The organism is Bacteroides graminisolvens DSM 19988 = JCM 15093 (assembly GCF_000428125.1).
In the GTDB taxonomy this organism is placed as follows: Bacteria; Bacteroidota; Bacteroidia; order Bacteroidales; family Bacteroidaceae; genus Bacteroides; species Bacteroides graminisolvens.
Genome location: NZ_ATZI01000016.1, coordinates 1 through 54,191 on the forward strand (window position 1 = coordinate 1; position 54,191 = coordinate 54,191).

A 54,191-nucleotide genomic window follows, 5' to 3' on the forward strand; every position below is an offset into this window, starting at 1 on the left:
CTTTGGTTGCTTTGCAATACAACATCCTTTCGGTTGTAAAGAGGTTTACAGCATACGAAACGATGGGCAAACTTTTTCAAGACATAACCAAAGACTCTTTGGAACTCTCGGTTACTGACAGAATATGGGGAGCCCTTCAGGAGATTGTTATAGCTATAGCGAACCTCTTCGGATTACTCGATGAGGAAATATACGATGCTATTATCAACAGATCTGAGGAGCTGGGCCATATATGCGATATTTACAAATTAAAACTGGCAAGTTGAACTTGCGAAACATGAATAATAATTGAACTATCATTGTTGTTAAAATTTAAAATTATAAGTAATGGATGGAACCATGCTGAACAAATAAGTCATCTCAGCATTAGGGATTCCACTTGCTGTATTTTGGTCGTAAGTAATAATCCATGGATTTTTATGTCCGTAGGCATTGTACAGTGAGAAATTCCATTCTCCTTGCCATTTTTTACCCGGTTTATGAGTTGGTACATAATTAACTGACAAATCAAGGCGGTGATAATCTTTCTTTCTATATTCGTTTCTGCCTGAATATATGGGGAAATATTCTCCGTTGATCTCAAAGCGTCCTGTAGGGTAAGAGGTTGGATTACCGGTTGCGTAAATCCAGGCAGCAGATACGCTCCATTTTTTAGAAAGCTGATATGCCGCTGAAATATTGATGCTGTGCGTTTTATCAAACGGAGAAAGATAAGTCTTGCCCTCATTAATTTCAGGAATTGTTCTTTCAGAACGTGACAGTGTATAGTTGATAAATCCGGTTAACGGTCCGTTGTTCTTCTTTACCATAAACTCAATTCCGTATGCTTTTCCTTTACCCGAACGAATTTCACCATCTAATTTATCATTGAGTAATAATTGAGCGTGATCCGCAAAATCAATTACATGATTCATCTTCTTGTAATATACCTCTACAGATGTCTCAATATTATTTTCATTGAAATTACGGAAATACCCGGCCGATAACATATCAACTGTTTGAGGTTTAATGTTGGGACCGGCAGGAAACCATAAGTCCAAGGGTGAACCTGCGGAAGAATTATTGGCTAACTGAATAAATTGTGTATTGCGAGCGTAATTAGCTTTCACAGAAGAGGTTTCGGATAGTTTGTATACCATTCCTATTCTAGGCTCTAGTGCATGATATGTATGGTATATTTTTCCTGATCCGTATTGTGTTGAATCAGCTACTTCGTAGTTTTTATCGTAGCTATATACTGTAGCACTGCCTAGGTTTTGAAAAAAGGACCATCGTAATCCATATCTGATTGTAAATTTATCTGTGAATTTATGCTCAGCAGAAAGATATACTCCGTGCTCCAAAGCCTTGTTTTTAGGTATTCGAAAGTCCGGATAATCAGGCTGAGTGATAAAGCCCGGATTAAAATGATGTAGCGTACTGGTTGCTCCGTAGGTGAGTTTCAAGTTTCTGTTTAAGGTTTGGTTCCAATCCCACCTAAACATTAAGTCTGTAATGCCGGCTTCCCACTTAATACTAGCTTTGTCTAGCTTTGATTGTAACATGTAATGGTAATTGCTTGCATTTAAACTAATCTTTGAAATGAGGCTCTCGTTGAATACATGTCCCCATGTAAGCGATCCTACCCGGTTCCCATACGAAAATTCAGCAACTGAAGCAGCTCCAAATTTATCATTACCCATATAAAGATTGAGTGACAGTTTGTCTTTATTCGATAAACGATGAGATATTTTCGCATTAATATCATAAAAGTAGATAACACTTTTGTTCAGTGACTCATCCGATGATGCTTTTAAAAACAAATCAGCGTAGCTGCGACGTCCGCCTACCATCCAGTTTGTTCGTTCGCCCATAGAACCCTCCAGCATCAAACGACTGGATATTAATCCAATACCTCCACTACCTTTTAGTTTGTCAGTATAAGTATCTTTCAATTGCACATCAAGAAGTGAAGAAAGACGCCCGCCATATTTCATGGGTAAGTCTCCTTTATATAACTCTACATTATCAACCACATCATTGTTGAAAACTGAAAAGAATCCAAACATGTGCGAAGCATTGTACACGGTAGCGTTGTCGAGTACAATTAAGTTCTGATCGGCCGAACCTCCTCTGACACTATACCCTGATCCTCCTTCGGCTGTAGCTTGAACTCCGGGCAATAGTTGTATGGCTTTAATGACATCCACTTCACCCATTAGTGCAGGCATTCGTTTGATTTCATTCATTGTCAGCTTTTCGACACCCATGTTTGTGCGACTCACATTTTCGTCTTTTTTATTGGCTAAAACGACTACTTCATCTAACTTTGTGTCCGACTGGAGCATAAATTCCTGTTGTGTTTCCTGACGAATGTTGATCTTTTCAGTGTGTGTGCCATAGCCGATGTAGGACATCCGGCAAGAATAATTTCCGGTTGGTAACACTATGGAGAACAAACCGTTTTCGTCTGTTGAAGTACCGATACCTAGCTCTGGAATGTATATGTTTACATTCATCAGTGGCATACTGTTTTCGGCATCCTTAACAGAACCTTTAAATCTGACATTCTTTGCCACTCTGTTTTGTTTGGCCGGCATTTTCTCGTCTCGGCGATTAATAGTCACTTGCCTGTCGTTTATTTTATAGGTAAGTGTTGTACGATTCAGAATTTCATCCAAGATTTGCTTTAAAGGCTTCTCTGTAGCCGATATTGTTACCCTGCGTGTTAGCTCTGTTTTTACATCATCTGAAAAGAAGAATACATAGTTACTTTTCTTTTCAAGTTCATTCAATACTTGAATGATGGGAGTTTCTTTTTTATGGATTGATAATTTGTTAGTTTGTGCTAGTATCCCCGTAGAAATAGAACCGAACAGAATAGTCAGTAAAAAAGTCTTTAGTTTACAAAATTTCATCTTCCTAAAATAATACCCATTGTTTTCTAATAAATCAGTTAGTCTCATAAATTTGTAGTTTGTACATTTAATACTCTTTTTAATCGGTTGAACATATTTTTATTTTATTGTCTTTCTTTACTATTTTTACAGGCATAGTCATTGCAATGCTGTTTAATACATCTTCTATGCTATCTGTTAGTATAAGCTTTCCATTACATTTCATTCTATCGGCTTTGGCACAACTTTCTATTTCTACGCCATAATATCTCTCTAAATAATGTACTACATCGCTGAGTGGTTGACTGTTCAATGTTAGTACTCCGTCTTTCCAGCTTATATAATTGTATGCATCTACCTCATGAACCGTGAGATTGTTTTTGGTAATTGCGGCCATTTGGTTAGGATCCAATATGAGTGATTGATTATTGCTTGATTGTACTTTGACTTTACCTTCCAATAGCACTACTCGTTTAACTATATCACTAGGATATGAAGATATATTGAATTTTGTGCCTAAAACTTCAACAGAAAAATTATCTCCCTTTACAGTAAAAGGACGTTTGGGATCTTTACTTACTTCCAGGTATATTTCTCCTGATACATTTACTTCTCTTTTGTTATGATCCATCAACGCGGGAAATTCAACCTCAGTTCCGGAGTTGACCCATATTTTACTCCCGTCGGGCATGCTTAAATAGGAACGCTGTCCACGAGGAACAATAAGCCTGTTTCGTTTTCGTCCGCTTTTAATCGATTGCGACTTAGTGTTGTTTTCACTAATTAAAATACTCCCGTCGGTTCTATATGTAATGCGAGCATTTCGTGGAAGAATTGATACTTTTTCATCCGTTATCAGTTGAATCACCTTAGAACCTCGTGCTATCGTATCGTTAATTTGATTGTCTTTTATAAATAGATTTTGCAGCACGAACAAAGCCCCAATCAAACATGCAGCGGCTGCAACATACGAAGTACGCAGTAATATAACCTTTCTTTTATTATTTCTAATACGTACTTTTAATTTCGTGAGCTCTTCTTTTTTCTCTTCTAGGGAAAGGCTGCATTGATTTAATTTAGTAGACTGCAATATCCTGATAGCCTGATTTATTTCAGGTTTGCAAGCTGGATATTCGTTCTGAAAGTCTGTCCAGAACTTATTGTTGCTTTCATCAGGAGAGAGTCTCCAGCCAATGAAATGTATGTCTTTAGCAAAATCAACTGCTTTATATGAACTATATTTTTCTTTTGATATCTGCATAAAAAAGAGGTTTTGTATATAAGACGACAGTCTTTCAAAAACGTTCCCATTTTTGCAGAAAAAGTTTTTTTAGTTGATCATTCTTGAAATACAAAGCAGCATCACCAGTGACAATTCTTCCGTACGAATGCGCGCTATGGCTCTGCATACTAGTTTACGAACTGCCGGAGCACTCATTTCGAGTATAATAGCAATTTCTTCATATTCCATTTCTTCAATGAAGCGCAGATAAACAGCCTCTCGCTGTCTTCCGGTCAGAAGATTAAGATATAGTTCTATCTGTTTTTCAATTTTATTCCGCTCTTCTTCGGCTATTAGCTCATCGAGTACAGTTGGTCTTACCGAAAATTCCAGTCCGGTCAAATCTATAGTGTCCATGTTTGATTTCTGTATGTCGAGAATACGGTTTTTAAGTGCTCTGATAAGGTAGAATTTAGGGTTGCTAACTCCCTGAAAAGCTTTGCGATTAAAATATAACTTATAGAAAACGTCTTGAATTGCATCTTTCAGAGTTTCTTTATCAAAACCCCATCCCATGCCATACGCCATGAGCTGATTTACATAGCGATTATAAATTATTGTAAAAGCATCATCATTTCCGTTTATGAAACGATCTAGCAAGAACAAATCATCGGTTGGTAACTGATTAAGCTTTTCAGACATATAAAGAATGACGTATATGTTATATTTTTTTGCAAATATATCATAACGTCATTGCATTTATGAGTTATTTACTTTTTTTAATACTATTGTACGGACTTAAGAGGCACATATTCAAGTGTAACAACAGATGGATCCAGATCCAGTATCTGAGTATCAGATGTGGAACATTTCTTTATTAGATAATAAAGAAGTAATAGTGTCTTTTTCATCGGAGGTAAATCTACATTCCGAGCTATTCGTTCAACCACTACAAAACGAAAATCACCTTCTATTTTTCGTTCCCGTAAAGATGGGTAACGGCTTAACAAGTCCACTTCACCTTTTTCCTCAAGCTCTTTACAGATGCGGTGAACAAATTTATCAATGTGTGCTCCTTGTTTGAATCCCGAGTGAATATCTATTCTGAACATCTTGCCCGGTACAAATACTTTAACGTCATACTTAAAGTCATAAGGTTCGTCACTGCGGTGCAAATAAACAAACCAGTATGTATCTGCTCTTTTAGGTTGTTTATTTATAAGCGAATAAGATATTTTGCTTTCCATATCTGTGGGATATTTGGCGCGTGTTACGTAAACCAAATGTGTTGCAAATTTTGGAATGCTTTTATCTTCGCAAATATTTTTTAAACAGTCTATAGTGGGAGCAATTGGTTCGTATTTTGAATAGCGGTTTTTTATTCTTCGTCCGTTGTACCATACGAACATAATTCCGAAAATACATCCTGCAATTAATATGGTAGCCCATCCTCCATGTGTGAATTTAAACAGATTAGCAATGAAAAAACTACTTTCTATCGTAATAAAGAATGCTGTAAGCGGTATACTTATCCAAAGAGTGACGTTTTTGTATTGAAAGTATATGAATAATAACAGCGTAGTCATCAGCATGGTAATTGTGATGGATAAACCGTACGCTGCTTCCATGTTCGATGAAGAGCCAAAACATACAACCATTAGCACACAAAGAGCCATCAGGGCATAATTTACTTGAGGAATAAACATTTGCCCTTTAATGTTAGTTGGATATTTAATTTTAATATTAGGCCATAAGTCAAGTGAGATTGCTTCACTGATGATGGTGAATGACCCACTTATCAGAGCTTGGCTGGCAATAATAGCTGCAAGTGTAGCCATCCCGACTCCTATAAAAGAGAACCATCCCGGCATAATTTCAAAGAAAGGATTCACGTCTGTTGTTACGAGGTTGGGATGTGTGATAATCCATGCTCCTTGCCCCAGATAGTTTAAGATCAGAGTTGATTTTACGTATACCCATGATACCCTGATGTTGTGCAAACCACAATGTCCTAAGTCTGAATATAAAGCCTCGGCACCCGTTGTACAAAGGAATACGGCACCTAGAATAATGAACGCATCGGGAACCTCAATCAGCACTTTTACTGCATAAATAGGATTAAAAGCTTTAATAATCATTGGATAATGAAAAAAAGCCAATAAACCCAATACGCCAATCATGCTGAACCATAAAAACATGATACGACCAAACGGTTTACCTAAACGTGCAGTACCTAAAGGCTGTACCAAGAATATTGCTGCGATGATGATTAACGCGATAGGTACTACCGGTAATGATGGCAATAATCCGTTGAGCCCTTCAACGGCCGAGACCACAGTAATGGCCGGAGTAATAATCCCGTCGGCAAGTAAGGTCGCAGCACCGATGATAGCAATGATATAGGCCCATCTATACTTTTTTCTCATTAGCGCGAAAAGTGATAAAATGCCTCCTTCCCCTTTGTTATCAGCTCTAAGAGTGACTATTACATATTTTATAGTTGTTTGCAGGGTCAGCGTCCAGATAATACATGAAATTGCTCCGATGATATAATCAGGGTTTGCTTTTAATCCGGAAGGAAGGCCATTGATAATGGCTTTCATCACATAAAGCGGAGATGTACCTATGTCTCCGTAAACAATACCGATAGCCATAAATATGCCCATAATACCAAAGGGCACTTTGTGCTGCTGTTTCATTTTACTATAATCTCTAATTTTACCTTAATCAAAAACCGCGCAAAAATAGATAAATAAGTGAAACCCAGTTGTTTTCAACGGCTAAATACGTTGCAAGACTTCTAAGATACCTCTTAAGAGATATGGATGTTACAAAACTGTTTCATTTCATCGTAAGAATTCGCATATTCGGTTAAAGGTTCGGTGAAAATGTTCGTCTACACTGTCGGCTATCGTATCCAGAGCAGGGAAGGGGTCCTCGTGTTTATATGGATATGGAAAGTCTAAAATATCTACTTTAATTGGGATGTTTCGCTTTACTCCTTGTAAGGTGTTAATCACTTCGTAGGCCGGTACAACAGTGTCTTTTGCCAGTGTTATAGCCAGAATTTGTTTGCTCATTTGGTTAAAGACGGCTTCACGCGGTTCGGTCAAGCATTTGTAATTCAACATTTTGCGGAAATTAACCCCTTCCGGATGCGCATCACTTAAATAATGACGAAGCAATTCGTCTCTGCGCATGTGACTTTCCAGATGCTCTACTACATACGAGTACAAGCTTACGTTTGCTTCACTGTCTAAAATAAATTTAGATACCGGTGACAAACGGTTGAATACGGCGCCTCCACAGAACATGCACAATTTTGATTCAGAAAAATACCCATCTTTGTTCGTCATCATGAGAATTTCAGCCAAAAAGCTACCTATTGAATACGAAAAGAAATCAATAGAAGCTTCTTTTTCGATGGCCGGATGTAGTCCTGCTTTGATTTGTTCCACCAAATCAATAACATCATAGTATGTTTGTAAGCCCGACCAGATAAAACGTTGAGGTTTGTTGTGCAGGCGGGTGCTAATTGCTACATTCGAAAGCGTTGAACACAGCACATCAGGGTGCCTTTCTTTTCTTTGTTGGCTGATGGCAAACATTTGTCGGCTGTCACTCCAGCTGAGCGGTGCTCTGTTCATGTGAAATGCGATGGGGAATAGCAATACAGCTTTTCCTGTCTCTTCAACTAACGTTTTAGCCCATGTTAAGTATTTGGCCCAGTATTTCTCATTAAAGCCATGAAATAACAAAATTACATGGTTTACCTTGTTATCACCTTTCGGACGGAACAAGTGATAACGGAATTTGATGTTTTCCATGATTTCCGCATCACACTTGTTTATCATGGATTGTATAATATCCGGTTCATAATCAGGATCGGCAGCCGTACAATACTCATAGGAATCTTGATTGCCGGCTCCCCCTGGTAGGAGAAATCGATAGGCCGATTCAAAGTTGTAGTTTTGCACGATAATCTTTTCGTCAATTACAATTTCCTTATTTTCATAGTTGACAATCTTTTTGAGATAGTTATGAAGGTCGATGTATTTCATTGTTACGTCTGATTTAATAATTGTTCAATGCTTAGAACATTGCCAAAGATAAATATAAATGTTTCAGATTGTTATTTAAATCGGGATAAATGGTGTTAAATACCTAAATACAGATTCTATTCAGAATTTGCACCTACTTTTACGTCCTTAAAATATTTATATTGTTTATGAATAAGACTGGTACTTATCAATTTTGTATTATCATTCCGGTATACAATGAAGAGGGAAACATAACTAGATTGGAAAACGAACTAAAAAAGTTTCAGCATATTTCTCCTCTTAAAACATGCATCCTTTTTGTTAATGATAGTTCGATAGATAAAAGCTTAGCGCTGATAAAAGCTGTTTGCGCAGTCAATGAAGGTTTTTTCTACCTTTCATTTAAGCAAAATAGAGGTTTAAGTGCAGCGATTAAAGCCGGAATTGATTATGCTGAATCAAAGTTCATCGGTTATATGGATGCCGATTTGCAGACAACGCCGGAAGATTTTAACCTCCTGTTTCCCTATTTGAATGATTACGAAATGGTCATGGGCATTCGAACAGGCAGGAAAGATTCGTTTATTAAAAACCTTTCTTCCAGAGTGGCCAACGGATTCAGGCGGATGATGACAGGCGATGGTATTAAAGACACGGGTTGTCCTTTGAAAATAATTCATTCGGATTGTGCCAAACGCATACCCCTGTTTAATGGCATGCATCGTTTCTTGCCGGCATTAGTGCAGTTGCAGAATGGCAAAGTAATGCAGATTCCTGTTCGTCATTTTGAACGAACTGCCGGTCAATCCAAATATCATCTATCTAATAGATTAGTTGGTCCTTTTAAAGATTGTTTTGCTTTCCGATGGATGAAACATCGGTACATAAATTACACGATTGATTCAAGTAATGTTGACCTATTGAATGAATAATTATATTGTTTTTGGCATTGGCTTTCTGGCTCAGGCACTTTTCTCCGCTCGTTTGGTTGTTCAATGGCTTCTTTCCGAGAAAGCGCGAAAGGTTGTTTCACCCACGAGTTATTGGCAAATTAGCATTTTGGCGTCTTATTTGCTGTTTGTTTATGGCTGGTTACGTGATGATTTTGCTATTATTTTGGGTCAATACATTTCATATTACATTTATATATGGAATTTAAACACTAAAAATCATTGGAAAGAACTACCGGCATTCATTCGCCTTGTATTGCTGTTAACGCCTGTATTAGTAATAATATATCTGCTATTGACATGGGATATAAATGGGCCGAGATTATTCCGTAATGCCAATATTCCGTTGGGATTGTTAATTTTCGGTTCTATGGGACAGATTATTTTCACCTTTCGTTTCATATATCAATGGTTTTATTCTCGCCATAAAGGAGAATCTGTTTTCCCGGTTACGTTTTGGGTGCTCAGCTTACTTGGCTCAGCCATTATAGTAAGTTACGGTATTTATCGTAGCGACCCGGTGCTTATTCTGGGGCAGTCGGCCGGGTTCATTGCATACATAAGAAACTTGTTTATACTTAGAAAAAATAAGTAAGATGAAAGTATTGGTAACCGGTGCAGCCGGATTTATAGGATTCCATGTAGTTCGCAAACTACTCGATTATAAGTGGCAAGTAGTAGGACTTGATAACATCAATTCCTATTATGATGTTAATTTGAAATATGCACGTTTGCAACAATGTGGCATTCATCGAGAAAATATTATTTCTCATAACGAAGTTCCAAGTTCCAGCTATGCTAATTATTCTTTTTATCAAATAGATTTGGCTGATAAAGAGCAGATGGATGAATTATTCAGAAATCACTCTTTTGAGGTTGTTATCAATTTGGGTGCACAAGCCGGTGTACGCTATTCTCTGGAAGACCCCTATACGTATGTGCAATCAAATATTGTGGGCTTTGTTAATTTGCTGGAGAACTGTAGAAAACAGGACCTAAAACACTTTGTATATGCTTCGAGCTCTTCAGTTTACGGAATGAACTCAAAATATCCGTTTTCGGAAGATGACATGGCTGATTATCCCGTTAGTTTGTATGCTGCGACTAAACGCAGTGATGAATTAATGGCATTTACATACAGTCATCTCTACCAGTTACCCTGCACGGGTTTACGGTTCTTTACTGTATATGGTCCGTGGGGTAGACCGGACATGTCTCCTATGATTTTTGCCGATTCCATTCAAAAAGGAGTTCCACTAAAAGTGTTTAATCACGGTGATATGTTAAGAGACTTTACGTATATTGATGATGTGGTAGATGGCTTGGTCTCAGTACTTGATTATCCACCTGGTGTAAATGAAGAAAAACCGTATTACCGTATCTTAAACATTGGTCATGCAGACCCTGTAAAACTCCTTGACTTCATTCATGCAATGGAAGAGGTGATGGGAAAGAAAGCCAAACTTGATTTTCAGCCTATGCAAGCCGGCGACGTGACTGTTACTTATGCAGACGTACGTCATTTAAGAGAACTTACAGGCTATCAGCCTCGTACATCGCTAACATGTGGATTAAGTAAATTTATATCTTGGTATGAAACCTATTATGATCTCTGATCAGATAAAGCATCTGGCATTACTTTTACTAGTATGCTTTTTTTCTTTCTTTGTACACAATGACTTCATTCCTGCTGATTTGATGGAGTCACGGAATCTGGCTACTGCACAAGAAATGGTAGCGTTGGAAAATTATCTTGCTCCAACCATGAATGGAGAACTTCGTCTCGAAAAACCACCTTTGCCTACGTGGATCGCTGCTTGCGTTAATCACATAAAGCCCCACAGCCTTTCTGCCCAACGGTATGCCGCGGGTGTGGCTGCGACTCTAATGGTTGTCTTTCTTTACCTTGTAGTGAGACAACTAAGTAAGAACTCTACCGTATCTTTTGTTTGTGCTTTGATATTGGCTACTTGTTACAATGTTATTATGATGGGGCGTACGGCTACGTGGGATATTTATTGTCATAGCTTTATGCTGGGCGCCATCTTTTTTTTCATTAAAGCACTATCACATGAAGGACCTCAGTGGCGTTTTTTTGTGTTCACTGGTTTATTCATGGGACTTTCCTTTTTAAGTAAAGGCCCTGTTTCCTTTTTTGCATTGCTCATTCCTTTTATTATAGCTTATCTGATCACCTGGCATCCTTCTTTCAAAGGAAAGATGAAGCCTATAATTGCAATGATTTTAGTTTGTTTAATGGTTAGTTTCTGGTGGCCGGTTTACATTTATATTTTTCACAGAGACTGGGGTGTACACATTGCAAACAAAGAATCGTCTTCCTGGTTAAATCACAACGTGCGTCCTTGGTATTATTACTGGCAGTTCCCGGCTGAAGCTGGAATTTGGGCCCTTTTCTGGGTCACATCACTTGTTTGGCCTTATTGGAGGAAGCGTTTTAGCCAAATACACCTTCATAAAATTTATCTGTTTTCAATTCTCTGGACTGTTGTTTCGCTGATTCTTCTTTCACTGATTCCCGAGAAGAAAACCCGTTACCTCTTACCATTGCTTATCCCGGGTGCCATAAATGTGGGCATATGTTTGTACTATTATCTATCCGGCCGATTAATTCTGTCAAGAGAAAAGAGGCTATTTCGAATTAATATGAGTTTAATCCTATTGGTTATTTTAGCTTTGCCGGTAGCTCTTTATCTGTTTTTTGTGCAGAAACATGAACTCGAAATTTCGCTTTTTGCTATGATATGTTTCTGTTGTTTCTTATTGGCATTGTTGTTGGCATGGAGTATTTACAACCGGCGTGTAAATTATAAAATTGCTTTGGGATGTGTGATAGGTACCATGCTAGTAGTGGAAGGTCTTTGCTTTATTCCGGCAGGTAAACTCTTTATTAACAATGAAAGACACAGTATTAGTGAGGTCCGTAAAATACCGGTTCTTCAGCATTTACCTTTTTACTATGTTGAAGGTGAAGAACTGCGTATTGAATTGGTCTATGAAAGTGACCGGGTAATTCGTCCGCTAAATATAAGAAATATGAATCTTGTAGAAAGCAAACTGCCTTTTGTCTTGGTTAGTGCCACCCCTGCTGATTCACTGTTGGATGCATCAAAATGGGAAATAGATGAAATAGGAAGATATGATAATAATTGGCAGAAAACCAATAGTCGGAAGTACAATCCTGATTTAGTTCGTTACGTTAGTGTTTTGCGTATTAAATCTACAGATTCCACACCTTGATCCACATTTTCCACAATTGGCAGTAGATAGAGTATTACTTGTAATAGTCTGATAATGAATGGATTGGTTCTTCTAGGGGAGTTTGGCACGGTTATTGTAACTATATAAGCATTAAAAGAATACTATAACCTAAACGATGAATGAGAAGATCCTTAATTATGAAAAGAATAATTGGTTAAGTTTGTTTATTGAGAAGAAAAACAAAACACAAAGCTCTGGATCTTAACAATGTTGCAGTGATGCAATGCCTTTTGAATTGTTTGTTTTTCCCGGGTTTGCAGAATCTGTAAACCCGGGATTTTTTTTATGTCAGATTAGTATCTGCCGCCACCGTAACCACCGCCACGGTTGCCACCGCCGCTGTAGCCGCCACCACGGTTTCCACCGCCGTAACCACCACCACGATTGCCACCACCGCCAAAACTGCGACGTGGAGCCTCAGTTCTAGGGCGAGCTACTGATACAGAAAGAGTCTTTCCGTCAACTTCAGCACCGTTTAATTCTTCGATAGCTTTGTTTCCTGCTTCTTCGTCAGCCATTTCAATAAAGCCGTAACCTTTTGAACGACCTGTTTCTCTGTCTGTTACAACCTTTGATGAAGTAACTTCTCCATACTCAGTGAATAATTCCCCTAATTCGGAATCGCTAATGTTATAGCTTAATCCAGCGATAAAAATGTTCATTAAAAATAAATAATTAAAATGTGTATAAAAATTGATAATAATTTGCAATGGAAGGTCTTTGTATAAGGAGATAGTGCTCTGCAATATATAATGAATATGATTGAAAAGGGGAAAATTACCTTAGCAAGAATCTCATTGCGCAACAAAGATATGAATAAGAATTTAAAATCAAAGGAAAGATTCAAACTTTTGCATTTTTATTTTGTTGTCATTCTAGTTGTGGATGTTATCCAAAGTTGCTAAATTTGTCCACGATTACAAATAGTCAAACAAACGAATATATGAAATCACTTAAATTAGTACGTTTCGCACTAAGTGCAGGAATGATGTTGGCAACCTTTGTAGGTTGCGTTGATGATAACAAAGATCTCTATGATCCGACTATCACAGCGGATAATCCGCTGGATATTACGGCTCCTGATGGTTTTGACTGGTCAACCACCAATACTATCAGACTCTCTGTTGAGGCCAATGACGAATATAACGGTCAGTATGATTACATCATCGAGGTTTTTGATAATAATCCGATTGCTTCAGCTGCGGATTCGATTAGCTCATTAGCTAAAGGTGTAGCAAAGAGCGGTCACCCTTTCGTCTTGTCTGCTGTAACCATAGCTAAGTCAACTACCGATTTGTTCATTCGCCAAACGGATCCTAAGGGCAGAGCTGTTATTCGTTCCTTCCCGGTTCAAAGCAATATGACTTGTAGCTTTACGGACAATGTTTCCGTATCTGCTTCTACTCGATCAGCTATTTCGACTCGTGCGCTGGCTACTACCCGTGCAGTGGTACCTGTTCCTGATTATACTTCAATACCGGGGGATGCTCGTGAAATCAGTTCTTTGGGAGGGGCAGCTTTGGAAGCCGGTAAAAATTATAAGATTACAGGAACTTACAACGGTTCATTCACATTCTGGGGATCTTCTAACGTGAAGCTGTATATACAAGGTACCTGGAACATGCCTTCTGATTTTCAAATTCAAACGGGGCTTGAAATTATTGTGATGAGCGGGGCGAAGATTCTAGCAAATAAAAACGCTTCTTTCGTTGGCTCTTCTAGCTTAACCATCATGCCTAATGGTGTAGTTGAACTTAATAGTTTGACCTTTTCAAATCAGGAAGGTCATTTTAAAAACTGGGGTTCTTTGACTTTGGGCGATGATTTTACTATGAGTGCCGGAGGCCTATTTTACTCCAAAGGAACTATTGTAGCTAAAAATGGTAGTTTTAACAATGCTTCACCCATGCAAAACGATGGTACGATTACTTTAGACGGAAAACTTACTATGCCTTCTAATGCATCGTTTATCAATACAGGTGAGGTTACGGCAAAAGACCTTGATGTGAATGGTGTATCGCTTACTAATGAAGGTAAGATGATTTTCGATCAAATATCCAGCGTGAATAACTCTACTGTATTTAATAGCTGCTACATGGAAGCCAAAAAAAGTGCGGTCTTTTCTGGTTGTCGAAATTTTGTTCTTGATCAAGGATACCTAAAAGGAAAGAATTTAACTATAAGAGGATGTGTAGTTAAACTTAATAATGGTTCAATGATTGAAGCTACAAATATTCTTCATAACCAAAGTGAGGCAACTAGTTATGATGGTGGTACCACCGGAAATCGTTCATTGATTAAAGCTGATAAGGTAGAAGGGCAAGGCATTACGTATTCAGGTAAATTAACTGTAGAGTCCGATCATCATTTTACTAAAAAACCTGGAGAAAATTGGAAATATACATTGAACTCACCAGCAGAAATGGCTGGCTATGGCGACTCTAATGTTGTTATAGAAATTTGTACAGGCACGGCGAACGGTGGTAATCCGGGAACAGATCCGGGTAATCCTACTTTCCCCATAGAGAGTGTCAATGATACTAAGTATACCTATTTATTTGAAGACCAATGGCCTCTTTACGGAGATTATGATATGAATGATGTGGTGATTCGTGTTAAGAAAACTACGATGTATCTCAATGCATCTAATAAAGTAGAGAAATTTAAGTTAGAGGCAGAACTGGTTGCAGTAGGAGCTTCTAAGAATATAGCAGCAGGTTTACAGCTCGATGATGTGGCTGCTTCGTTGGTTTCTTCTGTTGAATACGGTAGCACCAAACCTTCTACGTTGTTCTCGTATGCGAGTCAGGGAGTTGAGGCCGGTCAGAGCAAAGCAGTTATCCCATTCTTTGCTAATGCACATGCATTTATGGGTAACTCAACCAATGCATTTGTTAATACCGTGATTGGTAGCACAGCCAATGTTTCTGTATTACCTACCATTGTTGTTACGGCTACATTCAGCAGTGCTACGCTGTCGCCTGAAAGCTTTGCTGCAGGTAAGTTGAATTTATTCATCATAACAGATGGACAGAGCAATAACCGTAAAGAGGTTCACGTAGTAAACTATCGTCCCACCGATAAGGCGTCTACTACTTTCTTTGGTAATAACAATGACGGTTCATCAGCAACGGCAGGTAAATATTACGTAAGTAAAGACAATTTAGCTTGGGGTATCTGCGTTGCTTCTTCAGTGAATCATCCTAAAGAGTATGCTAAGGTAACAGATGTATTCCCTAACTTTGCGTCTTGGGTTACCTCAGGAGGCAGTTCAAATACAGATTGGTATACTACATACAATAGCGGATTGATTTTTAAGTAACCATCTTTCAACAAAATACATAAGCCCTGTTTCAAGTGAGTAACTTTCACTGAAACAGGGCTTTATCATTTCTAAATAGTGTTAAAATGATGCAGTATTGTTTGTAGTCTTGTATTTTATAGATACAAATAACTTAAAATATTGTATGTATGAAAAAGATTAGTTCAATTATTGGTGTACTTTTATTGATTTTGATAATTCCTGTTTTGCAGTCGTGTGACAATGATGACGATGGCTATTCGCTCGGCAATTTTCAGGTGCAAATGGCCACGGTGAAAGTAATCAATGGAGCTAACTACTACCTGGTGCTCGACAACAATAAGACTGTTTGGCCGGGAGCTACAGCAGTTCCGCAGTACCAAGCGGTTGACGGGCAGCGTGTGATTGCCAATATTACTCTTCTAGGCGATCAATATGGTAGTTATGATTACGTAGCCAAAATTAATTATTTGAATAATGTGCTAACCAAAAGCGTGGAGGAACTCACTGAAACGAATGAAGCAACTTTTGGTAATGATCCTTTGCGTATGAGGCAGATATGGCTTAGCGCCAGCCATCTGAATGTTGATTTCCTGATGAGGATGCCTTCGCAAAAGAAACATCGCATCAGTTTGGTTAGAAACACTACGGCAGAATCTCCATCGGATGGATATGTGCATTTGGAACTTCGCTACAATGATCAAGATGATGTGACGAATTACGTAGCTCGTGGTTTGGTGTCTTTCTACGTAGGTGAGTGGGGAAAAGCCGATGAACTGAGCAACTCTATTCGTGGTATTAAAGTAAAAGTAAATACTGCGGAAAGTGGTGAAAAAGAATATGTTTTCGACTTTAATAAAGAGGAAGCTCAAGCTCCGTTGGTTGAAGATGTAGCAGAAGGTGTTAGCATTGAATAAAGAAACCTGAAGAATTTCTTTTTCAGGTTGCAAAACTTCTTGTAGACCCGGGTGTACACATGTTGTACATCCGGGTCTACAAGTTTCCTACATGGGGGTGTACAAGGTATGTACATCCGGGTGTAGACGAAAATTGCTAACCTGCAAAATAAATCGCAGAAGCATGCTAACTAAAAATCCTGTATAGAAAGAATAAATAGCAGCAAACCTGTAAGGAATTACTGCCAAAAAAGTTGGTGATACTTGGTGATACTTGGTGAGGCTTTTTTTTAGGCAAGTATCACACAGAATGTTCTGATTATCAGTTAGTTACAAGATTGGTGATACTTTTTTTTATACTTTTTATGTAGCAAGGACAGTTTTTTGAGGATTTATTTTCCTTGCAACCACATGGGATCTTCCTCGAGTATCTTTTGATAGACAGGGCAATCAGCATCATGTGCCCCCGGAAGATAACCGATACTCATTAAAAACTCTCCAACAATTTCTCCTCCGGTAAACTTGAAAGTCTTTTTAAAAAGCTTCACCCATTCCTCCTTGCTTTTGGGATGGTGATACGCTAACCATTTTTCAAACGAGCCATACTCTTTTTGTAGCATGAGGATGGATTTGGCATTTTCAATGGCTGCATTTATCTTCAGTCGGTTTCGTATGATGCCTGCATCGTTCAGCAAGCGTTCTCTGTCATCCTCTGTATAAGCAGCTACTTCTTCAATATTGTAGTTGCTATAAGCGTTTCGAAAAGCCTTTTCTTTCTTTAAAATGGTTTCCCAGCTTAAGCCTGCCTGATTGATTTCCAATAGCAGTCGCCCGAAAAGCTCGTTGTCATCGTGTAACGGGAAACCGTATTGTTCATCGTGGTAATGAGCATGTAAAGAACGGCTTGGCTCCTTCATTTCGGGTATGTACATGCAGTATGACATGGGGTAATGGTTTTATCTTCAGCACAACTTATGCCTCATAATTTGGCTATAAAAATAGATAATTTTCACGTAGTATTGCTATTTTATGCGTTTGAAATCTTATTTTTGGGAAATTGAATCAAAGAACGCTTATAACAATGATTGATATGGAAACAAAAAAGATAAAATTTATTGCAGTATTTATTTGCTTTCATCTTGTGGCACTTGTAGCTAATGCCCAAATAGGAGTGGTAACCGATTTGCAAAAACTCCATGCGAAAATAGATTCCTGCTCTGCAAACCTGAGTAGAAGCAGAGGCCCGGTTATCGGAGTGTCTGCATATCAGCACGGAGAGGGTGGAAGCAGTGTGCCCGGAACGTATATCAACGCTGTCATTAAAGCAGGAGGAACACCGGTCGTTATTCCTGTTACGGATAATGTTGGGGTGATCAGTCACATCCTGAATGAGGTCGACGGTCTTGTTTTAGTAGGTGGTGAAGATGTAAACCCTTCGTTTTATAAAGAACAACCTGTCGCAGAACTCGAGAAGGTCGATTCGATTAGAGACGTGTATGACCTGACATTGATTAAGTTGGCTACAGACCGGAAATTACCTATTCTGGGTATTTGTAGGGGCGAACAGATTATCAATGTGGCTTTTGGCGGAACGTTGTATCAGGACTTGCCTACACAAAACAGCTCAACAGTGCAACATCGGCAGACTCTTCCTCGCGAAGTTGGCACGCATAACGTATCTGTTGTGAGCGGTTCAGAGCTTGCTCGCATCTTGGGTCCGGGTAACTTCATGGTTAACACTTTCCATCATCAGGCTATTAAAGACCTTGCGCCCGGATTCACGGTGACCGCCCAAGCAGATGATGGAGTGGTTGAGGGAATTGAATCGTTGAAGAAACTGAATATTCTGGCAGTACAGTGGCATCCTGAAGGTTTGGTAAACGGAGGCGATACGGTGATGCTTAACATCTTTAAAGATCTGGTACATAGAGCCACTACCTATAAAAAACAAGAACGTAAATAATTTGTTATCTTTGCCTTGAATTTAATCTAATCATCATGAAAAACATAAAATGCATTGCTGTATGGGGTGTTGTAGCTTCCATCGCTTTTTTGGCAGGCTGTTCAACTCAGAAAGAATCGTTTGAAGAGCAACGTAAATTTGTATCGTTGGCAGGTCCGTGGCACACTGACTTGGGAATCATTCATTTGCCGGGCAGCGTTGATCAGAGTGGCTTGCCTCCTCGCAATGCCGACACGCTTACCACAACGCGATTAACACGCCTCCATCCGTATGTTGGGGTTATGGAGTATGTACGTGAAGTAGATATTCCCGGATCTTTGGGCGATAAAATGATTCGTTTGGTCATGGAGCGCACCAAGCCGTCAACTGTTTGGGTGGATGGTGATAGTGTTGGCAGGTGTAATACGTTGCTTTCCTCTCAAATATATGATCTATCGAAATGGCTTACTCCCGGTAAGCATGAATTGAAAATCAGGATAGATAACAGAGATGAGGCTGTGCCTTCGGGAGTGCACGGTTCTCACGCGTGGACGGAAGCAACTCAGACAAACTGGAATGGAGTTATCGGACGTTTGGGACTGGAAATATCTGAGAAGAACTTTATTGAACAGGTTCAGGTAGTGCCCGATGTAGAACAAAAGAGGGCCGTGCTGCATGTGTCATTAGTGTCGGGCAAACAACAATCTGCAGTTATTACCGTGGAGGGATATGCATGGAATGCTACTCGTAAAGACTTTATAAGAAAACAGGAATTTCCTGTGGAGCTGGTAAAAGGCCGTTCGGAAACGGAACTTGTTGTCAACATGGGTGAGGAGCCGTTGTTATGGAGTGAGTTCTCACCTGCGTTGTATAAATTGAACGTGGAACTGTTAACCGATGAAGGGGCCGACAATCAGTTGGTCGATTTTGGAATGAAAAGTTTTGGCGTTAAGGGCACACAGTTTACTATTAACGGTAAAACTACATTTCTTAGAGGCAAGCATGACGGGTGTGTGTTTCCGCTTACCGGTTATCCATCTACTGAAGTAACGGATTGGCTGGAACAATTTCGGATTGCACAACGATATGGAATCAATCACATACGTTTTCATTCCTGGACTCCGCCCGTAGCTGCTTTCAAAGCGGCAGATATTGCGGGCGTTTACTTACAGCCTGAATTGCCTTTCTGGGGAACCATGGATGCGAAAAACACATCATTGAATCAATGCCTGCTGCACGAGGGTGAACAGTTGCTGAAAGAATACGGCAATAGTCCATCGTTCACGATGATGGCATTGGGCAACGAACTGAATGGCGACATCAACCTGATGAGGCGATTGGTAAATCACTTCCGGAGTATGGATAATCGTCATCTATATTCGTTTGGTTCCAACAATAATTTGGGTACGGCAGGAGAGCAGGCGGGAGAAGATTTCTTTGTGACTTGCCGTGTGGGGCGCGATACGGATTCTACTTATGCTACGCATGTACGCTCTTCTTTCTCATTTGCCGACGCATGGAAAGGGGGAATTCTAAACGGTACCTATCCGTCTACTCGTTGGAATTACGCAAAAGCAATCAGCAACTCTTCCATACCCGTGGTGAGCCATGAGAACGGACAGTTTCAGGTTTATCCGGATTACAAAGAGATAAATAAATACACGGGTGTTCTTTATCCTTATAATTACGAAGTCTTTCGCAGGCGGTTAGCTGACAATCATTTGGAGAAACAGGCGCTTGAGTTTCATCGGGCTACTGCTGCCTGGTCTGCTCTTTGCTACAAGGCAGACATTGAAATGTGCATGCGTACGCCCGGAATGGGAGGTTTTCAGTTGCTGGATCTTATTGATTATCCGGGACAAGGTAGTGCTTTGGTGGGTTTAATGGATGTGTTTTGGAAGAATAAGGGTGGCATGAGCGAGGATACTTTTGCCGGATTCTGCAATAAAGTAGTTCCTATGGCCGAATTCAAAGCCTATTGCTGGAGCAATGAAGAGGAGTTTCAAGCGAGGCTTATAGTAGCCAACTATGATGAGGCTGATTTGAAGGAATTGCCTTTGCGCTGGAAACTCGAAACAGTTACAGGCAAAGTGGTTGCCAAAGGTGAACAGGTTATTTCTGTTAAGCAGGGTGCAGTTGAGTCTCCCGGAGAGATAAGGGTTGCTTTGAAACAAATTACTCAAACAGCAAAGATGCGCCTTGCCTTGCAGGTTGGAACGTATAAGAATGCTTATGATTTATGGATTTATCCAGCTACGAAGGTGGAAGAGCCGGCGGAATTGTTACAGGTAAAAGAATTATCGGCCACTGTGCTAAAGAAATTGAATGAAGGCGCCAATATCTTGTATTTTCCTCAGAAAAAACAAACAGACAGTATCTCTGTTGGCGGACTGGTTACGCCGGATTATTGGAATTATGCTATGTTTAAAGGAATATCCGAGTGGGCTCATAAAGAAGTGTCACCGGGAACGATGTCTCTTTTGGTGAATCCCGGACATGCTCTCTTTAAACATTTCCCTACCGATACTCATACTAACTGGCAATGGTGGGAAGTTATAAGAAACAGCCGTGCCATTATACTCGATGCTCTTCCGGCGGGTTATTTGCCTGTTATTCAGGTTATTGACAATGTGGAAAGAAATCATAAGTTGGGCTTGGTGTTTGAATTCAGGGTAGGGAAGGGCAAATTGGTGGTTTGCTCAAGTAATGTTTCCGACTATCAGGATAAGCCCGAGGGTAGGGCTTTTTATCAGGCTCTGATGGACTATGTTGTTTCGGATGCATGCAACCCGCAATGGCAGGTAACCCCTGACGAGATAAAGAATTTCTTCCAAACCAAAAAGAAAGAAAAGCAAATTATTGAGGTGAGAAACATTACTGATTATAACATTTGATGTTGATGAGTAATGAATGAAATCCCGGGGAGCTTGTTGTGGTCTCCCCGGGATTTTATATGAAAGGTATTACATAAATCTGAGTTCTACACTTTCAAAAAGAGCAATAATCTCTTCGGGAGTTTTGGCGCTTGATACGGCTTGTTCAAAATCGCCTGTATTCTCTTCCATACAGATGATATTGGCGCAGTCGAGTACATGACTCATTTGTTGGCATGCTTCTTCCTTCGTTATGCTCCCTTTTTTTAATGCGTTCTTAAAATACTTGTTCACTTTCAGTACGGCTTTGTATACCGATGGTTTGGAGACTTCAACGGTGTTGCCCGAAAACCCTGTGCTGTTACTGAAGGTATGGGTATAGCTTTCGTTAAAGGTATTCCATTTCTCTGAAATTTCAGTGCCCAGAAAGTGTTGCTCTTCATAAGCCGGCTTTCGTTTGGGAAGTTCGCCGTATACTTGATAGGTGAACCGGATAGCCGGGGTTTTACCGGGAGTGGCCGGATTGTTCTCTTCGTTTGCATAGGCTGTTGTGATAAGTACCGCCATCAATGCATGCACAAGTAATAAGATGATTCTTTTCATAACGATATGTTTTGTGTGAGACTTATTTCTGCCACATCAGTTTGGTACTCAATTCATCTCCTCCCATAACTGCTTTGGCTTCTTGATAATTTTTTAAATTGGTGCGTTGCAGTACAGCCGGGTACAAGAGTCGTTTGGGCATGACATTGCCCGATGGCACTCCGTCTCCGCGTGGCATTACAGGTAGTCCGGTGCGGTTATGCTCAAACCATTGCTGGTAATCAACAAAGAATAAAGCAAAAAATTTCTGTTCCATAATACGCTCTAATGTTCCGTTGTATGCAGCTTGTGCATTGGCAAAGTAATTGGCAGGCATCACTCCTCCCCATTGTTCAACAGATGCTTTTACACCATTTTCGTAAGCCGTTTGAGCCAAACTTGGGTCGATAATACTTCTTTGTGCCAATTCTGCTTTGATAAACTCTACTTCAGAGTATGTCATAATTGCCAATTTCATCGGGGCTTTACAAATAGCCTGATTGGGTTGTGATGCATTGATGGATGGGGCGATGGCGTATCCGCTGGGTAAGCCGATGTAAGAACTTACTCCATCGTTTTTGGCTTTGGTGGCAAAAAGGGGCAGGCGAGGGTCATTCCAGGCAACCAGGTGGTTAATGAAGAATTCTGAAAGCGACAAGTATGCCGTGAAGTCCTGCGGCCTTGTTAACGGTGCTTCTTCGGGGGCTACGCCTGTAATACTCAACATGGCTGCGTCTTCGTTCGATGTAAATACTGGGTAGGTTGTAGGGTCATCAATCATTTTCTTTAATTCGGCAGCAGCATTAAACCCGTTAACATCAATTACGCGTATTAAAATACGCATACGGAGTGAGTTGCAGAACTTTTTCCACTTCAGCATGCCGGTGGCATCTGTACTGCTGGCTTTATAAAGCATGTCGGCAGTTGTGTTGTATTTTAATCCGGTTTTGGTGTCAAACAGTGTGTTGGCTGTGGCAAGATCATCAATCAGTGTATGGTAAATATCTTCTTGAGTGTCGAATTTGGGAGTAAATAGTTGTTCATCTCCCCGGCAGGCTTCAGTCATGGGAACATTTCCAAAGGCATCAGTCAGCAGTTGGAATATCCAACTACGTAAGGTTATAGATACGGCCTGATAGTTTACAACATTCAGCTTAACCGCTTCTTTCTCCATTTCGCGAATGTTATTCAGCCATTTATAATACGTACTCCAAGTGCCGTCGCCGGCAGCATCTCCTACATAATACCATCCTAATCCGTTGGTACTGCTGGTCGATACTTTACTCTGCATCAGTGCAAACGTGTAATCGTTGTATCGTTTCCAGTTATAGCTGGTCATGTTATACAGAATGGGGTTGAGAAAGGTGCCGGGATTGGCTTCGTCCAAACGGGTAGGGTCAGTATTTAACTCATCGAATGAGCCGGTACATGAAGTCAGCAACGCACTTACCAGTACGAACGCAACTATTATTTTATTGATTATTTTCATTGTTATTTCAATTAAGTGATGATTAAAAACCAAGGCTGATATTAATACCGAATGAGCGGGTTGAAGGCAGTGACCCTGTTTCTACTCCCGGAGTGATGGATCGTCCGTTGAGGGCAGCTGCTTCGGGATCAAACATAGGGAAATCGCTTACGCAAAGCAGATTTCTACCATATACACCTACTGTGGCCTGGGTAAGGAATGTTTTGCCTAGTATGTTTTTGGGCAAGCTGTATTCCAACCTAACTTCGCGTATTTTAATAAATGATGCATCGAATGAATTGGTTTCTACGTTGGCCATTCGGTAATACTCTTTGTAATACTTCTCTACAGTGGTTACAGTTGTGTTGGGACTAAAAGAGCCGTCGGCATTGCGTACCACTCCGGGTGCAACCATATACACTCCGTCGAGAGGGGTTAATTTGGCTGCGGCAATGCGAGGATCATCGGCCGACATGTAATATTCCGTTCCGGGCAATCGTCCGTTCAGTGTATGAGCTAACTTTCCTTGCTCTGTCATTTTATGATGTGAATGTGAATAGATGATACCTCCATGCTGTCCGTCGATAAGTACACTCAACTTTAGATTCTTGTATTTGAATTCGTTGTAAAAACCCGCTTTCCAGCCAGGGTAAGCACAACCTACATACTCTATCTCATCAGCTTGTTCGGGTAATCCGTTTTCGTTGATAATAACTTCTCCTTTTTCGTTTCTAACTAGTTTGTATCCCCACAAATCTCCGGTTGTACCACCTACTTTACCTATAACGGAAACACTACCGATGCTACTGATCAGCTGATTCTCGTCAGATCCCTCAGCTAATGACAGAATTTTATTTTCATTTTTAGACCAAGTTAGCGTACTGTTCCATTGGAAGTTCTTGTTTTTTACCGGCGTGGCGGTTAACTCAAGTTCGTAACCTCTATTACGTACGTTGCCTGAGTTGATAGTTGCTCTTGAGTAACCGGTTGTGGGATCCATCGGTGCATCCAAAATCTGGTTTTTAGTCTTGTTGTAGTAGAAGGTAAAATCAATCCCTATACGATTTTTGAACATGCGGAAGTCGAGCCCTGCTTCATAGTTCGTTGAGATTTCCGGTTTGAAGTTTGCATTATGTAAGGTGGTTGGGAGTACTGAAGTACCCGGAAAATCGGTTGTCTCGTAGTAGGCTGACGTTTTATAAGGATCTGTGTCATTACCAACCTGTGCCCAGGAAGCTCTTAACTTTAGCAAACTAATCACTCGGGGTAGTTCTACCCACTCGTTAACTAATGCACTCATACTTACCGAAGGATAGAAGAAAGAGCGATTGCTGCGTGGTAGTGTAGACGACCAGTCATTGCGTCCTGTTACATCTAAAAAGAGTTTGTCTTTGTAAGCGAAATTGGCTGCAAAGTAAAGACTGTTCAGCTCTTTGTCATTGATGTCGGTTTTGACTAAAGGGCTTGAAGCGCCGTTGGCTAGTTTATAAACTCCCGGAGTGATAAGTCCTTTAACCTCGGCCGATAACATGTCGTAATGTTGCTTCATCAGGTTACCTCCTACAGAGGCATTTATGTGAAGTCCGTTTTCAAAACTATCGTGATAAGTTAGCAGTGCATCACTGTTTAACTCATAATCAAATACGTTTTGTTTTTTGAAGAAACCGTTTCCATAAACCACGTCGCTCACCGGACGGTGTTGTTCTCGCTGATCTGCCGATAGTTGTAAACCCGAACGAACCATTAAATCAAATTTGCGGCTGAGTTGTAAGGTTGCCGAAAGTGATGACACCACACTGTGTTTCTCAGAAGGATTTTCCGATTCATACAGAATCACGAAGGGATTGCCGATAAAAGTACTGTAAGGCTGTAACTGCTTTACATTCTCTTGTCCGGTACGCCACATAGGTCTTAGCCAGTCGAGATTTACATTAGGGTTTTGAAAAATAAGAAAATAAGAGATGGAGTTGCTGTTGTAGCCAAGTGCCGGCGTATTGTCAATCTGTCTGTTTGTATAGCTGGCTTTGTAGTTAATGCGCAACAAACGCGATACCTGTTGTTGTCCGGATACACTTGCCACGATACGTTGAAAGCCTGTATTAGGAAGTATCCATTCATTTTTTGTGTGTGTAATAGAAGCTCGCACAGAACCTTTATCTGTGTTACCGGTTATAGCCACTGAATTAGTCAGCGTATAACCCGTCTGGAACAGGTCTTTGCGGTTGTTTTTGTATGCTACCCAAGGTGTTGCGGTTTCTGCTCTGCCTTGTAATACGGGATCGTATTGATAAAACTTTTTGTTTGCGTCGAAACGTGCACCGTATGCACTACTTGTACCGCTGGTGCTGCTGTTGCCATCGGGCGCTGCACCGTATGAATAATAAAGCTGTCCGGCATATTCAGTTCCGGCTTTGCCTACGTTGCTGGGCAAACCTTGTCCGAACTCATATTGGTAATCGGGCCATTGCATGACATTATCTATGCTGATACCAGTATTAAAGGTTATGCCTATTCCTTTTTTTGCCTTGCTGCCCGTTTTGGTGGTAACCATGATAACACCGTTAGCAGCACGTGTGCCGTAAAGAGCAGTAGCACTTGCACCTTTTAATACTTGTACACTCTCAATATCTTCTGGGTTGATATCAGAAAAACCATTGCCATAGTCAACTGATAATTCAGAACTGGATCCGGCACCATAAGCAACACCCGGATTAGTCATCGGACTACTCATCGGTACACCGTCAACAACTACCAGTGCATTGTTGCCATTTTGGTTAAGAGATACATCACCACGCAAGGAAATTCGACTGGAGCCCAGAGGGCCACCGGGAGATACGACGCTAAGACCGGCTACTTTGCCGTTTAAGGCCGACGACCAGTTGGCAGGCATAGTACCCGAAACCATATCGCCATCTACTGTTTGAGTGGCATATCCCAATCCACGCTCTTCACGTTTAATGCCTAATGCGGTAACCACGACATCGTTCAAAACTTGTGATTCTTCCTCCAGCATGATGTTGAGAAATTTATTCCCACTGTGAGTTATCTCTTTAGTCTGGTAGCCTATATAACTAAACGAAAGAATGCTTTTCTCTGTCATCGTTTTAGGAGAATTCAGAGCAAAGTTTCCATTGATATCTGTTACTGTACCTATAGCGGTGTTTTTTAAGGCTACTGTTGCACCGATCAGCGCTTCTCCTTTTTTATCGGTCACTTTACCTTTGATAGTGGTTTGCGCTATTACCTGATTTGCGCATAGCAACAAAATCAAAATATACCATCTGTGTGGCAATAAATAGAAAAGTTTTCTTTTCATCTCATTGATTATTGAATTAATAGATTTGATTTTTGGGGTTTTCGTGCTGCAAAGTGAGCGTTTTTAAGTTACGGAGAGATTACAAACTTTTTAAGAATAGGTTTAATATTTGTATAAGACATGAAATAAAAGTTCTATTTTGGTAGTATTTGCCTATGGTTTACATTGTTATTCAAGCGAAAGAGAATTCTTTGGAGGAATATACAACTGAAGATGGAAAGCGGGTAGATTGCATCGTTCAATGGTTATAATTGACTGAATGTACAAACGGCTTAATCAGGATGTAACGCCAGATTAAGCCGTTTAAATTTTTTCAGTAAATTTAAAACTTAGCAATAATCAGATTTAATATTTTTGCTCCCCGTATTGAGAATCATTTAAATATCAGGAGGATTTTTTATGACAATGCGGATTAACTATTTAAATCTATTATTGCTGTTTTTGTTGGGATCAACTCCCTTTAGCCTATACGCTTCGGGCGATTCATTGAAAGTGAGAGGCGTAACGTTGTATACTCCGTACACAAAGATTTCAGTGCCACCCGGAGAATCTATTGATTACAGTGTTGACGTAATCAATAAAACACGATCAGTAAAGAACGCAGCTATCGCCGTTAGGGGTTTACCCAAAGGATGGGGTTATGAAATCAAATCGGGTGGCTGGACTGTGAATCAACTTTCGGTATTGCCCAATGATCAGAAAAACTTTTCTCTCAAAGTGGACGTCCCATTACAAGTGAATAAAGGAACGTATCGCTTTTATGTTTCGGCAGATGGAATGTACACTTTGCCCTTAACCGTGGTGGTCTCGCAGAAAGGTACGTATCAAACAGAATTTACCACCGACCAAATTAACATGGAAGGTAGTGCTGAAGCAACCTTTACTTTTAATGCGACACTCAAAAATCGCACGGCCGAAAAGCAATTGTATGCACTTACTGCTAATGCTCCAAGAGGATGGAATGTTGCTTTTAAACCGAATTACAAACAAGCCACTTCGGTAGAAGTAGAGCCTAACGCTTCAACAAATGTTACGATTGACATTAATCCGCCGGCAAATATCAAGGTGGGTACTTATCGTATTCCGGTGAGAGCTGCTAATGGTACTACATCTGCAGACTTAGGATTGGAGGTGGTTATTAAGGGATCTTATAAGATGGAACTGACTACTCCTAATGGATTGTTAAGTACCGATGTTACTGCGGGTGATACTCGAAAAATAGAATTGGTAGTTAATAACAGTGGTACTATTGACCTGACAGATATACAGCTATCAGCAGCTAAACCCGCAGATTGGGACGTTACTTTTCAACCACAGAAAATTACTTCGTTGAAAGCTGGAGAGAAGGCTCAGGTGTTGGCTGTTGTCAAGGCTTCTAAGAAAGCAATTCCGGGTGACTATGTGGTGAAAATGGAAGCTCGTACACCGGAGGTAAACTCTGCTGCGGAATTCAGAATAGCGGTGAAAACGCCAATTATCTGGGGCTGGCTGGGCATTCTTATTATTATTGCTGCATGCGGTGGTGTGTATTACTTATTCCGTAAATATGGAAGGAGGTAAGCATGGATGCACCTGTAATTCAACTCACAGATTTAACCAAAAAGTACGGTGCATTTACGGCGGTTAACCAGCTGAACTTGACTATTCAGAAGGGTGAAATCTTTGGCTTGCTTGGACCTAACGGGGCTGGTAAGTCAACTACTATACTCATGATGCTGGGGCTTACTGACCCGACTTCCGGTGAGGTTAGGGTTTGCGATATTAATTCAACGACACACCCGCTGGAGGTAAAAAGAAAGGTAGGTTATTTGCCCGATGATGTAGGGTTCTATGATGATCGTACAGGAGTGGAAAATCTTATTTATACGGCAGAATTAAATGGCTTTTCTCGGGTGTCGGCCCGGGAAAAAGCCGAAGAGCTATTGATTAAAGTTGGCTTGGAAGTAGATACCAAGAAGAAAACAGGTAAATATTCTCGTGGTATGCGTCAGCGACTTGGGTTAGCCGATGTGTTAATCAAACAGCCTGAGGTTATCATTTTGGATGAGCCAACTTCCGGACTGGATCCGGCCGGCGTACATGAGTTTATGAATCTGATTGTACAATTGAGTAGGGAGCAGGGTCTTACGGTATTGTTCTCTTCACATCATTTGCATCAGGTGCAACAAGTGTGTGACAGGGTGGGCATCTTTGTTGGCGGTCATTTATTGGCTGAAGGTGATATCCCTTCGTTGTCACAAAAGTTGTTTGCCGGAGAGCCTTTTGTGATTGAAGCGCACGTTGATTCTGATCAGGAGGTAGATCTGACTTCTTGCTTACAGAATATAAACGGTGTACTGAATGTGGCAAAGCAAAATCGTTTATATCGCATGGGTTGCTCGAAAGATGTGACACCGGATATTGCCCGAGCCATTGTACAATCAGGAGTAGGACTAACCGGTTTGTATAAAAAGGAATACGGGCTTGATGACATTTATAATCGTTATTTTGAAGGAGGAAAGAAAAATGGATAAAACAGCACATCCTTTTTGGGTAATGGTAAACAAAGAAATAACCGATCATGTGAAAAGTTGGCGTTTTATTATACTCATTGTGCTTATAGCATTTACTTGTCTAGGTTCACTTTATACGGCATTGAGTAACTTTGGACAAGCAGTGAAGCCTAATGACCCCGATGGTTCGTTTTTCTTTCTGAAACTATTCACTTTATCAGACGGTACGCTGCCACCTTTTATTATTTTTATAAGTTTTCTAGGACCTTTGTTAGGCATTGCATTAGGCTTTGATGCTGTTAATTCCGAGCAAAACAAAGGAACCTTAAGTAGAGTGATGTCGCAGCCTATTCATCGTGATTATCTTATTAACGCCAAGTTTGTAGGAGCATTGACGGTAATCAGTGTGATGCTTTTTGCATTGGGCTTTCTTGTAATGGGCTTCGGACTTATTGAAATAGGAATTCCGCCCACTGCAGAGGAGTTTCTGCGTATGGTGGCTTTTATTGTGGTGAGTATTTTTTATGTTGCATTCTGGTTAAATCTGGCCATATTGTTTTCTATTCAGTTTCGTCAGGCAGCCACATCGGCTCTAGCATGTATTGCCATTTGGCTGTTTTTCAGCGTTTTTTATTCCATGATCATCAATTTGATTGGTAAAGCGTTGGCTCCTCCCGAAACTGCTAGTATGCATCAAGTTATTGCGTACCAAAAGTTTATGCTTAATTTGATGAGGCTTGCACCCGGAGAATTGTTTAATGAAGCAACCTCTACTTTATTGATGCCTTCGGTCAGAAGTTTGGGGCCACTAACCATGGAGCAGGTTAGCGGAGCTATTCCCAGTCCACTGCCGTTAGGACAAAGTTTATTGGTTGTATGGCCACAACTTACCGGGTTAATAGCCGCAACTGTTCTGTGTTTTGCTTTATCATATTTCAGTTTTATGCGCCGTGAAATTCGTCCTCGCTAAGGAATAAATGTAATCGTCCTTGCTTTTGTCGATATTTGGTTTACTTTTGCAGCCAAAACAGAAACGTATGATCTTTTATTTCTCAGGAACAGGTAATTCTAAATGGGTGGCCCGCCAAGTAGCCGCTTATCAGCATGAGTCGCTTATAGCTATTGCCGATGAGTTGGCGGGCGGTGCCGACCTTATATACACACTTCAACCATCGGAAGTGGTGGGGTTTGTGTTTCCCGTTTATTCGTGGGCGCCACCTGCCATTGTAATGGAGTTTATCAGTAAGGTCCGTTTCACCAATGCCGAAGGACATTATTTCTTCTTTGTTTGCACTTGTGGTGACGAAGCCGGATTGACACTTAACATCATGAATGAAACTGTAGCAGCCAAAGGTTGGACATGGCAAGCGGCTTTTACCATTATCATGCCCAACAACTATGTTTCTTTTCCCGGATTTGATACTGACCCGAAAGAACTAGAGCAGCAAAAATTGCATGCAGCTATAGATGAAATGGAACGTATAAATCAAGAGCTTGCTTCACGTTCAAATGTGTTTCAGTGTAAAGTTGGTAGCTGGGCATACGTAAAAAGCCGCATCATCAGTAAACTGTTTAACAAATATCAGGTTACAGCTAAACCTTTCTTTGCTACAGATGATTGCATCTCGTGCGGGTTATGCGAACAGCATTGTCCTGTGCACAATGTAAAAGTACATATCAAACCCGAGTGGGGTAATCATTGTACTTCTTGTTTGGCTTGTTATCACATTTGCCCCCGCCATGCTATCCATTATGGAAAAGCAACGTTGAAGAAACATCAATATTTTCATCCGGAGTGTAAATAAAGACTTTACTTAATTGCCTCTTCAATTTTTTGCATTAACTCGGAAAACTCGGTATCGTTGAACCCTATGCTGATGTGAATTACCTTGCCATCCTTGTCAATTAGGTAACTTCTGGGAATTGTGCTGCTGGCAAAGGAGTCGAAAACAACTCTTCCTTTGTCGGCGTAAAGTGGAAACGTAAAATTCTTTTTTGTGTTGTACGTTTTTAGTTCTTCATTTGTATGATCGCGTCCGATAACCAATAGCTTGAAGTTGGCATTATCCTTAAACTCCGGCCATAACTTACTCTCAACAGCAGCAAGTTCCTTTTGGCAGGGAGGACACCAAGTTGCAAAGAAATTCACCAATACCACTTTCCCTGCCAGTGAGGACGATTTTAGCACTTCACTACCATTGTCGGCAACAAGAGTAAAAGTAGGCATTATGTCGCCGACTTTAATTTTCTCAGTATTTTCATTTTGTGCTTTGGCAATCAATGCGCTTACCAACAGCATACCTGCTATAAAGATCTTTTTCATGTTTGATTCTTTTTTTGAAATAATAATAGAACAAAGATAAACTTATAAAAAGAATTCGGGCTCTTTTCTAACAGCGAAATTTTCAAAAAGATATTTTCGAAAAGGAGTTTCGAAACTTCGTGCCTCTTCCGGACACGATTTGACACAGGCACAACACTTAATGCATAGAGCTTGGTCACTGAATATGTTCTGGTCATCTATCAGGCTGATGGCATGAGTAGGACAAACATCAAGACAAGCTCCGCATAAGGTACAACGTTCCTGATCAATAGATGGTGCCTGTGGCGTGTGTGCTCCTTTTACTTTATAAGGGAAACTACCTTTTACCTGAATCTCAGAGAGATTGTACTTGGCCTCTTCTTTCTTTCTCCAAGTTGTTATTACTTGTGCTCCAAATCGACGAGCAGTCTCCTTGTCGGCTTCATCAGGGCGACCTTGAGCAATAGGCATCTCTTGGGTACTGTATGAATGCTCAGCAATGAAGGCTCCTGCTGCTAAGGGAACAAATCCTTGTTGTGTCAGTACGTCACAAAGTTCCTTTAGTGCATCTTCGTAATCTCTGTTCCCGTAGGTAACTAATACAATAGCAGGTGTGCGTTCTCCGTTAAACTTTTGCAGACGTTCTAGCGCTATTCCTGGTATTCGGCCGCCGTAAACAGGTGCGGAAACTATAACAGGACCTTGCCCCATACATACTTGTTCTGTGGGAATTTCTTTGGTGATGTTCCATGTTTTGATGTTACCTACTTCCATACCCCTAGCCACTTCATTGGCTATACAAGCCGAGCCACCAGTGGGTGAAAATGTAATGATGTCGAGTTGTGTGTTATGCATAATTATACTTTTATTTCGATTATCTCGTTTATATTGGTGCTAAAATGTTTAGAAACATACTCCTTGTTTACAAAGTCACGAATCTTTCTAGGCCCTTGTATTACCAGCGATATGGAGTCATCACCCGCCTTGTTTTTAATGCTGTCAATTACTTTGAGCAATCGGGCCTGCTTGCTCCGGTCTATCGTGTCAAACAGGTGGGTTTGTACTCCTTCCGAGGCAATGTCGTATACAAGCACGCCTGCCTTTTTATAATCGTAACCCTCCCGATAGATGTTTTGAAGAAGCTGCTTTGCATATTTCACCATTTCTGATGGATCCGATGAAGGTACAGGAAGTTTTATTGAGGCTGAATTGTGGTATTGAGGTAAATCTTCACGATGACTGTTAGTCACGATGTAAACCAATAATGAACCCGCTTTGGACTCTTGTTCCCGCAGCTTGCGTGCACAAGCATCTGTAAAGTTGGCAACAGCTTCGTATAACTCCTGAAAGCGTGTGATTGATTTGCTGAAGCTCCTGGAAGTTGTGATGCTTTTCTTTTTATTTCCTGCTTCAAAGTCTATACAGGCAAGACCTCGTAACTCTTTCCAAGTGCGTAATCCGGTAACGCTGAACTCCTTGCGTACCCAACTTTCTGACTTCAAAGTAAAGTCATAAGCTGTTTTCACTCCAAAGTATTCCATTTGTTTGCGTAATCGTCGTCCGATCCCCCAAACGTCTTCTATCGGAGTCATCTGCAAAGCTTTTTCTCGTTTAGCCTCTGTGTCGATAATACACACTCCGTGATAAGCTTTGTACTTTTTAGCAAATTTGCTGGCAACCTTGGCTAATGTTTTGGTTGAAGCTACTCCCATACTTAGCGGTATGCCTGTTCCTTTTGATACTTTTTGCGTGAGATCCTGGCAAAATACGGGCAAATTACTGACTCCCGACAGTCCAACGAAACACTCATCGATGGAATAAATCTCAATGTGAGGCACTGCATTTCGTATTAGGCTCATTACCCGGTGTGACATATCTCCGTAGAGTGTGTAATTGGAAGAAAATGTAAACACCCCATGTTGTTTGACTATGTCTTTTACTTGATAATAAGGTACTCCCATCTTGATACCCAGCGCTTTTGCCTCGTTGCTTCGGGCAATGACACAGCCGTCATTGTTAGACAAAACAATGATAGGTCGGTTTCTCAGAGCCGGATTAAATACTCGTTCGCACGACGCGTAGAAATTATTGCAATCAATCAATCCATACATTAGCGCTTTCTGCTTTTGTGAATCACATAAGTTACAATTCCCCAGATAATGAAATCATTTTCTTTTGTTACCCTGATGGGAGCGTATTGTTTGTTAGCGGGTACGAGCAAAACCTCATCCGCGCGTATTTCAATAAACTTCAAAGTGAACTCTCCGTCAACGAAACATACAGCCATATCACCGTTAGTAGGTTCTAAAGACTTATCAATAATTAAAATATCGCCATCAAACACTTGTGCATCTACCATACTGTCTCCTTTCACTTTTCCATAAAAGGTGGAAGAAGGGTGTTTTACCAATTCCCGATTCAAGTCGATGGATAAGTCCATGTAATCTTGTGCCGGACTTGGAAAGCCTGCTTTGATACCTTCTTCTGCATAGGGCAGAGGTAAATCTTGCGATGCGTCAATGCTATGAATGTCTATGTTCATACTTGCAAAGATACATTAATTTATGCGTGTTATACTAACTCGGTAGGCTTGTTTATTCCTTCCAAAAACTCGCGATCATTTTCTGTGATGGGTCTGATAACTCGACAGGGGTTCCCATAGGCCAATACACCCGCCGGAATGTCTTTGGTGACAAGGCTTCCGGCTCCAATAACCGATCTCTTGCCGATAGTAACACCAGGCAGCACCGTGACGTTACCGCATAACCAGCAATGATCTTCAATGCTAACAGGAAGAGCTGTCATTAGCCCCAAATCCCTGTCTTGGTAGCAAAGTGAATGCGTAACAGTGTAAATGGAGCAATTAGGGCCGATAAAGCAGTGCTCGCCAATAGAAACTAAAGCTTCATCGAGAGCTACAAAATTAAAGTTTATGATAGTGTGATCGCCTACTTCAAGGTTGCCCAAGTCAATGTGCATAGGAGGATTAACAATCACCTGATTACCCAACTTTTTAAAGAATTCTTTTAATAGATTGTTTCTGGCTGCTTTTTCCGAGGGTGGTAGGAGATTGTAACGGTGACAATAATCTTGTCCCCTTTCCAAGGCAGGGACGAATACCGGATTGAAACCCCAATAAAGTTCACCGGCAGCCATTTTCTCTAAATCAGTCATGGTGTTTTGAATTTAGAAAAAGCGTACCCGAGAGAGCACGCTTTCAAAATTGGGTGGAGAGTATCGGACTCGAACCGATCACCTTAACACTGCCAGTGTTACGCTCTAGCCAGATGAGCTAACCCCCCGTGATATATGCTGCAAATATAATGCATTATTCTGAAATAATTGCTAAGTTTGCGTGATAATCCTAAAAAAATAAGTATGTTGGTATATAATACGACCTATCACGTTGACGATGAGATGATTGGAAACTTTTTAATTTGGCTTAAAGAATGTTACATTCCTGAAGTTGAAAAGCATGGCTTGCTTAAAACACCACGCTTATGCAAAGTGTTGAGCCATCGCGAAGATTCGGGTGCATCTTATTCGTTGCAATGGGAAGTAGAGAACTCGGCTGTGTTGCATCAATGGCATACTGAACTGGGAGCTAAGCTGCACCAAGAGCTGATTCATATATTTGATAATAAAGTGGTGGGCTTTCCTACTTTAATGGAGGTGATGAAGTGATTCAACCGGTAAAGGAAAAGATTATTTTAGGAATAGATCCTGGTACAACTATTATGGGGTACGGTGTTCTACGCATTACGGGAACTAAACCGGAAATGGTTGCTATGGGGGTGATTGACTTGCGGAAGTATGGCAATCATTACTTGAAATTACGCAAAATATTTGAACGGGTAACTGGCATCATTGAGAGCTATTTGCCTGATGAACTGGCTATTGAAGCTCCCTTTTTTGGTAAGAATGTGCAGTCTATGCTTAAGCTTGGACGTGCCCAGGGGGTGGCAATGGCTGCTGCATTGAGCCGAGATATACCCATTACGGAATATGCACCGCTAAAAATAAAGATGGCGATTACAGGGAACGGTCAGGCTTCCAAAGAGCAGGTGGCCGATATGTTACAGCGCATGCTGCATATTCCTAAAGAAGAGATGCCTTCTTTTATGGATGCAACCGACGGATTAGCGGCCGCTTACTGCCATTTTCTGCAGATGGGACGTCCGGTGGTGGAAAAGGGGTATAATGGTTGGAAAGATTTTATTGCCAAGAATCCCGATAGAATAAAGTAAATACTTAGTAACTAATATAATACTGAGCTATGAAACAGGTAAGTTTTTTGATGACTGTAGTGTTGGTCATGCTTTTGATCTCATGTACTCCAACGCGGAAAAAAGAATATGCTTCTTTTGATGAATATCCCGTACCAAACGGCGACTTAACGGAGATGGAATACACTGTGCATTCTACAACATTTTCTCTTTGGGCACCTACTGCTGATGAAGTGCGACTGATGTTATTTGATTCGGGTCACGAAGGACATGCATATCAAACGGTACCTATGGAACCTGCTGATGATGGAACGTGGAAAGCAACGGTTGAGAAGAATCTGCTGGGTAAATTTTATACGTTCAATGTGAAAATCAATGATAAATGGCAGGGTGATACCCCCGGGATTAATGCTAAAGCTGTTGGCATTAACGGTAAACGGGCTGCTATTATTGATATGCGTATGACCGACCCTGAAGGATGGAATACGGAAGTCAAACCTGCTTTTAAATCTCCTGCCGATGTCGTTATTTACGAGATGCATCATCGGGATTTATCCGTGCATTTCTCGTCGGGTATTAAAAATAAAGGTAAATTTATAGCTTTAACCGAGCGTGGAACTAAAACGCCTGATAGTTTGAGTACTACCGGCTTGGATCATCTCATCGATTTGGGTATTACGCATGTACATCTTTTGCCTTCCTTTGATTATGCTTCAATTGATGAATCCAAATTAAAAGATAAGAAATACAATTGGGGATACGATCCGCTTAACTATAATGTTCCCGAGGGGTCTTATGCCACTGATCCTTTTACTCCTTCTTCACGTATCCGAGAATTTAAGAAGATGGTTATGGCTCTTCACAAAGCTGGTATTCGTGTCATAATGGATGTAGTGTATAATCACGTTAATGATTTGGGAAGTAGCAATTTTGAACGGACAGCACCGGGCTATTTTTTCAGGAAAAAGAAAGACGGATCTTGGGCCAATGGTTCTGCCTGCGGCAATGAAACGGCAAGTGAACGACCCATGATGCGTAAATACATGATTGAGTCAGTGCTTTATTGGATGAAGGAGTACCACGTTGATGGTTTCCGATTTGACTTAATGGGTATTCATGATATTGAAACAATGAATGAGATACGAAAAGCTGTGAATGCTGTCGACCCGTCTATCATCATTTACGGTGAAGGTTGGGCTGCGGAAGCTCCCCAGTTGCCGGCAGACTCACTGGCCATGAAGGCAAATACACAACGTATGCCCGGTATTGCTGCTTTCTCTGATGAAATGCGTGATGGCTTGCGGGGTCCTTTCAATAATAATCATAAAGGAGCTTTTCTGGCCGGAATTCCGGGAGGTGAACAAAGCATTAAGTTTGGCATTGTGGGGGCGGTAAAACATCCGCAAGTGCATCTTGATTCGGTGAATTATACTAAGATAGCCTGGGCAGGTGAGCCAACTCAAATGATTAGCTATGTTTCTTGTCACGATGACATGTGTCTGGTCGATCGTTTGCAGGCCAGTGTTCCGGGCATAACTCCCAAGCAGTTGGTTCTGCTCGATAAGTTAGCTCAGACGGCGGTCTTTACCTCACAAGGTATACCATTTATCTATGCAGGAGAGGAGATCATGCGTGATAAGAAAGGAGTTCACAATAGCTTTGAAAGTCCTGACTCTATTAACGCCATTGATTGGAGATTAAAAGCCTTGCATGCAGATGTTTTTGCTTATTATAAAGGACTTATTGCTTTGCGAAAGGCTCATCCGGCTTTTCGGATGGGTAAGGCCGAGATGGTTCGCAAGCACTTAGAGTTTTTGCCTGTTGACGGCAGTAATGTGATTGCTTTCCGTGTGAAAGGACATGCCAACGGAGATGCATGCCAAGATCTGATCGTTATATTGAATGCACGGACACAAATGACCAAGGTTACGGTGCCCGCTGCTAAATATACTGTTTTCTGTAAAGATGGTTTTGTGAGTGTTGACGGCTCTCTGGGCACATTATATGGGCCAGAAGTTTATGTGGCTCCTCAAACGGCGCTCATTATGGGTAGTTACTAAGCATATGTTTTACCGCAGTACATGACAATTATGACTGCGGTAAAACCTTCGCTTTTGTTTGGCATTACATCTGTGAAGCCGACTGTTCTTTATATTCCGTAGGAGAAACTCCATAAAATTCCTTGAACGTATTCGAGAAGTGTGAAAGGTTAGAGAACCCCGTAGCATAAGCAACCTCAGAAATAGTGAGGTTTTTCTCTTTCAATAGGGATGCCGCTTGTTTTAACCGGATACCTCTGATAAAATCGCGGGCCGACTGGTTGGTTAGCTCCTTGAGTTTACGATGCATGTGTACACGGCTCATACCGGCATTCGCTGCTAATACTTCAACGTTAAGAGTCGGGTCAGCCAAATGTTCATTGATGGTTCTCATGATCTTTTCCATCAATATTTCATCGTTTGATTTGAGATGAATCTTATCCATTTTGTCTTCAACCTGCTTTTCCGTATTGAACTTTCCTCTCAATCTTTCTCTGTTATTAATCAGGTTACTGATCGTTAAGCGAAGCAAATCAATGTTGAATGGTTTCACAAGGTATGCATCGGCGCCAATCTCTAAACCCTCCATTCTATCTTCGGGCTTTGAACGAGCCGTTAGTAGCACAACGGGTATGTGATTGATGTTGGTGTTTTGCTTTATTTTTTGGCAAAGCATGTTGCCATCCATTTCCGGCATCATTACATCGCTTATAACCAAATCAGGTTTCTCCTTCAAAATGTACTCCAGCGCTTGTTTCCCGTTTACACATTCGGCTATACGGTATTCACCGCATAACTCCTGGCGAATGTAATGTCGTATATCATCTTCATCTTCAACAATGAGAACGCGGTAGTTTGTTTTCGCTTTTACCTTGTCTTTTTGCATGCATTCGTCATCATCCGATCCATACAACTGAGTAGTATCTTTTTCAAATACTGTTTGTTGAGATTCGCCCTCTGATATCTGCGTAGGATCTTCCAACTCTTCTGCTTTCAGATGATCAGAGCCTAGTGGCAGGCGAATGATAAATCGGGTACCCGATTCGTCTTCTCTATTTTCGGCCTTAATGGTGCCGTGGTGGAGTTCAACCAAAGACCTGGACAAATGTAGACCTATGCCGGTTCCGAAATTCGATTTGGTGAGGTCGTTGTTTATCTGATAAAAGCGTTCAAAGATTTGCTCTATTTTGTCCTTGTCAATACCTATTCCGCTATCAGTTACACTTATTTCAAAATAATTCTTTAAAGCTCCTCTGCATGTTTCATCCTTACCGGTAGAGAGATTGACGGAGATATTGCCTCCTTGAGGGGTATATTTAAATGCATTTGATAGCACATTGAGCAATACTTTATCGAAGTTATTCAAATCGACCCAAGCCTTCAATTCCTTTTTGGTATTATGATGATCTTCTTCCTCTGAGTTATCAGCTGGGTTATTGCCTAAATTAGTTGTAAAACAGAACGATATATTCTTTTTTTGAGCTTGATAGTCAAAGGTCTGCATCAGGTCGTCAACAAAACCTACAATATCTGTTTCGCGAAATTTGAGGTGCATCTGTCCCTTATCTATCTTACGGATATCCATGAGCTGGTTGATCAGACGTAGAATGCGTTGTGCATTACGATACATCATCAGGTAAGTGCTTTGTTTATCAGAACTTTCGCTCAGCAGTTTTTCCAAAGGACTCAGAATCAGAGTCATCGGAGTGCGTATTTCATGTGAGATGTTGATGAAAAACTGAAGTTTCGCTTCGCTGATTTGCTCTTGATGTTCTCTTTTAAGCATCTCTTGTTTATGATGTAACCGAGAAAGAATATACATGACGATGGTGTACATAATGGCACTACCTATTAGTACCCACAAGCAGATGGCCCACCAACTCTGATACCACGGTGGGGTAATGACAATAGTCACTGTTCGCACGTTTGAATAGTTACCATGATCAGAGGCTCTGACACGAAAAGTATAGGTGCCCGGACTCAGATTACTGAACGTTACACGGTTGACTCCGGGATGGTTACTAATCCATTCATTACCCAATTCATCAATCATGTATTGGTAGCTAATGCGTTCCGGATTATTAAAATCCAATGCTGAAAACTCAAGGCTAAATGTGTTTTCATTATATGCCAGTGTAAATTTGTTAGCATCTATCACGGCAGTCTCGGTAATTAAATTTCCACCCGATTTATCTCCTTGTTTCACCGCATGATTGGCCAAATACAAGTCGGTGATAATTACCTTCAGCTCTTTTTTGATTTCGGTTATTTCGTAAGGAATGAAAGAAGTAATACCATTGGTTCCTCCGAAATATATTTTTCCTCGTTTATCTTTAAAAACAGCACCGCGTGTAAATTCATTCCCTTGAATGCCATCGCCTGCATAGTAATTGATGAATCGATTCTCTTTGGTTACGAATTTGGAAATCCCTTGGTGAGTGCTTATCCATATATTACCCTGTTCGTCTTCCGCCATTCCGCAAATTACATCGCTGGGTAGACCGTTGGAAGTTGAATAGTGGCTAATTTTGTGGCTTTTTACATCAAAACAAGCAATGCCTTCTGTAGTGCCTGCATATATTTTACCATCTGCTGCTTCTAGTATGGTGTTAACGACGTACCCAGGCAGAAGGTTGCTTTGGTTCAGAAAGTTGATAAACGTATTTTTTTTAGGATTAAAACAAGATAACCCTTTGAACGTACCAATCCATATAAGACCGTTGCTGTCTTCCACGATTGAATTAATCCAATCGTTGGGCAGTTTATCAACTCTCCAATCATCGTTTTCACTTCGTGTCGATTCGTAATGGGTTACTTTATGTGTCTTAAGGTTAATCTTATAAATACCCGAACCGTAGGTCCCTACCCATAAGTTCTTGTTACTGTCTTCTGTGATATAAAAAACCTTGTCATTAATGCCACCATGACCACTCAAGTGATTCATGTATTCACACAGTCCGTTTTTCTTGTTGACTTTACCAAGCCCATTGAAGTAAGATCCTACCCATAAATCTTGATTGGAATCCTCAAAGATACACATGATACTTCCCGGCAATGAACGCGGGTTGCCTGGTGAAGGTTTAAAATGTAGTAATTGTTCTCCCAAATCATTGATGGCATAAAGCCCGTCATTATCTGTTCCAACCCATGTTGTGCCGGCTTTGTCTTTATGAATAGCCATGATGCAGCTTGACCCTATCGTGTTTTTGCGAAGTGATTTGTAACCGAAATAACCAAATCGGTTAGTGGCTCCGGGTATAAATATAATTCCTTTCTGGAAGATGCCCAGCCAAAGATTATTATCTTTATCTTCAACGATGGAGTGTATTTTTGATTTGGAAAAGTCAAACGGTCCGGTGCTAATCTCGCTATCCTCAATTATATCTTTCTGATAGTTATACTCTTTCAGTCCTTCACCATCTGTTCCAATGAATAAGCGCCCTTGCTTATCGAGCATCAGCGCACGCACGTTCAGTGGAATGTTGCGCGTGTAGCTTATGGGTACAAACTTTTGCGATCGGTCTTTTGTCGATAGTTTGAAAACTCCTCCGGTGAGGGTGCCTACAAAGATAGTACCTTCTCTGTCTTCTGATATAGCCGATATATCGTCTTTTAAAATGTCTTGCGGAGCCTTAAAACATTTCAACGCATTGGTTTCGGGATTGTATTTGAAAAGCCCCTTGTCTTCAGTTGCTATCCATAGATTCTTTTGAGAGTCTTCATAAATAACATTCATGAAATTACTGTTCATCCGATCAATCAGATTCTTTTCTTTCCGGAATTCATTGACTCCTTTTCCCTTTTTCAGCGATATAATGCCTTGCCCGGATGTGGCAATCCAAATGTCTCCGTTGGTGCGCTCTATAATAGAGGTAACATGAGGATTCTTTTTTCCGTCTTCTCGGTGAATACGTATTTCTTTGAACGAGTCTGTAGCACGGTTGTATAATTGTAATCCATTGATACAGCCTATCCAAAAGCGACTGCCACTGTCTTCGAACACGGTTCTTACGTAATTGTTTTTTAGTGAAGTACTATCGGCTGAATTATGCTTATAAATGGTGAAACGGTTGCCGTCAAAACGGTTTAATCCGTTTTCAGTACTAATCCAGATAAATCCTCTTCGATCCTGATATACTTTATTGATAAGACTGTTTGATAACTCTTTATCCGAAGAGTAGAACTTTCCGGTTTGAGCCCATGTGTAAAAGGGTAATAGACAGATCAGGATGAATAATGTTTTTCTTACTTGTGCTCTCATTCTAATATCGATGTTAACTTCTTATTCGCAAAGATAGGTAAATACTTGGTTTAAAAGTCATGACTCGCCCACTTAAATACTTTATATTGGCTGATAAAGGAATATTTTTAGCTGTTTATAGTGGTATATTCTATTTAAGTAACGAGCAACAAAGAGTATGTAACAGATGAGAAAATACATGTAACTAACATCTAACAAACAGAAACATAAATTAGTTATGTAGATAAAACAAATTTGTAGTTTTGCGTAAGTATAGATAGCATTGTTTAACTATTAATGATATATCGAAATGAAAACATGAAGGATCTTATCTTATTTATTTAGTCCTAATTAACTTTAAGCTAGTATTTATATTAATTAAAAAAAACGATGATTGTATGAAAAGCACAAATCATTATTACAGGCCCGTGGGGCTGTTTATTTTGCTATGCCTAGTACCAATATGGGCATTTGCACAATCTATAACTGTAAGAGGTACAGTGAAAGACGCAGCAGGTGAACCTATAATAGGAGCTAGCGTACTAGAAAGTGGAACAAGTAATGGAACCATAACGGATTTGGATGGCCAGTTCTCGTTAAAGGTATCGCCAAGAGGCAAACTTACCATTTCTTTTATCGGGTACGAAAAACAAGAAATACCTATTGCCGGAAAAAACCAATTCTCAATTGTGATGAAAGAGGATACGAAAGTGCTTGATGAGGTTGTGGTAGTGGGTTACGGTCAGATGAAACGCAGTGATTTAACTGGATCTGTTGTATCCGTATCAAGTGATGCTATTTCAAAATCTGTAACAACATCTATTGATCAGGTGCTACAAGGTAGGGCAGCGGGTGTACAAGTGCAACAAAATAGCGGTATGCCGGGTGCTAGCTCTTCTATTCGCATTCGTGGTGTAAACTCTTTAAATGCTTCAAATGAACCCATATTCGTTATTGATGGAGTGATTATTGACGGCTCAACCGGTTCGGGAACAGATAATGCGTTGGCATCCATTAACCCTGCTGATATTGTTTCGATGGATGTTTTGAAAGATGCTTCAGCTACGGCTATTTATGGAGCTCGTGCGGCTAATGGTGTAATTATAATTACAACCAAACGAGGCAAAAGTGGTGAAGCTAAAATAACTTATGACGGCTATATGGGCTGGCAGGAAATGCCTAAAAAACTCGATATGCTCAATTTACGCGAGTATGCTGAACATAAGAATGTGCGTTCAGGTAATGATTATTCAGGCCAAAATTGGGGGATTGTACAAGCGGATGACAATTTTGTACGTCCCGATTTACTGGGTGAAGGGACCGATTGGCAAGATGAAATGTTCAGTAAGGCCACTATGACTAGCCATAACTTATCCGTTACAGGAGGTAGTGACAAGAGTAATTATGCGTTGGGAGCCGGTTATCTCAATCAAGATGGTATTGCTATTGGGTCTGGCTTTCGTCGCTTAAATCTCCGAGGAAGTTTTGATTCTCAGGTGAAGAAGTACCTGAAGATGGGTATTAACTTTGCATTTAGTAATTCTCGACAAAAACTCACCGTTTCTGATGAATCATTAATTGAAACAGCGCTTAAGCAAACACCCAATGTGGCAGTCAGAAATGCAGATGGTACTTTTGATGGCCCGGATACGGATGAATATGTACAGAACAATCCGGTTGGTTTGGCTATGATTAAGGATAATCGGAACGAAAAAATGGGTATTCGTGCCAATACGTATGCAGAAGCCACAATCATTGATGGTTTGTCTGTTAAAACCGAACTCTCTTTTGATTATGGTATAACCAATACATATAAGTTCGATCCTTCTTATACGTTCGGAGCTATTGAGAATACCAACAGAGAAGGTTCTTACTCAAAGTCATACAATAAATATTGGAGCTGGAGAAACCTTGTCAATTACAATAAGGTTTTTGGTCAGCACAATCTTCAGGCAATGGTAGGTCAAGAAATGCAAAAAAGCCATTGGGAGTATCTGTACGGTAATCGTAAAGGGTATCTGTCAAATAGTGCAACCGATTTGACTTTAGGCGATGCATCTACAGCTAAAAATGACGGAAGCAGTGGTGAGAGTTCTATTCTGTCTTATTTCGGACGTATGTTTTATTCGTATAATGACAAGTATTTGCTAACATTTACTCTGCGTAGAGATGGCTCTTCGAAATTCTATAAGGATAATCGCTGGGGCTGGTTTCCTTCAGCTGCGCTTGCATGGAAGGTTACTAACGAGGAATTTCTGAAGGATAATAATATAATTAATAACCTCAAACTCCGTTTGGGATGGGGAACAGTAGGTAACCAAAATGTGCCTAACAATGCCTACTTAGCCACTTATTCTTCTGTTGCAACAGTTTGGGGAACAGGTTTGCTGGCAGCCAATACGCCGAATCCTGATTTAAAATGGGAAACAACTTATTCTAGTAATATAGGATTAGATTTGAACTTATTTCAAAACCGTATTGAATTTATAGCTGATTTATATTATAAAAAGACGAAAGACTTATTGTTACAGGTACCTCTGCCTGCTTATGTAGGAACTTCAGGTCCGGGATCTACTGCTGCACCATGGAAAAATATCGGTTCGTTGGAAAACAAAGGTATAGAACTGACATTGAATACAGTCAATGTTGATAAAAAGGGTTTTCAATGGAGGTCTAATTTGGTTTTCTCAATGAATAGAAATAAGGTTAAAGAACTCGATACTGAATCAAGTTTAATTAATAAATCATACCAAAGCGGCTCAACCATTACTATCATTACTCGTACTGCAGTAGATCAACCTATCGGTCAGTTCTATGGTTACAAGGTTATAGGCCGTTTTGAAAAAGCAACAGACTTTTACTACAAAGATGCTGATGGCAATTTGAAACAGACAGCTTTACCAAAAGATATGTCAATTGGAAAAAACAGTGTATGGATTGGTGATTATATTTTTGAAGATATTAATAAAGATGGTGTAATTGATGAAGAAGACCGATCTTTTATAGGTAATCCCGAGCCTGACTTTACGTATGGCATAGGCAATACCTTCTCGTATAAAGGATTTGATTTAAGTATCTATTTGAATGGCAGCTATGGCAATGAAGTAGTTAATTGGGTTAGAAAAGACCTTGAAAATCCACGTGAAAACACCAATTTGTTGAAAGATGCTCTTGACTATGCACAATTGGAATTGATTCATTCCGATGGTCCGGATGACTATCGGAACATTAAAATCATTGGTGGAGATCCCCATGCTTGTCGTATGGCTTCTTCTTCCGCTTCCAATACTTCTAATTATCGTTTTAGCGATAAGTTTGTTGAAGACGGTTCATACTTGAGAATTCAGTCGATTTCTTTGGGATATACTTTACCCCAAAAATGGGTAACCAAAGTTGGTCTTCAAAATATGAAGATTTATTGCAACTTGCAAAATGTATATACTTTTACGAAATACAAAGGCTACGATCCTGAGATTGGTTCTGCTAATCAAGATGCACTACTTACCGGATTTGATAACTACCGTTATCCCACTCCGCGCATTTACACATTTGGTTTAAATCTTACATTCTAATTTAATAGATATGAATATGAAAACAAGTAAATATATATACTCGCTTGTATTGGCAGCATCTTTAACGATAACAGGATGTAGTGATTTCTTGGATACCGAGAATAATTCCAGTATTACTGCTGAGAATTTTTATCAGAATGAAGAAGATTTTAGTGCTGCCACCGGAGCGCTTTATAATAAAGTTTGGTTCGACTTTAATGATAAGTTTTATTATGGGTTAGGTGATGGTAGAGGCTTTAACTTGTACGCTCCCTACTCTGATTATATTTATCCGTTTACAGACCTGAATGAAACAGGGCTAACCGGACCGCTAGTCAGTGCATGGGCGTCGTTGTATAATGTGATTCAGCAGGCTAACAAAGTAATCATTGGTATTACAAATAGTCCTTATAATAATGAAGATACAAAAAAAGAATACATTGCTGAGGCCCGCTTTATGAGGGGAGTTGCTTATAGCTATCTGGCCATGCTTTGGGGTAATGTGATTTTGAATGAAAATACAGACGATTTAATTGCTAATCCTATTGTCAACACAAGTCCCACTTCTGACGTATACGAATTTACAATGCGTGATTTGGAGTACGCAGCAAAATATCTTCCCGGGACTTCAAGTGCAGCCGGTCGGGTTAATAAATATAGTGCCTATGCAATGCTTTCGCGCGTGTACTTAACTTATGCAGGTTATGGTACTGATGCTAATAGCGGAGTGCGGAGTGAGGAATACTTAAATTTAGCCAAGAAAGCTGCCCAAAAAGTGATTGAAGAAAGTCCTTTCCAGCTAATGGATAATTACGAAGACTTATTTAAGATAGAAAATAATAATAATTCTGAATCTGTCTTTGCTCTGCAATGGGTTGCCAATGGATCTTATGGTGAAACGAATACCCAACAGGCATATTTTGCATGTGGTTCTGAAATAACCGATGACGACGCTGCATGGGGATACTGGACTCGCGCACAGCCCAATGTGATATTTGAATATGAAAAGGGCGACAAACGTCGTAAGGCAACCTGGATGGCATATGGCGACCAATATCCGGAAATTCAAGCCTCTAAGGGTGGATACACCTATGAGAAAACGGAACAAGCCTTGAATGTGAAAAAATATGTTTGTGGATCAACAAAAGACAATCCAAAAATATCTCGAATGAGTTGTCCAATCAATACATACATGATGCGCTTGGCTGAGGTTTATCTGATTTATGCTGAGGCAGTACTTGGTAACAATGCGACTACTTCTGATGAAACGGCTCTTGATTATTTTAACAAGATACGCGCCAGAGCCGGACTTAATCCGAAAGATGCAATTTCTTATGAAGACATTCGTCATGAACGTAGAATGGAATTGTGCATGGAAGGTCAGTATTGGTATGATCTTGTTCGTAGATCTTACTACAAACAGCAGGAAACGGTGAATTACATAAAGAACCAGCAGAGAGATGTTAATACCCCGGTGCTGTGGAACTCGGAAACCCAAACTTTATCTGTTGATGAGTCTCGTGATCCCAGCAGCCGATCAATTGGAACTATAGATGCAACTATATTCTTATTGCCTTATCCGGAATCGGAAACAGTCCAGAATCCGCAGCTCAAAGCAGAGCCGGTTTCTTATGAGTTTAAAGAAGATCGAATTACCGATTTGTTTAATTAAAAATACCTATTTAAGTATGAAAAACTTAATGATAAATTATAATGCTCTGAAAGCAGTCGTTTTATTTATAGTCCTTTTTATTACCTCTCTCACATTGACATCTTGCAATGATGATGAGAACAATAATGGAGCTGAAATGACTATTACAGGTGTTTACCTAGAAGATGCCGACTCTGATGTTCCTGACAGATTGGTTGAATTTGCTCGTTTGGGACAACTTATTCGTGTAGAGGGTAAAGGATTTACCGGCTTAAAGAAAGTGTACATTAATGGCTATAGTTGTTATTTTAATCCGGTAATGGTTTCTGATAAATCTTTTGTAGTAAGCGTAAACAAGAATATTCCCACAACAGAAGCAGAAGAAGCAATTCGCAATACAATTCGCTTAGTGAAGGATGCAGGAGAGTATACTCATAATTTTACCATTCGTTCGGCTGCACCTGCCATTACAAGGATCTCAAATACCATGCCCAAAATGGGCGAACCGATCATTGTCTTTGGTTCTGGTTTATTAGAAGTGACAAAGGTTGTTTTCCCGGGTAACGTGGTTGTTACGAGTGGCATTACTCAAAGTAAAGATGGTACTTATTTTATGGTGAATGTACCCGAAGGGGTTTCTGATAATGGAGGATCTATTTTCATTGAATGCGCTAACGGAGGTGCTTATTCTCCGGCTTATTTCAATTGCAAAAAAGGAGTGATTCTTGATTTTGATGGGAAAGGGCAACAGGGTTCTTGGGGTTCGAGCGCAAGCATGGTTGCTCCGGAAGATCTGGAGTCGGCAGTCATAGGTGAAGGCAATGTGTCTCAAGGAACTTACTGTGTATTGCCGGCGGCGAAACAATTGCCTGTTGCCGGGGGCAAAAACCGTTGTGCCGAGGTGTGGACAGCCGGTAATGGTGTTGACGATTGGAGTGAAACGGCATTGGGTATACCACACACCCTTCCTATTGATTCAGTTGGTTTTCAATTTGATATTTATGTTCCGGCTGCTACCCCATGGAACGAATCTGGATTTTTAAAGGTTTGTTTGATTAATGGTTTAAACGGTGGTGAATGGGCTTCTTCAGATAACAAACAATGTTATAATTACGTTCCTTGGGTTTCAGGAGGTTCTGCCGTCCCTTATTCATCCTCAGGGTGGGTTACTGTTACTATTCCCTTTAGTAAGTTTTATGTATTTGCGGCCAATGCAAACGTTTCTTCAATGACTTTTGCAGATGTTGTAGCTTTGCGTGATGCAGCCTCATATAAAAACTTTGGGTTCTATTTCGAAAACTCAGATTTTACATTAAATAAACTTACCGGAAATAGTGCTGACGAAACCAAGAGCTTTATCTCAAAAGAAACATCAGTAAGGGTTTATGTTGATAATTGGCGTATTGTGCGGTTGGGTGTGCCTACTTATTCCGATTTCCCGACTGTTGCTGAGTAAGTAATAATTTTAATAGTGATAATTATGAAATACAATAAAATCATTCCAATAGTGGCATTACTGGCTACTACTATGAGCTCATGTGATGAGGAAAAAATGAATTGGTATAAAGATCCGTCGCACGGAGAGGTGGCGTCATCCGAATTACCATTACAGTTGAGAGAAGCCATATCCCGTTATGAACCTTTAAAAACATATGTGTCCGATCCTAATTTCAAGTTAGGCTGCGGAGTAGGGTTGACTCTCTATACAGATAATGAACCTTACAATCAGTTAGTGAACGAGAACTTTAATGAAATTACAATTGGATACCTGATGAAACATGGTCCGGTTGTAAAATCAGATGGTAGTCTTAATTTTACTAATATTGATAAGCTGTTTGTTAAAACAGATGAAGCCGGTATATCTGTTTTTGGACATACCTTGGTGTGGCATCAAAACCAGAATGCTAAGTATCTCAATTCATTGATTGCCGACAAAGTCATTGTAACGCCAGATGATTCAGAGAAAATTATTAATATACTTGATAATAGTGATTTTGAAAACGGAACCATCAGCCCATGGGGTGGTTGGGGTAACGACTCATCTCGAAAAGTGTCTGAAAAGGGACAGGGGTATAGTAGTGATTATGCCATGATTTTGGTTAATCCCAAAGATGCGAATTCCTATTCGGCGCAAGCAGCTTATTCACTACCTTCTGAACTTATTGTAGGTAAAACGTATTGTTATTCGGCCATGGTGAAAGCTGATGTAGTGAATACTGATTTTACCTTTCAGGTTCAGAATCCTACCAGTTATGCAGGAGAAGGGTATGTAAGCGGCGCAACAGCTGTAGGTCAGTGGGTGCTTATAGAGGGCGAATTTGAATGCACCAAAGAAGGCCTTACAAGGCTATGCATTAACTTTGGCAAAGCAGCGGGTAATTATTACATTGATAATATCAAATTTGGTGAGAAGAATGAGAATGTAGATAAGATGTTGAATGTGATAGATAATACCACCTTCGAAACAGCAACCATCTCTCCATGGGGCGGTTGGGGCAACGACTCTTCTCATAAGATTTCTGATAAAGGTCAAGGTTACAACAGTGATTATGCCATGATTTTGGTTAATCCCAAAGATGCAAATTCCTATTCGGCGCAAGCAGCCTATTCTTTGCCTGCTGAGTTAGAAATAGGTAAAACCTACTGTTATTCGGCTATGGTGAAGGCCGATGTGCTGAATACTGATTTTACTTTTCAGGTTCAGAATCCTACCAGCTATGCAGGAGAAGGGTACGTAAGTGGCACTACTGCTGTGGGGCAATGGGTACCTATTGAAGGGGAATTTACATGTGCGAAAGCGGGAATGCAAAGATTGTGCATCAACTTTGGTAAGGCCGCCGGTACTTATTACGTTGATAATGTTAAGTTTGGTGAGAAAAAAGCAACTACCAAAGCGGCTACCCGCGGGGTACAGATTATTCCGCTTTCCGACGAGGAAAAAGCTCTACTAATAGGTAATGCTTTAGAAAGCTGGATTTCACAGATGGTATCACATTGTAAGTCGCACATCAAAGCATGGGATGTCGTGAATGAGCCTATGCGTGAGGGTGGAACTTTGCGTGATGGAACAGAATCTTCGGGAGACGATATTTTTTCATGGGTGAAATATTTGGGTAAGGACTATGCTGTTACGGCCTTTAAACTTGCCCGTCAGTATGGTAACGGTGATAGTGACAAGCTGTTTATTAACGACTACAACCTGGAAGTCAGTGAAGCTAAGTTAGCCGGACTTATTGATTATGTTACTTACATTGAAAGTAAGGGGGCTAAGGTTGACGGCATTGGTACGCAGATGCACTTAAGTTTGAGCGGTAAAGATGCGAATGGAATAGCGAATCTGAAGCAACAAATAGATAAGATGTTTCAAACACTTGCTGCTAGCGGTAAGCTGATTAAAGTTTCTGAACTTGATATCGCTTTGGGAACTGCATCTCCTACCGATACGCAATTTGCAGATCAAGCTGAAATGTACCGTTACGTAATTGAATCTTATAAAAAGTACATACCACAAGCACAGCAGTATGGTATTACAATTTGGGGCGTGTCAGATGATCCTGCAGAACATGAAAACTGGCTACCCGATGATGCTCCTAATTTATGGGATGCAAGCTATGGTCGTAAGCATGCTTACAAAGGTGTGGCTGACGGATTTGCCGGCAAAGATGTCAGTGAGGATTTTAGTGGTGATCTTCAGTATTAAAACTGATTAGGTTAGACTTTTGTGTTGAGAACCCGTAGCGTTGAATAACAGTGCTACGGGTTTTCTTTTTATAAATAAAAGTGGTATTTTTTTTAGAATAAACAATCATATTATGCCATTTTAGATTTGTTCTATTATCTTTGTCGTCGAGAAACCTGTCTGTTATAAAATATGATGCTATGAAAGTAAAATTGAATTGTATTGTTTGGAGTCTGCTAGCCCTGCTGTGGCCGTCCTCTCTCGGAGCACAATTACCGCTTGTTTATGATAAGGAAAACATGGGTAACGCCTATACCTTTTCTGATTTTCCGCAAATTAATGAATTGCCGGAGATAACGACCTTGCCCGATCCATTAGCCTGGGCGAATGGTAATGGGAGGTTAAGCCGTTTTAAAGATTGGGAACGCCGCCGTACAGAGATTATCCGGCAATTACAACATTATGAGTTAGGCTGTAAGCCAACGGTTGCCAAAGATAGTATGGAAGCATCGATCACGAATGATACCTTACGCGTTGTGGTGCACAACAATGGCCAAACATTGGTTCTGACTGCATTTATTAAATATCCTGAGGGGGCCGGACCGTTTCCGGCTATAATAGGCATAGGAATGCCCAGTGGCTCTCTTCCGTCGGAATTGTTTACTAAGAGAGGCATAGCGCAGATTGCGTTTAATTTTACACAAGTAATGTCTCACACACAAAAACGAGGTAATGAACCCATAAACCGTTTGTATCCGGAGTTGATAGAGATGGGAGCGTATAGCGCTTGGCCTTGGGGGATAAGCCGTTTGATAGATGGGGTAGAGATTGTAGGTAAAAACTCACGTATTGACACCTCTCATCTGGCAGTGTCGGGCTGTTCGTTTGCCGGTAAAATGGCTTTGTACGCAGGTGCTTTTGATGAACGTATTGCTTTGACCATTGCCCAAGAACCGGGAGGTGGAGGCGTAAACGCATGGCGTGTTTCCGAAACATTGGGTAACGTAGAAACATTGGGACGTACTAACCATGCCTGGTTTTTGGAAAGCATGTTTCTGTTTTCAGAAAAGAATGTAAATCGTTTGCCGGTTGATCATCATGAATTGGCAGCGTTAATAATGCCCCGTGCATTGCTTGTTCTGGGTAATACGGATTACGAATGGCTGGCCGAAGAGTCTAATTATGTATCTTGCCGTGCAGCGCGTAAAGTTTGGGAAGCGTTCGGGATAGAAGATAGAATGGGGTTTTCTATACAAGGTGGACACCCACACTGCCAATTACCGCTAAGTCAATATCCTGAAGTTGAGGCATTTATTGATAAATTCTTATTAGGAAAACAGGACGTAAATACGATTGTTACCAAAGCAGAAATGTTTAAAGACGTTGATTATAAAAAGTGGATGCCTTGGGCGAAATAGTACAGGCATAAAACCTCTTTTTTGCTGTTTTTTGCTGTTGTACCAATATTATTCGTCTTTTTTCTTCTCGTGTTGACTAAAAAGGTAACAGGAAACTCATTTCTTTTTTTGAATCTTTATAATCAGATAGTTAACGCTTTTGTTAACCAATTAATTTGATTATGAAAATGGGAAAAAACTTTTATTTTAAACACGATGCTTCGGCTTTTAGTGATGCCAAACTGATGAGCTTGATCAAACAAGAAGGAATGACCGGTTATGGAATCTATTGGATTATTCTTGAATTTTTACGCATGCAGCGTGAATATGCTGCTTCGTATGTAATGCTTTCGCATCTGTCGAGAAGAGCAAATACATCATCCAAAAGATTGATGAGAATTATATCCGATTATGATTTATTTGTGCTAACCGATGACTCTTTTTATTCCCCGGGGCTGTCCGAAAGAATGGCAGCGCACGACCGAGTTGTGAGCTCATGTCGGGCTCATGGACGTCTCGGAGGACTAGCTAAAAGCCTGAAAATCAGCCAAAGTGTCGAAGCGAACGCTTTAGCATTACAGAGAGAGAGTAATCATATAATTACTTCTTTGAAGAGTGAGAGCGAAGCGAACTCTTGCTCTTCACCGGAAGAACTGCTTCGTTCGGTGGCAGAGATGAAGCACGAAACCATCTGGCAGGAGCAGATGGCCATGAAGAGTGGCATGGGGTTGAAATTCGCCGCACATTTCGACGCTTTGCTGCTGGCCTTTTCCACCTACATCAGCCTCATTGGCGAGGAAAACTCCATTCCCACGGTGAACGATGCCAAACGTCGGTTTTTCTTCTGGATGCAATCGGCCGACTGCAAGCAGCTCATGGCCCGTTTGCAAAAGCAAGAGGAAGCTGCACCCGATCCGTTCCGCTTCGAAACGCTGGTCGACGGCCGGCGAACCTACTGCGGCATGCCCATAGTCGAGGGAGCCCCACCGCGCCCCGCCATCAATGCCGTGTGGGATGACGACGGTCATTGCTGGAGACACTAGCGCCTTTCCCCGGCTATATAGACCACGCTCCGTGAGCTATATAGCCCAAGCATGTCGAGGTATATAGCCCGTGAGCATAGGCTATATAGCTCACACCCCCTGAGGTATATAGCTCATTAGCGAATCAAGACTTTCTTCTTCAAAAAGCTTGTAGCAAGGCTTTTCATGAAGCCTTGTAACTGCCGGCAAAATCTTTGTAACCAATGTGATGTTCATAGTAACGATTGAAAAAGTGTTTGAAACGGCTAATGCGTATATTGCTATAAATGGTTGTATCTTTGTTTCTGTTATATTCAATATTCACTTAAAAATTAAAGCATTTGCCAAGCCTCTGTTATGGAATCGAAGAAAAAGATCATGAGTGAAAAACTTCCCATTACGGAAGTAAACCCCATTAATTCGCGTTACTATGATTATGCGCACTTCACTTATCCGTGGCATTTTCATAGCCAGTATGAGATTATCTGGGTGAAAGAGAGTACGGGTCTGTGTTTCGCGGGCGATTGTATCGAACGTTTTGGACCTGGTACCCTTATCTTGTAAATAATAATCAGAAAAGGTACCATATAATAATTAAAAAATGGACCACTGCCACTTGCAAAAATATTAAAATGTTGGAACGTGGCAAAGGATATTTTCCCTTTTCCCGTTTTCTGTTTAGATAAACTTCTATACACATAATAAATCATTTATTTTTTGTTTAATAATTTCGTCTGCTTCAGTCTGTAAGAATCCCCGTTCATATTTACCAGATAAGCTTTTTGCGTAATTCTGTCTATAAGTGCAGCAACAAGTATTTTATCCTTTATAACCTCATTCCATCTTT

38 protein-coding genes, 1 tRNA gene and 2 pseudogenes are annotated in these 54,191 nt (G+C 40.5%); 23 read left to right on the forward strand and 18 right to left on the reverse strand.

All coding sequences use genetic code 11. From position 1 onward, the window contains the following. Positions 1–266 (forward strand): annotated as a pseudogene (locus tag C511_RS0110430) (IS4-like element ISUnCu6 family transposase); the annotation flags it as partial. Between the two features lie 39 nt (positions 267–305). On the opposite strand, the gene C511_RS16665 reads toward C511_RS0110430, so the two are convergent. The 5 genes from C511_RS16665 to C511_RS0110455 all read right to left on the reverse strand — a co-directional run bounded on the left by C511_RS16665 (position 306) and on the right by C511_RS0110455 (position 8,159). After that, the gene (locus C511_RS16665) at positions 306–2,945 is read right to left on the reverse strand and encodes a TonB-dependent receptor (protein ID WP_081698301.1); all 2,640 of its coding nucleotides are present in this window, start codon (positions 2,943–2,945) and stop codon (positions 306–308) included. A 31-nt stretch (positions 2,946–2,976) separates the two neighbouring features. After that, positions 2,977–4,137, reverse strand: coding sequence for a FecR family protein (locus C511_RS0110440; RefSeq protein WP_024997028.1), 1,161 nt, complete (start codon positions 4,135–4,137; stop codon positions 2,977–2,979). Positions 4,138–4,206: 69 nt separating this feature from the next. Continuing rightward, positions 4,207–4,800, reverse strand: a complete 594-nt coding sequence (locus C511_RS0110445) for an RNA polymerase sigma factor (RefSeq protein ID WP_024997029.1) — start codon at positions 4,798–4,800, stop codon at positions 4,207–4,209. 83 nt (positions 4,801–4,883) lie between these two features. After that, positions 4,884–6,797, reverse strand: a complete 1,914-nt coding sequence (locus C511_RS16670) for a KUP/HAK/KT family potassium transporter (RefSeq protein WP_051260505.1) — start codon at positions 6,795–6,797, stop codon at positions 4,884–4,886. 147 nt (positions 6,798–6,944) lie between these two features. Further along, positions 6,945–8,159, reverse strand: coding sequence for a DUF6051 family protein (locus C511_RS0110455; protein ID WP_024997030.1), 1,215 nt, complete (start codon positions 8,157–8,159; stop codon positions 6,945–6,947). A 167-nt stretch (positions 8,160–8,326) separates the two neighbouring features. On the opposite strand from C511_RS0110455, the gene C511_RS0110460 reads away from it, so the two are divergent. The 4 genes from C511_RS0110460 to C511_RS0110475 are packed head-to-tail and all read left to right on the forward strand — an operon-like array spanning position 8,327 to position 12,346. Further along, complete coding sequence (locus tag C511_RS0110460; protein WP_024997031.1) at positions 8,327–9,070, forward strand: glycosyltransferase; 744 nt, start codon at positions 8,327–8,329, stop codon at positions 9,068–9,070. Further along, positions 9,063–9,683: a lipid-A-disaccharide synthase N-terminal domain-containing protein gene (locus C511_RS0110465; protein ID WP_024997032.1), complete on the forward strand. Its 621-nt coding sequence runs from the start codon at positions 9,063–9,065 to the stop codon at positions 9,681–9,683. Before C511_RS0110460 ends, C511_RS0110465 begins: the two co-directional genes overlap by 8 nt. Before the next feature lies 1 nt (position 9,684). After that, positions 9,685–10,704: an NAD-dependent epimerase/dehydratase family protein gene (locus tag C511_RS0110470; protein WP_024997033.1), complete on the forward strand. Its 1,020-nt coding sequence runs from the start codon at positions 9,685–9,687 to the stop codon at positions 10,702–10,704. Then, the gene (locus C511_RS0110475; protein ID WP_027318118.1) at positions 10,682–12,346 is read left to right on the forward strand and encodes an ArnT family glycosyltransferase; all 1,665 of its coding nucleotides are present in this window, start codon (positions 10,682–10,684) and stop codon (positions 12,344–12,346) included. Before C511_RS0110470 ends, C511_RS0110475 begins: the two co-directional genes overlap by 23 nt. 314 nt (positions 12,347–12,660) lie before the next feature. Here C511_RS0110475 and C511_RS0110480 read toward each other — a convergent pair whose 3' ends face one another. After that, entirely contained in the window at positions 12,661–13,029 is a 369-nt protein-coding gene (locus tag C511_RS0110480) for an RNA recognition motif domain-containing protein (RefSeq protein WP_024997034.1), read from the reverse strand. 281 nt (positions 13,030–13,310) lie between these two features. Here C511_RS0110480 and C511_RS0110490 point away from each other — a divergent pair, with 281 nt between their 5' ends. Then, a complete protein-coding gene (locus tag C511_RS0110490) occupies positions 13,311–15,689 on the forward strand; it encodes an LruC domain-containing protein (protein ID WP_024997035.1) in 2,379 nt (792 codons plus the stop codon). A gap of 149 nt (positions 15,690–15,838) precedes the next feature. After that, positions 15,839–16,585 (forward strand): NigD1/NigD2 family lipoprotein, encoded by a 747-nt coding sequence (locus C511_RS16675; protein ID WP_024997036.1) that lies wholly within the window; start codon positions 15,839–15,841, stop codon positions 16,583–16,585. A 371-nt stretch (positions 16,586–16,956) separates the two neighbouring features. Here C511_RS16675 and C511_RS0110500 read toward each other — a convergent pair whose 3' ends face one another. Further along, positions 16,957–17,508: a DNA-3-methyladenine glycosylase I gene (locus C511_RS0110500; RefSeq protein ID WP_024997037.1), complete on the reverse strand. Its 552-nt coding sequence runs from the start codon at positions 17,506–17,508 to the stop codon at positions 16,957–16,959. A gap of 146 nt (positions 17,509–17,654) precedes the next feature. Here C511_RS0110500 and C511_RS0110505 point away from each other — a divergent pair, with 146 nt between their 5' ends. Both C511_RS0110505 and C511_RS0110510 read left to right on the forward strand, forming a co-directional pair. After that, positions 17,655–18,527, forward strand: a complete 873-nt coding sequence (locus C511_RS0110505; RefSeq protein WP_081698303.1) for a gamma-glutamyl-gamma-aminobutyrate hydrolase family protein — start codon at positions 17,655–17,657, stop codon at positions 18,525–18,527. Positions 18,528–18,562: 35 nt separating this feature from the next. Then, a complete protein-coding gene (locus C511_RS0110510) occupies positions 18,563–21,400 on the forward strand; it encodes a glycoside hydrolase family 2 protein (protein ID WP_024997039.1) in 2,838 nt (945 codons plus the stop codon). A gap of 69 nt (positions 21,401–21,469) precedes the next feature. On the opposite strand, the gene C511_RS0110515 is transcribed toward C511_RS0110510, so the two are convergent. From C511_RS0110515 to C511_RS0110525, 3 genes are read right to left on the reverse strand one after another with little or no spacing between them, the layout of a single operon-like run. Then, the gene (locus C511_RS0110515; protein ID WP_051260506.1) at positions 21,470–21,982 is read right to left on the reverse strand and encodes a hypothetical protein; all 513 of its coding nucleotides are present in this window, start codon (positions 21,980–21,982) and stop codon (positions 21,470–21,472) included. 22 nt (positions 21,983–22,004) lie between these two features. Beyond that, entirely contained in the window at positions 22,005–23,450 is a 1,446-nt protein-coding gene (locus C511_RS0110520; protein WP_024997041.1) for a SusD/RagB family nutrient-binding outer membrane lipoprotein, read from the reverse strand. Between the two features lie 22 nt (positions 23,451–23,472). Next, positions 23,473–26,745, reverse strand: a complete 3,273-nt coding sequence (locus C511_RS0110525) for a SusC/RagA family TonB-linked outer membrane protein (protein WP_027318123.1) — start codon at positions 26,743–26,745, stop codon at positions 23,473–23,475. 399 nt (positions 26,746–27,144) lie between these two features. Here C511_RS0110525 and C511_RS0110530 point away from each other — a divergent pair, with 399 nt between their 5' ends. The 4 genes and pseudogenes from C511_RS0110530 (at position 27,145) to C511_RS0110545 (ending at position 31,042) form a co-directional block, all read left to right on the forward strand. Next, positions 27,145–28,305, forward strand: coding sequence for a COG1470 family protein (locus tag C511_RS0110530; protein WP_024997042.1), 1,161 nt, complete (start codon positions 27,145–27,147; stop codon positions 28,303–28,305). 2 nt (positions 28,306–28,307) lie between these two features. Further along, positions 28,308–28,988 (forward strand): annotated as a pseudogene (locus C511_RS0110535) (ABC transporter ATP-binding protein); the annotation flags it as partial. A 262-nt stretch (positions 28,989–29,250) separates the two neighbouring features. Continuing rightward, positions 29,251–30,207 carry an ABC transporter permease gene (locus C511_RS0110540; protein WP_024997044.1) on the forward strand — a complete coding sequence of 319 codons (957 nt, stop codon included), beginning with the start codon at positions 29,251–29,253 and terminating at the stop codon, positions 30,205–30,207. Positions 30,208–30,274: 67 nt separating this feature from the next. Then, entirely contained in the window at positions 30,275–31,042 is a 768-nt protein-coding gene (locus C511_RS0110545; protein ID WP_024997045.1) for an EFR1 family ferrodoxin, read from the forward strand. A 5-nt stretch (positions 31,043–31,047) separates the two neighbouring features. On the opposite strand, the gene C511_RS0110550 is transcribed toward C511_RS0110545, so the two are convergent. From C511_RS0110550 to C511_RS0110575, 6 genes are all read right to left on the reverse strand, one after another. Beyond that, a complete protein-coding gene (locus tag C511_RS0110550) occupies positions 31,048–31,560 on the reverse strand; it encodes a peroxiredoxin family protein (RefSeq protein ID WP_024997046.1) in 513 nt (170 codons plus the stop codon). Between the two features lie 42 nt (positions 31,561–31,602). Then, complete coding sequence (locus C511_RS0110555; RefSeq protein ID WP_024997047.1) at positions 31,603–32,394, reverse strand: EFR1 family ferrodoxin; 792 nt, start codon at positions 32,392–32,394, stop codon at positions 31,603–31,605. A 2-nt stretch (positions 32,395–32,396) separates the two neighbouring features. Continuing rightward, complete coding sequence (locus C511_RS0110560) at positions 32,397–33,650, reverse strand: Y-family DNA polymerase (protein WP_024997048.1); 1,254 nt, start codon at positions 33,648–33,650, stop codon at positions 32,397–32,399. Then, positions 33,650–34,081 (reverse strand): LexA family protein, encoded by a 432-nt coding sequence (locus tag C511_RS0110565; RefSeq protein WP_024997049.1) that lies wholly within the window; start codon positions 34,079–34,081, stop codon positions 33,650–33,652. Before C511_RS0110565 ends, C511_RS0110560 begins: the two co-directional genes overlap by 1 nt. 29 nt (positions 34,082–34,110) lie before the next feature. Continuing rightward, entirely contained in the window at positions 34,111–34,713 is a 603-nt protein-coding gene (locus C511_RS0110570) for a sugar O-acetyltransferase (protein ID WP_024997050.1), read from the reverse strand. A 54-nt stretch (positions 34,714–34,767) separates the two neighbouring features. Next, positions 34,768–34,841: transfer RNA gene (locus tag C511_RS0110575), tRNA-Ala, on the reverse strand. A gap of 76 nt (positions 34,842–34,917) precedes the next feature. Between C511_RS0110575 and C511_RS0110580 the strand changes: the two genes are divergently transcribed. The 3 genes from C511_RS0110580 to pulA are packed head-to-tail and all read left to right on the forward strand — an operon-like array spanning position 34,918 to position 37,825. Then, a complete protein-coding gene (locus C511_RS0110580; protein WP_024997051.1) occupies positions 34,918–35,223 on the forward strand; it encodes a DUF4286 family protein in 306 nt (101 codons plus the stop codon). Continuing rightward, the gene (gene ruvC / locus C511_RS0110585) at positions 35,220–35,786 is read left to right on the forward strand and encodes a crossover junction endodeoxyribonuclease RuvC (RefSeq protein ID WP_024997052.1); all 567 of its coding nucleotides are present in this window, start codon (positions 35,220–35,222) and stop codon (positions 35,784–35,786) included. Before C511_RS0110580 ends, ruvC begins: the two co-directional genes overlap by 4 nt. 29 nt (positions 35,787–35,815) lie before the next feature. Continuing rightward, complete coding sequence (gene pulA, locus C511_RS0110590; protein WP_027318125.1) at positions 35,816–37,825, forward strand: type I pullulanase; 2,010 nt, start codon at positions 35,816–35,818, stop codon at positions 37,823–37,825. Positions 37,826–37,889: 64 nt separating this feature from the next. On the opposite strand, the gene C511_RS0110595 is transcribed toward pulA, so the two are convergent. Further along, a complete protein-coding gene (locus tag C511_RS0110595) occupies positions 37,890–42,065 on the reverse strand; it encodes a hybrid sensor histidine kinase/response regulator transcription factor (protein ID WP_034782215.1) in 4,176 nt (1,391 codons plus the stop codon). A gap of 377 nt (positions 42,066–42,442) precedes the next feature. Here C511_RS0110595 and C511_RS0110600 point away from each other — a divergent pair, with 377 nt between their 5' ends. The 7 genes from C511_RS0110600 to C511_RS0110640 all read left to right on the forward strand — a co-directional run bounded on the left by C511_RS0110600 (position 42,443) and on the right by C511_RS0110640 (position 53,908). Continuing rightward, positions 42,443–45,616, forward strand: coding sequence for a SusC/RagA family TonB-linked outer membrane protein (locus C511_RS0110600; protein WP_024997053.1), 3,174 nt, complete (start codon positions 42,443–42,445; stop codon positions 45,614–45,616). Positions 45,617–45,632: 16 nt separating this feature from the next. Beyond that, on the forward strand, positions 45,633–47,267 hold the full coding sequence (locus C511_RS0110605) for a RagB/SusD family nutrient uptake outer membrane protein (RefSeq protein WP_024997054.1): 1,635 nt from the start codon (positions 45,633–45,635) through the stop codon (positions 47,265–47,267). Positions 47,268–47,283: 16 nt separating this feature from the next. After that, positions 47,284–48,702: a glycan-binding surface protein gene (locus C511_RS0110610; protein ID WP_024997055.1), complete on the forward strand. Its 1,419-nt coding sequence runs from the start codon at positions 47,284–47,286 to the stop codon at positions 48,700–48,702. A 24-nt stretch (positions 48,703–48,726) separates the two neighbouring features. Continuing rightward, a complete protein-coding gene (locus C511_RS0110615; RefSeq protein WP_024997056.1) occupies positions 48,727–50,946 on the forward strand; it encodes an endo-1,4-beta-xylanase in 2,220 nt (739 codons plus the stop codon). Between the two features lie 179 nt (positions 50,947–51,125). Further along, entirely contained in the window at positions 51,126–52,343 is a 1,218-nt protein-coding gene (locus C511_RS0110620; RefSeq protein WP_024997057.1) for an alpha/beta hydrolase family protein, read from the forward strand. A 167-nt stretch (positions 52,344–52,510) separates the two neighbouring features. Next, a complete protein-coding gene (locus tag C511_RS17275) occupies positions 52,511–53,365 on the forward strand; it encodes a DUF7833 domain-containing protein (RefSeq protein WP_158332561.1) in 855 nt (284 codons plus the stop codon). 336 nt (positions 53,366–53,701) lie between these two features. Further along, the gene (locus C511_RS0110640; RefSeq protein WP_034782219.1) at positions 53,702–53,908 is read left to right on the forward strand and encodes a cupin domain-containing protein; all 207 of its coding nucleotides are present in this window, start codon (positions 53,702–53,704) and stop codon (positions 53,906–53,908) included. Positions 53,909–54,054: 146 nt separating this feature from the next. On the opposite strand, the gene C511_RS18445 is transcribed toward C511_RS0110640, so the two are convergent. Then, the coding region (locus C511_RS18445; RefSeq protein WP_262482336.1) for an ATP-binding protein at positions 54,055–54,191 on the reverse strand (137 nt) is incomplete at its 5' end.

Bases quoted from the DNA above. Each gene is read 5' to 3' on its own strand.
- C511_RS0110445 (WP_024997029.1), bottom strand. From the start codon at position 4,800: ATGTCTGAAAAGCTTAATCAGTTACCAACCGATGATTTGTTCTTGCTA.
- C511_RS0110510 (WP_024997039.1), top strand. From the start codon at position 18,563: ATGAAAAACATAAAATGCATTGCTGTATGGGGTGTTGTAGCTTCCATC.
- C511_RS0110475 (WP_027318118.1), top strand. From the start codon at position 10,682: ATGAAACCTATTATGATCTCTGATCAGATAAAGCATCTGGCATTACTT.
- C511_RS0110570 (WP_024997050.1), bottom strand. From the start codon at position 34,713: ATGACTGATTTAGAGAAAATGGCTGCCGGTGAACTTTATTGGGGTTTC.
- C511_RS0110605 (WP_024997054.1), top strand. From the start codon at position 45,633: ATGAAAACAAGTAAATATATATACTCGCTTGTATTGGCAGCATCTTTA.
- C511_RS16665 (WP_081698301.1), bottom strand. From the start codon at position 2,945: ATGAGACTAACTGATTTATTAGAAAACAATGGGTATTATTTTAGGAAG.
- C511_RS0110595 (WP_034782215.1), bottom strand. From the start codon at position 42,065: ATGAGAGCACAAGTAAGAAAAACATTATTCATCCTGATCTGTCTATTA.
- C511_RS16675 (WP_024997036.1), top strand. From the start codon at position 15,839: ATGAAAAAGATTAGTTCAATTATTGGTGTACTTTTATTGATTTTGATA.
- C511_RS0110480 (WP_024997034.1), bottom strand. From the start codon at position 13,029: ATGAACATTTTTATCGCTGGATTAAGCTATAACATTAGCGATTCCGAA.
- C511_RS0110560 (WP_024997048.1), bottom strand. From the start codon at position 33,650: ATGTATGGATTGATTGATTGCAATAATTTCTACGCGTCGTGCGAACGA.
- C511_RS0110520 (WP_024997041.1), bottom strand. From the start codon at position 23,450: ATGAAAATAATCAATAAAATAATAGTTGCGTTCGTACTGGTAAGTGCG.
- C511_RS0110620 (WP_024997057.1), top strand. From the start codon at position 51,126: ATGAAAGTAAAATTGAATTGTATTGTTTGGAGTCTGCTAGCCCTGCTG.
- C511_RS0110640 (WP_034782219.1), top strand. From the start codon at position 53,702: ATGGAATCGAAGAAAAAGATCATGAGTGAAAAACTTCCCATTACGGAA.
- C511_RS0110610 (WP_024997055.1), top strand. From the start codon at position 47,284: ATGAAAAACTTAATGATAAATTATAATGCTCTGAAAGCAGTCGTTTTA.
- C511_RS17275 (WP_158332561.1), top strand. From the start codon at position 52,511: ATGGGAAAAAACTTTTATTTTAAACACGATGCTTCGGCTTTTAGTGAT.
- C511_RS0110440 (WP_024997028.1), bottom strand. From the start codon at position 4,137: ATGCAGATATCAAAAGAAAAATATAGTTCATATAAAGCAGTTGATTTT.
- C511_RS0110615 (WP_024997056.1), top strand. From the start codon at position 48,727: ATGAAATACAATAAAATCATTCCAATAGTGGCATTACTGGCTACTACT.
- C511_RS0110555 (WP_024997047.1), bottom strand. From the start codon at position 32,394: ATGCATAACACACAACTCGACATCATTACATTTTCACCCACTGGTGGC.
- C511_RS16670 (WP_051260505.1), bottom strand. From the start codon at position 6,797: ATGAAACAGCAGCACAAAGTGCCCTTTGGTATTATGGGCATATTTATG.
- C511_RS0110515 (WP_051260506.1), bottom strand. From the start codon at position 21,982: ATGAAAAGAATCATCTTATTACTTGTGCATGCATTGATGGCGGTACTT.
- C511_RS0110565 (WP_024997049.1), bottom strand. From the start codon at position 34,081: ATGAACATAGACATTCATAGCATTGACGCATCGCAAGATTTACCTCTG.
- C511_RS0110465 (WP_024997032.1), top strand. From the start codon at position 9,063: ATGAATAATTATATTGTTTTTGGCATTGGCTTTCTGGCTCAGGCACTT.
- C511_RS0110500 (WP_024997037.1), bottom strand. From the start codon at position 17,508: ATGTCATACTGCATGTACATACCCGAAATGAAGGAGCCAAGCCGTTCT.
- C511_RS0110540 (WP_024997044.1), top strand. From the start codon at position 29,251: ATGGATAAAACAGCACATCCTTTTTGGGTAATGGTAAACAAAGAAATA.
- C511_RS0110460 (WP_024997031.1), top strand. From the start codon at position 8,327: ATGAATAAGACTGGTACTTATCAATTTTGTATTATCATTCCGGTATAC.
- C511_RS0110490 (WP_024997035.1), top strand. From the start codon at position 13,311: ATGAAATCACTTAAATTAGTACGTTTCGCACTAAGTGCAGGAATGATG.
- C511_RS0110580 (WP_024997051.1), top strand. From the start codon at position 34,918: ATGTTGGTATATAATACGACCTATCACGTTGACGATGAGATGATTGGA.
- C511_RS0110470 (WP_024997033.1), top strand. From the start codon at position 9,685: ATGAAAGTATTGGTAACCGGTGCAGCCGGATTTATAGGATTCCATGTA.
- pulA (WP_027318125.1), top strand. From the start codon at position 35,816: ATGAAACAGGTAAGTTTTTTGATGACTGTAGTGTTGGTCATGCTTTTG.
- C511_RS0110525 (WP_027318123.1), bottom strand. From the start codon at position 26,745: ATGAAAAGAAAACTTTTCTATTTATTGCCACACAGATGGTATATTTTG.
- C511_RS0110530 (WP_024997042.1), top strand. From the start codon at position 27,145: ATGACAATGCGGATTAACTATTTAAATCTATTATTGCTGTTTTTGTTG.
- C511_RS0110545 (WP_024997045.1), top strand. From the start codon at position 30,275: ATGATCTTTTATTTCTCAGGAACAGGTAATTCTAAATGGGTGGCCCGC.
- C511_RS0110455 (WP_024997030.1), bottom strand. From the start codon at position 8,159: ATGAAATACATCGACCTTCATAACTATCTCAAAAAGATTGTCAACTAT.
- C511_RS0110550 (WP_024997046.1), bottom strand. From the start codon at position 31,560: ATGAAAAAGATCTTTATAGCAGGTATGCTGTTGGTAAGCGCATTGATT.
- C511_RS0110600 (WP_024997053.1), top strand. From the start codon at position 42,443: ATGAAAAGCACAAATCATTATTACAGGCCCGTGGGGCTGTTTATTTTG.
- C511_RS0110505 (WP_081698303.1), top strand. From the start codon at position 17,655: ATGGAAACAAAAAAGATAAAATTTATTGCAGTATTTATTTGCTTTCAT.